49 protein-coding genes (1 of these 49 running past the window's edge) are annotated in these 57,671 nt (G+C 38.9%); 22 read left to right on the forward strand and 27 right to left on the reverse strand.

Annotated elements, in window-relative coordinates; translation table 11 throughout:
* Window positions 1–94: 94 nt before the first annotated feature.
* Window positions 95–763: a hypothetical protein gene (locus tag BVH02_RS14600; RefSeq protein ID WP_086502204.1), complete on the reverse strand. Its 669-nt coding sequence runs from the start codon at window positions 761–763 to the stop codon at window positions 95–97.
* Between the two features lie 67 nt (window positions 764–830).
* Between BVH02_RS14600 and BVH02_RS14605 the strand changes: the two genes are divergently transcribed.
* Window positions 831–1,826, forward strand: a complete 996-nt coding sequence (locus tag BVH02_RS14605; RefSeq protein WP_086502205.1) for an acyl-CoA synthetase family protein — start codon at window positions 831–833, stop codon at window positions 1,824–1,826.
* A 499-nt stretch (window positions 1,827–2,325) separates the two neighbouring features.
* Here BVH02_RS14605 and msrB read toward each other — a convergent pair whose 3' ends face one another.
* The 3 genes from msrB to BVH02_RS14620 form a co-directional block, all read right to left on the reverse strand.
* Window positions 2,326–2,745: a peptide-methionine (R)-S-oxide reductase MsrB gene (gene msrB, locus BVH02_RS14610; protein ID WP_086502206.1), complete on the reverse strand. Its 420-nt coding sequence runs from the start codon at window positions 2,743–2,745 to the stop codon at window positions 2,326–2,328.
* A gap of 69 nt (window positions 2,746–2,814) precedes the next feature.
* Window positions 2,815–4,005, reverse strand: coding sequence for an aspartate aminotransferase family protein (locus BVH02_RS14615; RefSeq protein ID WP_086502207.1), 1,191 nt, complete (start codon window positions 4,003–4,005; stop codon window positions 2,815–2,817).
* 14 nt (window positions 4,006–4,019) lie between these two features.
* The gene (locus tag BVH02_RS14620; RefSeq protein WP_086502208.1) at window positions 4,020–4,916 is read right to left on the reverse strand and encodes a class I SAM-dependent methyltransferase; all 897 of its coding nucleotides are present in this window, start codon (window positions 4,914–4,916) and stop codon (window positions 4,020–4,022) included.
* Between the two features lie 423 nt (window positions 4,917–5,339).
* Here BVH02_RS14620 and BVH02_RS14625 point away from each other — a divergent pair, with 423 nt between their 5' ends.
* From BVH02_RS14625 to ppk1, 5 genes are all read left to right on the forward strand, one after another.
* Window positions 5,340–6,158, forward strand: coding sequence for a 1-acyl-sn-glycerol-3-phosphate acyltransferase (locus tag BVH02_RS14625; RefSeq protein WP_086502209.1), 819 nt, complete (start codon window positions 5,340–5,342; stop codon window positions 6,156–6,158).
* Complete coding sequence (locus BVH02_RS14630) at window positions 6,155–7,123, forward strand: GNAT family N-acetyltransferase (protein WP_086502210.1); 969 nt, start codon at window positions 6,155–6,157, stop codon at window positions 7,121–7,123. The genes BVH02_RS14625 and BVH02_RS14630 overlap by 4 nt, the downstream gene beginning before the upstream one ends.
* Window positions 7,083–7,487 (forward strand): CoA-binding protein, encoded by a 405-nt coding sequence (locus tag BVH02_RS14635; protein WP_317045437.1) that lies wholly within the window; start codon window positions 7,083–7,085, stop codon window positions 7,485–7,487. Before BVH02_RS14630 ends, BVH02_RS14635 begins: the two co-directional genes overlap by 41 nt.
* Before the next feature lie 167 nt (window positions 7,488–7,654).
* Window positions 7,655–9,613: a DNA topoisomerase (ATP-hydrolyzing) subunit B gene (gene gyrB / locus BVH02_RS14640; protein WP_086502212.1), complete on the forward strand. Its 1,959-nt coding sequence runs from the start codon at window positions 7,655–7,657 to the stop codon at window positions 9,611–9,613.
* A gap of 107 nt (window positions 9,614–9,720) precedes the next feature.
* Window positions 9,721–11,844, forward strand: a complete 2,124-nt coding sequence (gene ppk1 / locus BVH02_RS14645; RefSeq protein WP_086502213.1) for a polyphosphate kinase 1 — start codon at window positions 9,721–9,723, stop codon at window positions 11,842–11,844.
* 12 nt (window positions 11,845–11,856) lie between these two features.
* Here ppk1 and BVH02_RS14650 read toward each other — a convergent pair whose 3' ends face one another.
* The 4 genes from BVH02_RS14650 to BVH02_RS14665 form a co-directional block, all read right to left on the reverse strand.
* Window positions 11,857–12,747: a Ppx/GppA phosphatase family protein gene (locus BVH02_RS14650; RefSeq protein WP_086502214.1), complete on the reverse strand. Its 891-nt coding sequence runs from the start codon at window positions 12,745–12,747 to the stop codon at window positions 11,857–11,859.
* Window positions 12,748–12,790: 43 nt separating this feature from the next.
* Window positions 12,791–13,003: a hypothetical protein gene (locus BVH02_RS14655; RefSeq protein ID WP_086502215.1), complete on the reverse strand. Its 213-nt coding sequence runs from the start codon at window positions 13,001–13,003 to the stop codon at window positions 12,791–12,793.
* 75 nt (window positions 13,004–13,078) lie between these two features.
* Window positions 13,079–14,860, reverse strand: coding sequence for an SLC13 family permease (locus tag BVH02_RS14660; RefSeq protein WP_086502216.1), 1,782 nt, complete (start codon window positions 14,858–14,860; stop codon window positions 13,079–13,081).
* A 3-nt stretch (window positions 14,861–14,863) separates the two neighbouring features.
* Window positions 14,864–15,139, reverse strand: a complete 276-nt coding sequence (locus tag BVH02_RS14665; RefSeq protein ID WP_086502217.1) for a YidH family protein — start codon at window positions 15,137–15,139, stop codon at window positions 14,864–14,866.
* A gap of 48 nt (window positions 15,140–15,187) precedes the next feature.
* On the opposite strand from BVH02_RS14665, the gene BVH02_RS14670 reads away from it, so the two are divergent.
* A complete protein-coding gene (locus BVH02_RS14670; protein ID WP_086502218.1) occupies window positions 15,188–16,087 on the forward strand; it encodes a DUF3078 domain-containing protein in 900 nt (299 codons plus the stop codon).
* Window positions 16,088–16,472: 385 nt separating this feature from the next.
* Here the strand turns inward: BVH02_RS14670 and BVH02_RS14675 are convergent, their stop codons facing one another.
* From BVH02_RS14675 to BVH02_RS14690, 4 genes are all read right to left on the reverse strand, one after another.
* Window positions 16,473–18,758: a S9 family peptidase gene (locus BVH02_RS14675; RefSeq protein WP_086502219.1), complete on the reverse strand. Its 2,286-nt coding sequence runs from the start codon at window positions 18,756–18,758 to the stop codon at window positions 16,473–16,475.
* Between the two features lie 100 nt (window positions 18,759–18,858).
* Window positions 18,859–19,413, reverse strand: a complete 555-nt coding sequence (locus tag BVH02_RS14680) for a DUF4287 domain-containing protein (RefSeq protein ID WP_086502220.1) — start codon at window positions 19,411–19,413, stop codon at window positions 18,859–18,861.
* A 6-nt stretch (window positions 19,414–19,419) separates the two neighbouring features.
* The gene (locus BVH02_RS14685; protein WP_086502221.1) at window positions 19,420–20,421 is read right to left on the reverse strand and encodes an endonuclease/exonuclease/phosphatase family protein; all 1,002 of its coding nucleotides are present in this window, start codon (window positions 20,419–20,421) and stop codon (window positions 19,420–19,422) included.
* Window positions 20,422–20,498: 77 nt separating this feature from the next.
* Complete coding sequence (locus tag BVH02_RS14690) at window positions 20,499–21,644, reverse strand: acyltransferase family protein (RefSeq protein WP_086502222.1); 1,146 nt, start codon at window positions 21,642–21,644, stop codon at window positions 20,499–20,501.
* A gap of 116 nt (window positions 21,645–21,760) precedes the next feature.
* On the opposite strand from BVH02_RS14690, the gene BVH02_RS14695 reads away from it, so the two are divergent.
* Together BVH02_RS14695 and BVH02_RS14700 are read left to right on the forward strand one after the other, a co-directional pair.
* Entirely contained in the window at window positions 21,761–22,642 is an 882-nt protein-coding gene (locus BVH02_RS14695; RefSeq protein ID WP_086502223.1) for a PPK2 family polyphosphate kinase, read from the forward strand.
* Window positions 22,643–22,762: 120 nt separating this feature from the next.
* Window positions 22,763–24,178, forward strand: a complete 1,416-nt coding sequence (locus BVH02_RS14700; protein ID WP_086502224.1) for a S8 family peptidase — start codon at window positions 22,763–22,765, stop codon at window positions 24,176–24,178.
* Window positions 24,179–24,200: 22 nt separating this feature from the next.
* On the opposite strand, the gene BVH02_RS14705 is transcribed toward BVH02_RS14700, so the two are convergent.
* The 4 genes from BVH02_RS14705 to BVH02_RS14720 all read right to left on the reverse strand — a co-directional run bounded on the left by BVH02_RS14705 (window position 24,201) and on the right by BVH02_RS14720 (window position 32,479).
* Window positions 24,201–26,399: a tetratricopeptide repeat protein gene (locus BVH02_RS14705; protein WP_086502225.1), complete on the reverse strand. Its 2,199-nt coding sequence runs from the start codon at window positions 26,397–26,399 to the stop codon at window positions 24,201–24,203.
* 174 nt (window positions 26,400–26,573) lie between these two features.
* Window positions 26,574–28,703 carry a c-type cytochrome domain-containing protein gene (locus BVH02_RS14710; protein ID WP_086502226.1) on the reverse strand — a complete coding sequence of 710 codons (2,130 nt, stop codon included), beginning with the start codon at window positions 28,701–28,703 and terminating at the stop codon, window positions 26,574–26,576.
* Window positions 28,704–28,710: 7 nt separating this feature from the next.
* Window positions 28,711–30,165, reverse strand: a complete 1,455-nt coding sequence (locus BVH02_RS14715) for a DUF1501 domain-containing protein (protein WP_086502227.1) — start codon at window positions 30,163–30,165, stop codon at window positions 28,711–28,713.
* Window position 30,166: 1 nt separating this feature from the next.
* Window positions 30,167–32,479 carry a PSD1 and planctomycete cytochrome C domain-containing protein gene (locus BVH02_RS14720; RefSeq protein WP_086502228.1) on the reverse strand — a complete coding sequence of 771 codons (2,313 nt, stop codon included), beginning with the start codon at window positions 32,477–32,479 and terminating at the stop codon, window positions 30,167–30,169.
* A gap of 269 nt (window positions 32,480–32,748) precedes the next feature.
* Here BVH02_RS14720 and BVH02_RS14725 point away from each other — a divergent pair, with 269 nt between their 5' ends.
* A complete protein-coding gene (locus BVH02_RS14725; RefSeq protein ID WP_086502229.1) occupies window positions 32,749–33,195 on the forward strand; it encodes a hypothetical protein in 447 nt (148 codons plus the stop codon).
* A gap of 49 nt (window positions 33,196–33,244) precedes the next feature.
* On the opposite strand, the gene accC is transcribed toward BVH02_RS14725, so the two are convergent.
* The 7 genes from accC to pdxA all read right to left on the reverse strand — a co-directional run bounded on the left by accC (window position 33,245) and on the right by pdxA (window position 38,927).
* On the reverse strand, window positions 33,245–34,594 hold the full coding sequence (gene accC, locus BVH02_RS14730; protein ID WP_086502230.1) for an acetyl-CoA carboxylase biotin carboxylase subunit: 1,350 nt from the start codon (window positions 34,592–34,594) through the stop codon (window positions 33,245–33,247).
* A gap of 27 nt (window positions 34,595–34,621) precedes the next feature.
* Window positions 34,622–35,092 (reverse strand): acetyl-CoA carboxylase biotin carboxyl carrier protein, encoded by a 471-nt coding sequence (accB, locus tag BVH02_RS14735; RefSeq protein ID WP_086502231.1) that lies wholly within the window; start codon window positions 35,090–35,092, stop codon window positions 34,622–34,624.
* A gap of 96 nt (window positions 35,093–35,188) precedes the next feature.
* Entirely contained in the window at window positions 35,189–35,752 is a 564-nt protein-coding gene (gene efp / locus BVH02_RS14740) for an elongation factor P (protein ID WP_086502232.1), read from the reverse strand.
* Window positions 35,753–35,783: 31 nt separating this feature from the next.
* Window positions 35,784–36,782, reverse strand: coding sequence for a beta-ketoacyl-ACP synthase III (locus tag BVH02_RS14745; protein WP_086502233.1), 999 nt, complete (start codon window positions 36,780–36,782; stop codon window positions 35,784–35,786).
* Between the two features lie 233 nt (window positions 36,783–37,015).
* Complete coding sequence (gene rpmF, locus BVH02_RS14750) at window positions 37,016–37,207, reverse strand: 50S ribosomal protein L32 (protein WP_086502234.1); 192 nt, start codon at window positions 37,205–37,207, stop codon at window positions 37,016–37,018.
* 18 nt (window positions 37,208–37,225) lie between these two features.
* The gene (locus BVH02_RS14755; RefSeq protein ID WP_086502235.1) at window positions 37,226–37,795 is read right to left on the reverse strand and encodes a YceD family protein; all 570 of its coding nucleotides are present in this window, start codon (window positions 37,793–37,795) and stop codon (window positions 37,226–37,228) included.
* A gap of 109 nt (window positions 37,796–37,904) precedes the next feature.
* On the reverse strand, window positions 37,905–38,927 hold the full coding sequence (gene pdxA / locus BVH02_RS14760) for a 4-hydroxythreonine-4-phosphate dehydrogenase PdxA (RefSeq protein WP_086502236.1): 1,023 nt from the start codon (window positions 38,925–38,927) through the stop codon (window positions 37,905–37,907).
* Window positions 38,928–39,047: 120 nt separating this feature from the next.
* Here pdxA and rsmA point away from each other — a divergent pair, with 120 nt between their 5' ends.
* The 7 genes from rsmA (at window position 39,048) to BVH02_RS14795 (ending at window position 45,012) form a co-directional block, all read left to right on the forward strand.
* The gene (gene rsmA / locus BVH02_RS14765) at window positions 39,048–39,833 is read left to right on the forward strand and encodes a 16S rRNA (adenine(1518)-N(6)/adenine(1519)-N(6))-dimethyltransferase RsmA (protein ID WP_086502237.1); all 786 of its coding nucleotides are present in this window, start codon (window positions 39,048–39,050) and stop codon (window positions 39,831–39,833) included.
* On the forward strand, window positions 39,820–41,187 hold the full coding sequence (gene mgtE / locus BVH02_RS14770; protein WP_086502238.1) for a magnesium transporter: 1,368 nt from the start codon (window positions 39,820–39,822) through the stop codon (window positions 41,185–41,187). The genes rsmA and mgtE overlap by 14 nt, the downstream gene beginning before the upstream one ends.
* A 12-nt stretch (window positions 41,188–41,199) precedes the next feature.
* Window positions 41,200–42,126, forward strand: a complete 927-nt coding sequence (locus tag BVH02_RS14775; protein ID WP_086502239.1) for an NAD(P)-dependent oxidoreductase — start codon at window positions 41,200–41,202, stop codon at window positions 42,124–42,126.
* Between the two features lie 463 nt (window positions 42,127–42,589).
* Entirely contained in the window at window positions 42,590–42,973 is a 384-nt protein-coding gene (locus BVH02_RS14780; protein WP_086502240.1) for a hypothetical protein, read from the forward strand.
* A 195-nt stretch (window positions 42,974–43,168) separates the two neighbouring features.
* Complete coding sequence (locus tag BVH02_RS14785; protein WP_086502241.1) at window positions 43,169–43,882, forward strand: DUF421 domain-containing protein; 714 nt, start codon at window positions 43,169–43,171, stop codon at window positions 43,880–43,882.
* A 222-nt stretch (window positions 43,883–44,104) separates the two neighbouring features.
* Window positions 44,105–44,578 carry a transcription elongation factor GreA gene (greA, locus tag BVH02_RS14790; protein WP_086502242.1) on the forward strand — a complete coding sequence of 158 codons (474 nt, stop codon included), beginning with the start codon at window positions 44,105–44,107 and terminating at the stop codon, window positions 44,576–44,578.
* 41 nt (window positions 44,579–44,619) lie between these two features.
* Window positions 44,620–45,012, forward strand: coding sequence for an HIT family protein (locus tag BVH02_RS14795; RefSeq protein WP_086502243.1), 393 nt, complete (start codon window positions 44,620–44,622; stop codon window positions 45,010–45,012).
* A 101-nt stretch (window positions 45,013–45,113) separates the two neighbouring features.
* Here the strand turns inward: BVH02_RS14795 and BVH02_RS14800 are convergent, their stop codons facing one another.
* From BVH02_RS14800 to BVH02_RS14810, 3 genes are all read right to left on the reverse strand, one after another.
* On the reverse strand, window positions 45,114–45,989 hold the full coding sequence (locus tag BVH02_RS14800; protein WP_086502244.1) for a carbohydrate kinase family protein: 876 nt from the start codon (window positions 45,987–45,989) through the stop codon (window positions 45,114–45,116).
* The gene (locus tag BVH02_RS14805; RefSeq protein ID WP_086502245.1) at window positions 45,979–47,325 is read right to left on the reverse strand and encodes a sugar porter family MFS transporter; all 1,347 of its coding nucleotides are present in this window, start codon (window positions 47,323–47,325) and stop codon (window positions 45,979–45,981) included. Before BVH02_RS14805 ends, BVH02_RS14800 begins: the two co-directional genes overlap by 11 nt.
* Window positions 47,326–47,407: 82 nt before the next feature.
* A complete protein-coding gene (locus BVH02_RS14810) occupies window positions 47,408–48,700 on the reverse strand; it encodes an acetyl-CoA hydrolase/transferase family protein (protein WP_086502246.1) in 1,293 nt (430 codons plus the stop codon).
* Between the two features lie 239 nt (window positions 48,701–48,939).
* On the opposite strand from BVH02_RS14810, the gene BVH02_RS14815 reads away from it, so the two are divergent.
* The 5 genes from BVH02_RS14815 to BVH02_RS14835 are packed head-to-tail and all read left to right on the forward strand — an operon-like array spanning window position 48,940 to window position 56,912.
* Window positions 48,940–52,317: a methylmalonyl-CoA mutase family protein gene (locus BVH02_RS14815; RefSeq protein WP_086502247.1), complete on the forward strand. Its 3,378-nt coding sequence runs from the start codon at window positions 48,940–48,942 to the stop codon at window positions 52,315–52,317.
* A gap of 48 nt (window positions 52,318–52,365) precedes the next feature.
* Window positions 52,366–52,782 (forward strand): OsmC family protein, encoded by a 417-nt coding sequence (locus BVH02_RS14820; protein WP_086502248.1) that lies wholly within the window; start codon window positions 52,366–52,368, stop codon window positions 52,780–52,782.
* Window positions 52,779–53,018 carry a hypothetical protein gene (locus BVH02_RS14825; RefSeq protein ID WP_086502249.1) on the forward strand — a complete coding sequence of 80 codons (240 nt, stop codon included), beginning with the start codon at window positions 52,779–52,781 and terminating at the stop codon, window positions 53,016–53,018. The genes BVH02_RS14820 and BVH02_RS14825 overlap by 4 nt, the downstream gene beginning before the upstream one ends.
* Window positions 53,019–53,040: 22 nt before the next feature.
* On the forward strand, window positions 53,041–54,048 hold the full coding sequence (locus BVH02_RS14830) for a PDC sensor domain-containing protein (RefSeq protein WP_086502250.1): 1,008 nt from the start codon (window positions 53,041–53,043) through the stop codon (window positions 54,046–54,048).
* On the forward strand, window positions 54,048–56,912 hold the full coding sequence (locus BVH02_RS14835) for a PAS domain-containing hybrid sensor histidine kinase/response regulator (RefSeq protein ID WP_086502251.1): 2,865 nt from the start codon (window positions 54,048–54,050) through the stop codon (window positions 56,910–56,912). Before BVH02_RS14830 ends, BVH02_RS14835 begins: the two co-directional genes overlap by 1 nt.
* A 40-nt stretch (window positions 56,913–56,952) precedes the next feature.
* Here BVH02_RS14835 and BVH02_RS14840 read toward each other — a convergent pair whose 3' ends face one another.
* Window positions 56,953–57,671, reverse strand: the 3' portion of a protein-coding gene (locus tag BVH02_RS14840) for a dihydrolipoamide acetyltransferase family protein (protein ID WP_086502252.1). 577 nt of this gene lie beyond the right edge of the window; the window shows 719 of its 1,296 coding nt (coding positions 578–1,296); its start codon lies beyond the right edge, outside the window; its stop codon occupies window positions 56,953–56,955.

Genomic DNA, 57,671 nt, shown 5'->3' on the forward strand with positions numbered 1-57,671 from the left:
AAGCACCAGGCATCGGACACCGGACATCGGACATCGGACAACAACGCAAAAACCAATAACCAAGAACCCACAACCAACAACCCACAACCAAAAACTACCTAGTAATCTGCTTCAAAGTAACTTCTGGACTAGACACCTCATTACTTCTATTGAGCGCTCTATCTTGTATTGAAACATCTACTCTGATGGTGTCTGTTCTGAAAATAGCTTCCCATCCTGATGAAAGCATCCCGTAACGAATATCTCCCTCTACAGCCTGACCTTCTTCGCTAGTCAAAATTCTCGGGAATCTACCGTTAAAAGTAGTGTAGAAAGGAGGGTCTTGCCATTTGAATTCCTTGAACTGTCCATTTCTCTTGATAAAGAATCTTAAGAAAATATTGAATTGGTTGGGGTTTTGTTTAACCCATACGGTGTCCTTTACAACTAGATTATTTATAATTGGATTTACTAACCAATCGATTGGGTTGTAGGATGGTGCCTCTGTAGGCCTAGTGCTGTAGGTAATTAACTTTCCTTGGGAGTCTCTTTGGAAATCCACATCTTGAAAAGGCGGATCATCATCGGTAGAAGATAAGCCAAGGTCTCCCTCAGCATCTTGAAAACGTAGGCTTATAATCAATGAGTCTGCACCTGCAGTAGGAGCATATTCCAGTGATTTAAACACGATTTGCGGGACAGAGGGGAAATCATCTGGAGGATTGATGCAAGATGAAAACACAAGCAACAAAAAGAATATTCCTAAATAGCTTTTTAAACGCATAGGGTGAAAGTAAATTTACCACCAAATTAAACCAATACTTTGGTTGGATAGTGCAAAATATAAAACGATGCAGGATTTTAAAAGTTTTTCGAGTAAGCTAAGTAATTTGAAATCGGAAGATTTCGAGGATCTTGCGCTAGAACTTTTTCAATTCCAGTCTCAGGAAAATCCGATTTATCGGAAGTACCTGGAGGCTCGTAACATAACTACGCAATCGGTCAAATCCTTGGATCAAATCCCTTTCCTTCCTATTCGTTTTTTCAAAGACCATCCGGTGATTTCTGGAGATAAAGCAGATTTCCCTGATTTTTTCTCTAGTAGTGGCACCACAGGAATGATCACGAGTAGGCATTACATCTGGTCTGAGTCTTGTTACTTAGATCATGCACAAGAGATATTTGAAAGTAATTTTAGCTCACTAAGCAACTTCCATATACTGGCACTTTTGCCTGCTTACCTAGAGCGAAAGGGGAGTAGTCTCGTGAGTATGGCGGATCATTTTATCCGAGAAAGTAATTCTTCGCACTCAGGGTTTTATCTATACAATGAAGAGGAATTGCTGGAGAAAATGGAAAGCCTGGCTGGAGATAATCGAACTATTCTATTGATAGGAGTCACCTTTGCCTTATTGGATCTTGCAGAATCAGGAAAAAAATTTAATCCTCCATCAAATCTTATCGTCATGGAAACAGGAGGTATGAAGGGTAGGAGAAAGGAAATGATCCGAGAGGAAGTGCATGATATTTTAAAACCATTTTTTGAAGTAGAAGCAATTTACTCTGAATATGGTATGACAGAGCTCATGTCTCAAGCTTATTCAAAAGGTTTGGGGAAATATACACTTCCTAATTCTATGCGCGTTATGCTTAGAGATGTAAATGATCCACTGTCTATTTCACAGCGATCTCAGGGGGGAATCAATGTGATCGATCTGGCAAATTTCCATTCTTGTGCCTTTATAGAAACTCAGGATTTGGGCAGATTTGATGAAAACGGGATGCTTGAAGTTCTGGGAAGATTTGACAACAGCGAGGTCAGAGGATGTAACCTTTTGGTGCAGTAATTGTAATCTAAAAATTAATTGAACATATTTGAACGGGACAAGCCACCAGATGAGATCTAGCATGACCTGATAAAGATAGGGGTGACCTTGAAAGATTCTTCACGATAGTTATCAGGATGGCCAAAAAAAAGAAATAATAGATATATGAAAAAATTAGCCACAGCAGCATTATTAATTGGGATTTTAGCTTTGGGAGCTTGTGCTTCCAGCAAGCCATGTCCAGCTTACGCAAAGGTTCCAACTTCTCAGGACGCCAAAAGTTAAAAAAAAACGCTAAAAAAAGGAGACATTGTTTTTGTCTCCTTTTTTTAGCGCGTTTCACTTTTAGATCTCAACTGTCTAAATGTGCTCTTTTTTTTAAAAAGTTGCATGGTTCAACTTTGTGGACAAACTGATTGATTCCACCTTGAAGTGTTTTATTATCTAGATTTTTTAAGATAAAATCAGCAAGATCATTTATCGCATACATTTCACTGAAAGCTGATCAAAATAGTGTTGACTATTTCTCTTTCTCAAAATCCAAACTCACAGAATTGATGCAATATCTGATACCTCCTTGGTCGGATGGGCCATCTGGAAAACGGTGTCCTAGATGTGAACCACAATTGGCACATAAAATTTCCTCCCGAATCATACCGTGCGTGTGATCCATATGCACATCTATAGCTTCTGGTTTAACGGGCTTGGTAAAACTTGGCCATCCACAACCACTATCAAATTTATTAGTAGAGTGAAAAATCTCATTTCCACAAGCCTTACACTCATAGATGCCAGTTTCCTTATTCAGGTTGTATTCTCCTGTGAAAGCTCTTTCTGTTCCCTTCTCTCTAAGAACTCGATAGGAATCTGAATCCAATTCTTTACGGTATTCCTGTTCAGACTTCTGTACTGGGTATATTTTCTTTTCTTGATTTCGCATAGTATTTCTTTTGTGTTATTAACTCTTTGCTAGAGCAAGAAGTTTCTCAATTTAAAACTGAAAGGAATTCTATGAAGGAAATACCTTCTCAATTGCCTGCAAAATCACCGCACAGGCTTCATGAATCTGCTCGGTAGTAATAGTAAGTGGAGGTGCAACTCGCATAGAATCGTCACAGAACAAGAACCAATCTGTGATCACACCCATCTCAATCGCTGTATCTATAATAGGTTTTAACACATCAAAGGAATCAAATTCTACGGCCATTAGTAATCCTTTATTTCTAATGCTTTTGATTTTTGGATGTACCAAAAGGGATTTGAATAAATTGGCTTTCTCTTCCACCTCCTCAATTAGCTTTTCTTCTAATAGGATTTTTATTGTGGACAAAGAAGCTGCAGAGCTTACTGGATGTCCTCCAAAAGTGGTGATATGTCCTAGAATTGGATTGTTTTTGAATACTCCCATCACCTCTTTATTGGCGATGAACGCACCGATTGGCATACCGCCGCCCATGCCCTTGGCACAAACCACGATATCAGGAATGATCTCAAAATGCTCGAAAGCCCAGAACTTGCCTGTTCTGCCAAAGCCACACTGCACCTCGTCCAAAATCAGCAAAGTGCCAGTTTCATCACAGCGGGTACGCAAAGCTTGAAAATACTCTTTGGTAGCAACTCTAATTCCAGCTTCACCCTGGATCGTTTCGATAATTACAGCGGCAGTATCTGAATTGATAGTTTCTAAATCTGAGAGCTTACCATAATTTATATGGCTTACTCCAGGAAGTAGGGGACGATAAGCTTGTTTGAAAATCTCATTTCCTCCAATGCTCAAGGAACCGTGTGAACTTCCATGATAAGCATCCACACAGGAGATAAAATTTGGCTTCCCCGTGTAGCGCTTTGCAAGTTTCATCGCGCCTTCTATAGCTTCACTTCCGCTGTTGACTAGATAGACATTATCCAATTTCTCAGGTAAGGTATCGCAAAGTGCCTTTGCTAAAAGTGACTGCGGACTTTGAATATACTCACCATACACCATCAGATGAAGGTATTTGTCAAGTTGGCCTTGTATTGCTTCCAGAACTTTTGGGTGCCTATGCCCGACATTACTCACGCCGATTCCAGAGATTAGATCAATGTATTTCTCCCCATTTGACCCAAAAAGATAAATCCCTTCTGCTTTTTCCACTTCGATCATCAAAGGGAAATCAGTCGTTTGTGCTAAATGCTGAAGGAAAAGCTGTCGGTTATTCATTGTGCTGGTTTAGTTCAAAAACTCGAAAATCTAAAGAAGATTCCCAATGGCAATTTTTTGTTTTGATTATCCTGAAGGTAAAGTTCGCCATGTTCGGCGTTCTGTACATTTTTGAAAGTAGTATTAATCAAGTTTGCTGCGATGAGCGAAGAGAAGCTCAACGAATACATATTCAGCAATAGGAAATGATCTTTTGGGTCTAAGATTTCAGCGCAGACTTTCAGCATTTCATTGATTTGCTCTTCGAGAACCCACTTTTCTCCATCAGGACCACGACCATAAGCTGGAGGATCAAGGATGATTCCATTGTACTTATTACCTCGGCGAGCTTCGCGCTTGATAAATTTCATTGCATCGTCCACCATCCAGCGGATGTCGGCTTGACCTGAAGATTCCATATTATGTCTAGACCAAGTCACGACCTGCTTCACCGAATCCAAGTGGGTGACATCTGCACCTGCAGCTTTTGCCGCCACACTCGCTGCACCTGTATAGGCAAAAAGATTTAGCACCTTAGGTTTAGGTACTGGGGAACGCTTGATGGTTTTGTATAAATAATCCCAGTTGACGGCTTGCTCTGGAAAGAGTCCAATATGCTTGAACGAAGTCTGAGCCAGATTCAGTTTTAAGTTTAGTCCTTCAGGATTAGTATATTCAATTGCCCAGTTATGAGGCATTTGCTTCAATTGCTCCCAATTTCCTTTTTCAGGATTGCTTTTTTCTTTAGCAAAATGTGCATGTGCTAGATTTCTCCACTCACTTTCTGGAAGTGTTTTATCCCAAATTGCCTGAGGCTCTGGCCTGCTAAGTATAAATTTTCCAAAGCGTTCCAATTTCTCAAAACCTCCAGTGTCAATAAGTTCATAATCTTGCCAAGGGCCGGGACAAAGTGATAAGATGATTTCGCTCATAAGGTGTCGTTTTTCATGTGTTTATAATTTATTATTTAATTACCACATGGTATCTCACATGAGTGATAATCATATCCGTTAGTTACGATTTCCTCCTGCTCGATTTCAGAGAGCAAAAATAAGGAATTAATTGGAGGCATGTAGGAAGGCATCTTTAGATTCACATTTTGATAGGAGTATCCGCGAAGTATTTTTGGAAGGAAAAAGGAAATGAGCAGTTAAACATCAAGAGAATAGCACTTGATCGCATCGGTTTTTCACCAGAACATAAATTAACTGGATTGGTTTTCAGGGTAGTAATCCCATCACCACTTCGAATCGCAATGTTAAACCTGTTTTTTTGTACTTTTAGCCTTACTTTAAAGCTGAAATTTTACTATTTCATCTCTTGCTGATAGACCTACCCGCGAACCACCCAGATTAATGTCCAAGAAATTTATCGATATAGAGAAACTCATAGCTTCTAAAAACCCTGCACTTTTGAGATGGATGCCGGGATTTATCCTGAACTATATAAAAGGCGTAACTCACGAGGAATGGATGAATGGAGTCTTGGATCGAGTGGATCACTTGCATGGGATAGATTTTGCAAAAGGTATAATCAGTGAATTGAATATAGAAGTAGAACTGGTAGGAGCGGAGAATATCCCGAAGACTGGCGGGATTATCCTCGCAGCTAACCATCCCTTAGGTGGAATAGATGGAATAGCCTTGATGCAAGCCATCAGTAGTGTCAGAACTGATATGCGATTTCTTGTGAATGATCTATTGATGGCTCTTAAAAACTTTGATCCATTATTTGTACCTATCAATAAGCATGGTAAGAATTCAGGCGATACTTTGGCTGCCATTGAATCAGCCTATTCAGAGTCTTATGCAGTGATAATTTTCCCAGCAGGATTAGTTTCTCGGAAGGATGATTCTGGTATTAGGGATTTGGAATGGAAAAAGAGCTTTATAGCCAAATCAAAGAAATACAAAAAAGATATCCTACCTTGTTTTATAGGCGGAAAGAATTCCAGTTTCTTCTACAATTTGGCATTTTGGAGAAAGAAGATTGGGATCAAAGCGAATATTGAAATGTTTTATTTAGCTGATGAATTATACAAGCAGCAAGGAAAAAAAGTGGTAATCACTGTAGGTGAACAGATTTCCTATCAAAGCCTAAACTCATCCAAGTCGGATAGAGATTGGGCGGAACATGTGAAGGATGTAGTTTACGAACTTGGTAAAAAAGGATGAATAGAGAAGCAGCGATAATTCCGCCAATAGATAAGAAGCTACTGAAAGCTGAACTAAGACCGGAAAGATTTTTACGATATACAAATAATGGGGACAACCTGGTTTACTTGGTTAATTATCATAATTCCCCGAACGTCGTTCGAGAGATTGGAAGATTACGAGAACTGACTTTCAGAGCAGCGGGAGGCGGTACAGGTCTAGAGCTTGATTTAGATGAAAATGATATCTGCGATAATTGCTATGATCAGTTAGTCACTTGGAATCCTGAAGATGAAGAAATAGTGGCTGGTTACAGATTGATAAAATGCAAAAACTCAATTAATAGTGATGGGAGCTTAAATCTTTCTACCACTCACTTATTTGATTTTTCTGACCGTTTTGTAAAAGATTTTATTCCTTCTACCATCGAGTTGGGCCGTTCCTTCGTGCAGCCAAAATACCAACCTGCATTAGATAATAGAAAAGGAATTTTCAGTTTAGATAACCTGTGGGACGGGCTAGGAGCTGTAGTTTTAATGAATCCTGATGTCAAATATCTCTTTGGCAAAGTAACGATGTATCCTCACTTCAGCCGCGAAGGAAGAGATTTGCTCCTCATGTTTATGAATTACTATTTCCCAGACAATGATGGATTGGTAAAGCCCAAGGAGAATTTAAGGTTAGGCTACGAAACAGATCTTCCAAACAATGGAAATCCATTTGAAGGCTTAGAATACAAAGAGGGGTATAAGTTACTTAATGGTAAGATTCGTACTTATGGAGAAAATATCCCACCACTGATCAATACTTATATGAACTTGTCACCAACGATGATGACCTTTGGAACCGCTTTGAATGATGAGTTTGGAGAAGTAGAAGAAACTGGAATTTTGATCACTCTAGCTGATATCTACGAAACCAAAAAGCATAGGCATATGGATACCTTTGAGCGAGATAGAACTTTTGGAAGTAGAGGCGATGTCTGATAAGTTAACATTAATAGTAGGGGCAACGATTAACACATCTCGGTATGCCTATTTTGCAGCGAGTAGATTAGCTCGCGCTGGAGTTCCTTTCATTCCCATAGGAATTAAAACGGGTGAGGTTTTTGGTGAGAAAATCATCGATCTCCGATCAAAACCTCAGTTGGAAAATATTCATACCATTACCCTTTATATTGGCACCGCCAATCAGGAGGAATGGATTGATTATTTGATTGGTCTGAGCCCAAAGAGAATCATTTTCAACCCTGGGACTGAAAATCCTATTTTTTTCCAAAAAGCAAATGCTAAAGGTATTGAGGTTCTAGAAGCTTGCACTTTGGTAATGCTCAGTGCAAATCAATATTAATACCCATAAAACCAATAACTTAAGGTGTCCTGCAAAACGCTTATTTTTATGCAACAGAGAAGGTGTTAAAGCTGTGAAAAGTCACTTTTTTTTCCTACCTTGCCGAATCTATAATTGAACATAAAATCACCCTTTTTGACCCGATTTAAGGGTTTTCTCCAAAACATATGAGTGAAGATAAAGCTAAGAATCCAGCCGAATACGGTGCCGGTAACATTCAGGTATTAGAAGGTCTTGAAGCGGTTCGTAAGAGGCCTGCTATGTATATAGGTGATATTGGGATAAGAGGTCTCCATCACCTTATTTGGGAAGTAGTCGATAACTCTATAGATGAGGCACTTGCAGGGCATTGCGATACGATAAAAGTCACTGTAAATGTAGATAATTCCATCACCGTCGAAGATAACGGCCGTGGAATTCCTACAGATATGCACGAAAAGGAGAAGAAGTCAGCTCTTGAAGTAGTGTTAACTGTGCTGCACGCCGGAGGTAAGTTTGATAAAGATACCTACAAGGTTTCAGGAGGATTGCATGGTGTGGGTGTTTCTTGTGTGAATGCACTTTCTGAAGATTTAAAGGCAACAGTTTATCGCAACGGGGTAATCACTGAACAGGAATTCAAAATCGGCGCTCCGCAGTATTCAGCAAGAGAGGTTGGAACTACCGATCGTCGAGGAACTACGATTCACTTTAAGCCTGATACTACAATTTTTGCTATTACAGAATTCAAATATGAGACAATAGCGAATAGACTTCGTGAGATGTCATTTTTGAATGCAGGTATCAGAATATTACTTACTGACCTAAGAGAAACTGAGGATGATGGGACTGTAAAATCTGATGATTTCTATTCTGAAGGAGGACTGGTAGAATTCGTCCAATACTTAGATGTCAGTCGTGTGAAAATCATCGATACACCTATTTCTATAGATACAGAAAAGAATGGCGTACCTGTGCAGGTAGCTATGAATTACAATACTTCGTATTCTGAGAATGTAGTTTCTTATGTGAATACAATTAACACATACGAAGGCGGTAGCCACGTTTCAGGATTTAGAAGAGCACTTACCAGAACGCTAAAATCTTACGCTGACAAATCCGGAATGTTGGATAAGTTAAAGCTAGAAGTTTCTGGTGATGATTTTCGTGAAGGTCTTACTGCAGTAATCTCAGTGAAGGTTCAGGAACCACAATTTGAAGGTCAGACCAAAGCAAAATTAGGTAACTCTGAGGTTGTTGGAGCCGTTGATAGTGCCGTTTCCGAAGCTTTGCAGTCTTGGCTGGAAGAGCATCCTAAGGAAGCAAAAATTATCGTAGGTAAAGTGATCTTGGCGGCACAAGCTAGACACGCAGCTAAAAAAGCGCGTGAAATGGTCCAGCGTAAAAATATACTTGGAGGCGGAGGTCTTCCTGGTAAATTGGCCGATTGTGCAAATTCAGATCCTACAGTTTGTGAATTATACCTAGTGGAAGGGGACTCGGCAGGTGGATCTGCCAAGCAAGGTCGTGATCGTGATTTTCAGGCCATTTTGCCTTTGAAAGGTAAAATTCTGAATGTAGAAAAAGCGCATGAGCACAAAATTTACGATAACGAAGAGATTAAAAACATTCTTACCGCACTTGGGGTTAAAATTGGAACCTTGAATGATGACAAGGAATTAGACTTAACTAATCTTCGCTATCATAAAATCATCATCATGACGGATGCTGATATTGACGGATCTCACATCCGTACTTTGATTCTGACATTGTTCTTTAGGTATATGAGAACATTGATCGAGCATGGCTATTTATATATTGCTTTACCTCCATTATATTTATTGAAAAGAGGTAAAGATGAGAGATATTGCTGGACAGAAGAAGAACGCAAAATGCATACTGCTGATATGGCTAAGGATGGTCGAGAAGATAGTGTGGGTATACAGCGATATAAAGGTCTTGGTGAAATGAATCCAGAGCAACTTTGGACTACCACGATGGATCCAAGTGTGAGGACTATTAAACAGGTTAATATTGAATCAGCAGCAGAAGCAGATCATCTCTTTAGTGTGCTGATGGGAGATGAAGTAGCCCCGAGAAGAGAGTTTATCGAGAAGAATGCGAAATACGCAAAAATCGATTCATAATTACTCAAAAGGGGCTTTTTAGCCCCTTTTTTATTTTAATAAAACTATAATCCCAAATTAGGAAAGCAAGATCTGACTTGCTTTTTTTACTGATAACTTTGAATGCAATGAAATTGGAAGTGGTTGAAAAATACGATTCGATAATACAACAGAGTGATCTGGTAAGTAGGGACTTAAGCTGGCTGAAATTTAATGAGCGTGTCTTGGATCAATCCAAGAAAATGCATCGTAGCGTTTTTGAAAAACTTAAATTCCTGGCAATAACTGCTTCCAATTTGGATGAGTTTTTTATGATCCGAGTAGGCTCACTTTACAATTATCTCGACTATGATAAAGAGCGAGTAGATTATTCAGGATTGAGAGAGGAACCATTCAAGGCTAAGCTGATGAATGAGAGTCATGCCTTTCACTCTGATCAGCACGACCATTTTACTCAAGTAATTATGCCTGAGTTGCAGGAACAAGGAGTTGTATTGAGTAATCTGTCTAAGCTTACTGACAAAGAGCAAGAGAAAGTACACGATTATTTTCTGAAAGCTATTTATCCTATGCTTACGCCAATGGTGTATGACGGGTATCGCACTTTTCCTATTTTGATGAATAAGCTCTTGGTATTTGGTGTGGTAACCACAAGTCCAGGAGATAGACAGGATATGCGTAAAATGAGTTTTGTGCAGATTCCAGCAAATATTCCACGGTTTTTTGAAATAGAGCGAGAAGACTCACTTTTGTTGATACCTATCGAGGAAGTGATCCGTGAAAATATTATTTCACTTTTCAGAAATGTACAGATCGAAGGGATTAGTCTTTTCAGAATCACAAGAAATGGAGACTTTACCTTGGAAGAAAGTGAAGATATGGACGCAAACTTTCTGGAAGAAGTGAAGCGAAAGTTGATGGAGAGAAAAAGTGGGCGTGTAGTTAAGATAGAGATCGAAGAAGGCTATAGTAAGTGGATGATAAATTCACTTTTGGAAAGATGGAACCTGAAAATGGATTCTGTATTTCTGGTTAAAAGAACCAGTATGATTGATTTTACCGGACTTTGGCAGATTGTAGGAAACAAAAAATTCCGTGAGCGCTTGCCACAAATTACCGATCCTGTGAAGCCACTTTCCTACCAAGATGAAGGAGTAGCAGATATTTTCGATGTGTTGAAGGAAAAGGATATTTTGCTGCACCATCCTTACAATAACATAGAACCAATTTTAGATTTGATAGAAAAAGCGTCTGAGGATCCTGATGTGATGGCTATCAAAATGACAATTTATAGGCTTGCAAAAGATAGTAGAATAACAAAAGCTTTGCTTAAAGCCGCGGAGAATGGAAAACACGTTTCTGTGCTGTTTGAGGTGAAAGCTAGATTTGACGAGGAAAATAATATTAGAGAAGCTAAAAAGCTTCAAAAGGCCGGTTGCTTCGTTATTTACGGAATTTCAAATTTGAAAACTCACACCAAGCTTTTACTTATCGTGAAGCGTGATGGAGGTGAGATTACTCGATTTGTTCATTTAGGTTCAGGCAATTACAATGAAGATACCTCTAGGCTATATACAGACATTGGCTTGATGACTACCAATGAGATTTTGGCAAATGATGTATCAGAATTTTTCAACGTAATCACTGGGCACTCAATGCCATCGCAATACCGAAACCTAATCACGGCGCCACGTGATATGAGAAATCAGCTAATCGAATACATAGAGGAAGAAGCAGAAAACGCAAAAAATGGCTTGCCAAGCGGTATTTTCATTAAAGTCAATTCTCTTGAAGATTCTGAGATGATCTATGCATTGTATAGGGCATCACAATCAGGAGTAACGATTAAATTAATTATCCGTGGGATTTGCTGTATAAGACCTGGAAGAGTAGGGTTGAGTGAAAATATTGAAGTGCTATCTATCGTAGGTGATTTCTTGGAGCATTCTAGAATCTATCATTTTCACAATAATGGGGATACCAAAACCTACGCGGGGAGCGCAGATATGATGGTCCGAAGCTTTGACAAGAGATTAGAGGCATTGTTCAAAGTTGAGTCTCCCTTGCTAGAGAAACAATTAATGAATATTCTAGCCTATAATCTAAAGGATAATGTAAACTCTTATGTGATGCAGGAAGATGGCACTTACTTAGCTAAAACGCCAGTAGGAGAAGAGCCTGAATTCAACGTTCATAGGGAGTTTTTTAATCTAGATGCAGAAAGTGTTATGCAAGTTCAGCTAGTAGATTAACAGAAAAAGCCTCTATATAAGAGGCTTTTTTGTTTTGTTTCGCTCATAGAGCACTTGAATAATTCCATCTTTCAAACCCAGATCAGGCACAAGCATCTTCTTAGAATTAGCTGCCTTCATAATCCGCTGATAGATTTTTCCAGCAGGAATAATTACGTCAGCTCGGTCATGATTTAAATTAAGCTTGTTTACTCTCTCCTCAAAAGTGAGTTTTTGTAGCTGATCAAGGACGTATTCGATCTTTTCAACGTCCAAGTAGCGCTTGTTTTTTCGTGGTAAGGAAAGTTCAAAAATCTTATTGATATTCCCGCCAGTTCCAATAGAAATGACCGAATGAGAATTTTCTAAATATTTTTGGACGAAGTCCTCCATAGAATTCCAAACAGAGGTAGCTTCTTTATGATCCAAGGATCGAACTGAACCAATTTGAAATGATTTGGAGCTTAACTTTACACGATTTTTATAAATATTAACCTCTGTGCTTCCTCCGCCTACATCTATGTGTAAATAAGTTTTTTCGTCGAAGAATTTGTTAAGGGATTTATTAATTAATTCGGCTTCCTTATTACCATCAATAATGTTGATTTTCAGCCCAATCTCTTCCTTAACTTCTAACGCAATCTCTTTCCCATTTACACTTTCTCGCATCGCAGAAGTAGCGCAAGCCATGTAGTCATCGACCTCATATAGATCGATAAGGATCTTGAACGCCTTCATCAATTTGATGAATTTTCTCCGATTTCCTTCGGTGATTTTTTGGGTATTAAACACATCCAAACCCAAGCGTAAGGGGAATCGTAAGTATTCAATTCTTTTGAATTTTATGACCCCCTCATACTGAGTTATGCTGGTTATCTGCATTCGTATAGCATTGGAACCAATATCTACTGCTGCTAATTTCAAATGCAAATGGAGTTAATGGAACAAAGTGATAAGTACTCAGAGATTACTTTTTTTTCTGATCTACTACCAACAAAATAACTCCTGCAGCAAGTATAATTCCTCCAGCATAGGTAGGCCAATTGACTTCTCTTTGCTTATCAGCACTAATTTGAATTGGGCCTGCATCCACTATTTTTTCTTTTGTCGTAAAAGAAAAGCTATTGCTGAAAAGCATTAAAATGCCAGCGACGATTAGTACTATACTGAAGATTTTCATAATTGTTTTTGGGTTACGATGTTTAACTTAAATGACAGAGATAAGATATTTATTTTTAGGCAATTTTTAGACAAATTAAAATGGGAAAAAATAAGGGATGCCTATCGTGGCAACTATCCAAAGTAGTAAATTTAAAGGAGTTCCTATTTTAATATAGTCGCTAAATCTATAGTTTCCTGGGGTGTAAATCATGGTATTAGTTTGGTAACCCATAGGAGTCATAAAGCTCAAACTTGCAGCGAATGTCACAGCCATTAGCATTGGACGAGAATCAACATTAAGTGCAGCTGCAATACTAATTGCTATTGGGGCCAGGAGGGCGGCAGTTGCATTATTTGACATCACATTGGTGAGCATAAAGGTTAACGCAAATAATGCGCTCATCACAGCTCTAGGGCCATATTGTCCAACTCCATCTACGATCGAAGAGCCAATAAGCTGAGATCCACCTGTCTTTTCTAATGCCATTCCCATTGACAGAACACCAGCTAACATAAGGATTACTTTCCAATCAATGGCTTTGTACGCCTGTTCAGCACTAAGTGAGCGTAACATGATTAGTGTGATTGCTCCTGCCACCGCAGTTACTACTATTGGGAATACTTCGAAAGAGGCCAATCCAATGATCAAGGCGAGCACAGCAAGCGTTAAAAAGCTCTTCTTCTTGTTGAGAATTTTGCTTTTTGTCTCAGACAAAAGGAGCAAATCGTCACTGCTTTCAATACTTTGGATTGATTCATCGGTTGCCCGAAGCAGTAAAATATCCCCTGCTCGCAAAGCGGTTCTAGCGAGTAGAGATTCCAGCATATCAGATCTGTGCCTTATTCCTATTACAAGAACTTGATTGTAGAGTTTTTTGAAATTCAGATCTTTAATGCTTTTATTTATTAGGAATGAATTAGGCGTTACCATGGCTTCATAAAGCCTTTCATCATCGTTTGTAATATTTTCGACATTCCATTTTAAATCAGCTTTTAGCTCAATTCCTTTAGTGGTTTTGATTTTCTCCAAGTTTTCTTTGTCACTGTTAATTCTGATAATGTCACCTTCTTGAATAGATGTATTTGGATAAACACGAACTTTTCTGCCATCTGATCTAATGATCTGCAATGCCTTTATTGGCAGTTTTTCAAAGATAGCCTGCTTGAAAAGAGGCTCATTTAATTGTTCAAAATCCTTTTGAATAACCAATTCTGATAGATAGTTGCCCAGCTGAATACTTTCTCCAATTTCTGTTTTGGGTTTTCTACTTGGAGTTAGCCATCTACCGATAGTCAGCATGTAAATCAATCCTGTAGCGAAAAATACCAAACCCATTAAACTCATTTCAAATACTCCAAACGAAGGAAGTCCAGATTTTTCGGCGATTCCACTCACCAATATATTCGTGCTAGTACCCAGCAATGTGCAAATCCCACCCATTAGAGCACCAAATGAAAGGGGCATCAGCAACTTGGAAGGAGGGATATTATCTGTTTTATTAAGGCGTATTACTGCTGGCATCAGCAATGCCACTACAGCGGTATCAGAGATGAATGCAGAAAGGAATCCGGCAGAAATCATGAGCGTGAATAGCAGATGAGTTTGACCTTTACCTGCTTGAGAACTTAGCTTCTGGGTGAAACTATCTAATAGACCTGTGTTGAAGATTGCAGCCGATACAACAAACATGGCGGCTACGGTGATCGTTGCAGGATTTGAGAATCCAGAAAGACCTTCATCCACCTCCAAAATTCCCGTTAATAGAAATGCTACCATTACACCGATTGAAACAGTATCTATGGTGAACTTCTCCGTGAAAAATAAAATAACTGCACTAATAATAATAAAAAAAACAAGGCCGATTTCGAACGTCATTTATTACATTTTTAAGTAATTTCCTTTTTTAAGCTTTTTACGGATGCGGAGATAATTCACAATACCGACGATTAAAAACACCAAACTCAATCCAAATGCCAAGTATCCTAATTGTCTCACATGATCTAGTTGTTTAACTTCAAACAGCGCTGTACCAGAAACCATAAAGTACAGAGATGTTCGAATAAATGACAGTAAGGTCCTGTCATTAGACAGAGTTGTTCGCTGTCGGGCTAAATAATCACGAATTATCAATTCATTTTCCAAGTCATTTTCCATATTTGTATTTTATTTAATTGTATTGAAATATTTTAACTTCTATTAATTATGAAAAGAATTTCTACACTTTTTCTTTCACTCATGTTTTTTGGGCAAGCATTTGCCCAAGAAGACATAGCATTGACTCCCAAAGATACAAGCTATTGGCTCAAGGAAACTCAGGGAGGACTAAATCTTAACCAGGCTTCTTTCAGTGGAAATTGGCAAGGTGGTGGAGTAAACTCGGTAGCCTTAGGCGTGTATCTCAACGGTCGTGCAAATTATGCAAAAGACAAATGGTCTTGGGACAACACAATGGATTTTATCTATGGTGTGGTGAAAAACAAAGGTGAGGAAGGTCGTAAATCTAATGACCGTATTTTTCTTGATTCAAAAGTAGGCTACCAGATTAATGATAAATGGAATTATTTCTTTGCTGTTAATTTTCTTTCCCAGTTTGCTCCTGGTTATGAATTCCCCGAAGATGCCGAACCGATACTAATCTCAAAATTTGCCAATCCTGCTTATTTTACTACCTCTCTAGGTGTAGAATATAAACCGAATGATGAGTTTAGCTTACGGATTTCTCCATTCTCTCCTAGATGGACATTCGTCACGGATAAAGATTTGTATTTGAATGTGCCGAAAAACTATGGTGTGCCAATAGGAGAGACCGTACGCACCGAGTGGTTAGCATTCAGCTTAATGGCTGACTACAATAAGAAATTGTCTGAAAATTTGTCATTGATGGTTAGGTATCAAATGTACGCTAACTATGAGACCTTTGCTTTCGATGCAATAGATCACCGCTTAGACTTCGGGCTAACAGCCAAAGTTTCCAATCTTGTAAATGTTAGTTTGACTAGTTTAATGATCTACGATTTGGACCAGGATAATAAAGTTCAATTTAGTCAGGGATTAGCATTGGGAATTGCATTTAAACGTGGTAACTTCCCTGAGAAGAAATAAACAGAACAAATTTTTATTTGGAATTTTGATTCTACTATAAATTTATTATTTTTGAATTCATTGTGGTAGTTAAATAATAGTTGGTTTAGTTTTCAAATAAAGAGCAGGAGATTTTCTCCTGCTTTTTTATTGTCTATTATTAAATAAGTAAATTCCTCCTTGAAATAGTTATGTTTAATTTTTTTGAGGCGGTTATTTTAACAATTATTTTATGGAAATTACCGTAATCAATGCATCGGATCTCATTGCTTCGGAGAAGCATGACTTACATGGCTTTAGATTGTCTTAAAAAGTCTTTATGAGTTAATCTATCCCTGAGGTATATTTTCCTGTGATTTTCGAAAAATCTGAGTTGTGCTATTTCCCAATATAATATCTCAATTTATCACTTCTGAATCTGATAATGCCTAATAGGTTGCTCACCCATCAGATGTTCGATGAAGTAATCCCAACGCTTTTTGGTGAAATAATCGCCGTCAGTTCTTCCAAAGCTGTGATTTCTACTAGGCCAGATAAATAAGTCAAAGTCTTTCCCAGCATTAATCAGCGCCTCTGCAAACTTGAAAGTTGCCGATGGGTTTACATTTTCATCTATTCCTCCATGTGCCAAAAGTAAATAACCCTTGAGATTTGCGGCATTGGTGACATTGGATTGCTCATGATAGAAATCACCCACTGGATATCCCATATACATCTCTGGCCACCAGGCTTTTTCCATCCTGTGATCGTGATCTCCCGCAGAAGCAACGCCTACTTTGTAAAAATCAGGATGTAGCAACATTGCCCTGCCCGCATCATAGCCGCCTGCCGAGTGACCAAATATCCCAACTTTGCTCACGTCCATGAATTTGTTTTTAGCTGCCAGCTCCTTGATCGCTAAAACGTGATCTGTTGTGCCGTCGCCTAGATTTCTATACGATGCATCGTTGAATGCTTTTCCTCGACCATGTGTGCCAAGTCCATCCACCGTTACTACTACAAACCCAAGCTCAGCCATCGGTTGCTGTAATCCAACTAATCCAGCTCGGAATGTTTTAGGGGTAATATCAATGTGGGGTCCAGAATAGGTATAGTCTATGATTGGATATTTTTTCTTGGAGCTGAAATCTGTCGGCATATAGTAAATCCCATAAATAGTAGTTTTTCCATCTTTTGCTGCTGCTGTGAATTGCTTCGGGCTTTGATATCCTTTCTTTAGCAGATTAGAGATATCTGCTTTGGAGATCTCATGTACAATCTTACCAGTCTTCAATTCCCTAACTACGGATACTGTGGGTTGATCCACTGTGGAATAATTATCGATGAAATAATCCTTTCCACTTCCATAACTGATGTCATGAAATGCGTTTTCAGGAGTCAATAATGCAAGCCCAGAACCGTCAAAATTTACTTTATAAACAAAGGAATAGTAAGGGTTCACATCTTTTTCCTTTCCGGCAGCTTCGAAGTAAATGACTCGTTCTTCTTCGTTAATAGAAAGAATGTTTTTGACGACATAATCTCCAGAAGTGATTTGATTCACTAGTTCCCCAGTCTTCCAATCCATCAGATAAAGCTGATTCCAGTTTGATTTCTCGGTTCCTAAGATGAATTGTCCATTCTCCAATCGTCTGAAAATATTGTTGTTGTTAATATGAGTTTCAGAAGATTCAGAATAGACCTTTCGGATTTCCTTGCTCTCTACGTTAATATCAAGAATATCAAAGCTTTTAAAACCTCTCTGCAAATAGGTTCCGTAAAAATTTTCACTATTATCATCCCAATTGAAATACATTTCTATAAAATGTGGAAGTGAAAGTCCAGGGAATCTTGTCTCTTTTTTGCTTTCTATTTCAAACAAAACAGGCGTGTACATCACTACCGAAGTGTCTTCTGGCGATGCTCGATAGTATCCCATCAATTGAGGACGAAATTTATCATCTTGACTATTGTCTAAAAGTAACATCTTCTCGGCTAAGCGTAAATCGACAATCTGAGTTTGGATTTTCTTGGAATCTGGTGACCAATTAATAGTTAAATGCTCCGGCCGCTGCCCGTTTTCTCCAAGAACCATATCTGACCATCCCCAGAATGATGCATATTCAAAATCCCTTTTACCATCGTAACTCAGCTGAATTTCCTCGCTTGTTTCTAGATTTTCTACGAAAAGATTGAAGTCCTTCACATAGGCTTTCCATTTGCCATCTGGGGAAATAGAAACTGTTCTGTCTCTGGATTCATCTGAAATTCCTTTTGACTCAAGACCGCCTTTGGCGTAAGTCCAGGTCTTATTTTTCCAATCAAATTCTGCAGAACCATCATCTTTAAATTGAATTCTTTTGAATGGTAGATTTTCAGAATCAATTATTTCTCCGCTTTTTTCACTTAATAAATTAGCTAATTCGGAATGATCAAAGGCTACTTTGGTCTCTCCATTTTCAATATCTGTAAGAAAAAAACGCATGCCATCTTCGGTGTAAGTCTGATGCCAGAAGCTCTTTTTGTCGTTTAACCAATTTGGAATCACATCCAAGTGATAAACTTCGCGCTGGATATTAGTACTGAGGAAATACTCTGCCTTGTGATAAGTTTTTTCAGTGCTTTGGGCAAAAGCGTTTTGTCCCAAAAGGATAAAAAGTGAAACAATAAAGCTTTTGATGGGGGGACATTTGTAATCTTTGTAAGTAGGCATGAAAAAGGAGATATCAATTTAGAAAATAAGATATCCCCAAATTACAGAATATACATTGCAGCAATTGACTAAATGCGATCCTTTTTTGTGCTGATACAAGTTATCCGGCTGCTTCGTAAGCGGTTTTAATCCAAGTAATTACTTTCGAATTGATTTCAGATTTATCGGATAGGAAAATTTTGTGACTGCACATGCCATTGGTTTTTGTGTCGATTTCCAAGATCCCTTCAGCAGGAAGACCTTTCAAATTTAAACCGATTTCAAATCTAGTTTTGGTAGCTGGAATTAGCATCGCAAACTGCTTTTTCCGCTTTAAACTCACATAAGAAACTTTCGGGGCAAATTCCACATCTATCCCAAATGTTTTAATCTCAGTCCTTAGTTTTTCATAAATCGGCAAAAAATGCTCCTTTCCTTTGTATTGCTTATTGATCAACTCATCTGAATCTGATGCAGATGCAGCATCAGATTTTAGCGCTTTGTGTGCTACAAGATTAGCAAATCCGTGAGTAAACTCATGATCTGACTTTAAGAATTTAAGGATTTCTCCATGCTTCTTAAGACCTTCTTTGTGAACTAATGCAATCCATTGATCGAGACTTTTTCCAGTGTTCTTCTCTAGATTGTCAATCATTGTTTGTGCTGCCTGATCCATAGTTTGTTATGAATTTGATGTTTCTATTTCACAAAGAACGGGAAAATGGTCCGAAGCTTTTTTTAGAGAATCGCTTATTGACTGAATTATAGGGTTGCTTTTTTCTGAATACGGGTTCCATACAGTACCATTCAATACTTTTAATCTTTGGCTAGCTAGTATGTGGTCTATTAGCACATTGATCTTATCTCCAGTAATTCTATCCGTGTATCTACTGGAGTTTGGCGTGTAGCCATAGCTGTTGAGTTTTGGTTTAGGTAGAACTGCTTTCAATACATAATCTGGTTTCCAAAGATCACCCAGTAGAATTTCAACTGCACTTTTCGAGAATTTATTTTCATAGAAGTCCAGTTCAAATCCGTCATTGATATCACCCATGACCATGACTTGTTGGTTTTTTTCCAGATACTCATCACATCGCTCCCGTATTGACATGCATTCTGCGAATAATTTGAGCCGATCTCTAGCAGATATCTGTTCAAATCGAGCATAATCAACCATATCAAAAATCCCTTTGGATTTGGTGTGGGCTATAATAACGCGTGTGATCATCTTATCGTCCAGACCTAAGATACTCAGTTCAAGCGGAGGACGATAGTGTCTGTATTGCTCTTTTATCAGTCGATTGGTGGTGTCTTGTAGGAACGGTTGATCAAATCGCTTTCCTTCCTTAGTCTCAGGAGTAAAAAGAACGTTAACCTTGTCGGGTTTGTAAATCGCACATAGTTCCTGCTGACCAGCAGATGGAAAACCGTGAATTCCCTTATAGTTTGACCCTGAAATAAAAGCTTGAGTCCAGACTTCCATTTGCTCAGAAGCAGTTTTTGAGCCGTCCACCAGCGTGTTTGGGCCTTCTGCTATTCCTAAGAAATCTGGATTCATTGCTGAGATCACCTCGGCTAGCTGTTGACTCCTGCTAAGTTCCTTTCCAGTCATTTTTGGATTTCCTTCGGTGTCAAAAAGATCCCTCATCCACGCTACATTGTAAACTCCAATTTTTAGTATCATAAAAATATAACTTAGGTTAAAAATTTACCTCAAGATACATTTTTATAGATATATATGTGATTACCGAATTATTGTATTTAGACTTTGATGTATATTTTTCTCTTGTCCATCCATAGTCCAATGAGCCAAATGATCATCATATAACTACTGGCAAAGAGGAACGAAGCCATTTTTGGAGAAAGCCAACTCGTGTAGAAATTTTGATAGATGAAACCTTTAATTGTCGTATCTCCAATTGGAATCATGGATAAAAGAGTGACCACTAGACCAGACAAAACATAAAGAATAAGCGGATTTCTCCCGAAAACTTCAAAGAAATAGGTCCAATCTCTCCAGTTTTTGATCTCTATCACAGCAACAAGAAGTGCAAGAAGGAACAGGTCAATCCCAGTGGTTAGCAGTACATAGGAGCTTGTCCAGATTTTTTTATTTATAGGGAAAAATATGTGCCAGGCATAACACACTACAATAAGTACTAATCCAATGGCAATTAATTTCTTTACAGCATCCATGGTGTTTCCTAATTTCTGGATCATTTTCCCAGCGAGATAGCCTGCAATTACATTAACGATTCCTGGCAACGTACTCAAGATTCCTTCTGGGTCAAAAGGGATTCCTTCTCCGCCGTACATTCTTTCGGGACCTATAAGGGCCAAGTCAAGTTTGATAGCAGCATTTCCTGTCAGGCTGTAGGGATCGCCAGCGTCACCGAAGAAATACATGATAGCCCAATAGCCCAGCAGAGCGATGGTACTGAATATCCAGCCAAATTTGATGCCTCCATAATACAGAACGATTGATGCAAAGAAGTAGCAAAGCGCTATTCTCTGTAATACACCAAAAAGACGAACTTCAGTCAAATCAATAAAACTGATAGCACCAGTAGCGGAAATGTCATAAAATGGGAAAGCATTAAGTAACCAACCGATCAGAAATATCAGAACAGTTCTCTTTCCAACCTTTTTGAAAAACTCACTGCTAGGCATTTGTTGAAGCTTTTTCATGGAAAAGCTCATCGCATTACCGACTACAAAAAGAAATGTGGGGAAAACCAAGTCAGTAGGCGTGAATCCATGCCAAGATGCGTGAGCTAGCGGCGCGAACAAATTGCTCCAGTCGCCCGCTGTGTTGACTACGATCATAAATGCAATGGTCAACCCACGTAGTACGTCTAGTGCCAGGTATCTATTACTTACACCTGGTGAGATAAAATTTTGGTTCATTTTAAAGATTGGGAATGGTTGATAAAAGGTGGGGTTTTTCTGTTGGGTTAAGATAAAATATTATCTTGTTCTTTACTTGAAAACCTTCATTATATCAATTCAAAACTCCAAACTACATGAAAAATATTTCGATAGATAACTTAAGAGTAGGCAGGACAATTTCCTTAAAAGAGATACCAACAGCAATTGATTTAGAGTCTTCGGAAAAAAAGAAGGAGAAGGAACTCAATAAATTGAGAGAAAAACTAAGCGAGCATCAGGATATCATGTATGCTCATAATAAGTACGCTGTGCTAATCTGTTTGCAGGGAATGGACACGGCAGGGAAAGATAGTTTGATACGTGAAGTCTTCAAGGAGTTTAATCCTCGTGGGGTTGTAGTCCATAGCTTCAAAACGCCTTCAACACTAGAGCTTCAACATGATTACCTGTGGCGCCATGTTGTAGCCTTGCCTCAGCGAGGGAAATATGGTGTATTCAATCGCACTCATTATGAAAATGTTCTTGTGACACGCGTCCATCCTGAATATATTTTAGGAGAAAATATCCCAGGAATCAATTCAACAGATGATATAACTGATGAGTTTTGGGAGAAACGTTTTGAACAGATCAACAACTTCGAGAAGCAGATTTCTGATAATGGAACGATCATCCTAAAATTCTATTTGCATCTCGGTAAGGAGGAGCAAAGACAGCGACTATTACGACGACTTAATAAAGCCAAACACAATTGGAAGTTTTCTCCAGGAGATCTGAAGGAGCGAGAAAGATGGGATGACTACCAGAAGTGCTATGAGGAGGCAATTAATAAGACCTCCAAGCCTCATGCGCCATGGTTTATAATTCCCTCAGACAACAAAGAAACTGCTCGTGTGTTAGTTGCAAAAGCAATTTTAGAACAGATGGAAAAACTCACGGATATCCAAGAGCCAGAACTTGACGCTAAAGTTTATCAGAATATTGAAATGTATAAGGAGATTCTTTCCAAAGAGAAATAATGCTTTTTGAATAAGGTTTTTTGTAAAAAAAATTTAAGAATATTTTTGAATAGTGTTGAGTTTTCTTAGCTTCATATGCCGTTAATCGGTTGATTTTTAACTAATTAAATTTTTATAGCTATGAAAAAGATATTTTTCCCTCTGTTATTGTGTTTGATTCTGATTTCTTGTAAAAGAAACCAGATTTCTAAAAATACAAATTATCAAAATTCTCAAATTGAAGATCCCCTAAATCCAATGGGGATAAATTCAGCAGACTTGATACCCGGTTCATATCTGTTTTTTCTTGATGAAGAGCAGTTCCAACCGATTATAGGTGAAAATTTTGATTTTGTAAAACAAGATTTTAATAAAGAACAGATAAAGAAGAAAAAACAGGATATACTCAATGCAGTTCAAGATTACTTTCCTTTTAAAGTGACTGAAGATAATGTGTTTGTTATAAGTTTTTCAGCAATATCAATCGAAAATATTACCACACATCAAGCACTTGAATTTTTGAATAATCCTATTGTAGTAAGTGCGCAAAAGAACTTCACCTTCCAAAATATTAGGGCTACAATGCAAGGAAACCCAGTAGATCAAAATATTCGGGCAAAAATGCAAGAATGGCAATATGATTCAACCACTCATTTAAGTACAAATGTCAAATATGTGAATCCTAATGGCGAGGTAGGAAATTTGAACTCGAAAATCTGGATAGTGGACTCAGGCATAGATGGAGGACATCAGGATCTAAAAAACCAAATTAATAAATCTTTATCAGTATCATTTGTTCCGGGTGAATCGAACGCTTTGGAAGATGAAATAGGTCACGGAACTCATTGTGCCGGTATTGCAGCTGGTCTAGCTCATAATAATTCAGATGCCAACATGCTAGGCATGAATGGAGTATCACCTGGTGCTCCACTTGTTTCCATCAAAGTGATAAATAAGCTTGGATTTGGAAATTGGCAAAAGGTCATGAAGGCCATGGAATACATAGTAGAATATGCTCAACCTTTCGATATTATTAATTTAAGTATTGGTGCTTTCTTTACTAATACTAGTAATCCCGGAAACGATTGCAAAATTGCAGGGAATAATTCTCCTAGAAATAAACTTTTAATAAGTATTTATAATTTGGCCCAGGCTGAAAAATACGTAGTTATGGCTGCTGGAAACGAGGCGAAGAATTCAAATAATTTTTATCCTGGATGTTTTGATTTAATCTCTAACCCATATTTAATTACTGTAGGATCGATAAAAACTACGTTTGACTTTACAACATCAACCTACTCAATGCCTGTTTATTCGGATTTCTCTACGTATATAAAGCCTTCTATTGATTTTGTAGCGCCCGGAGAAATAGTATTTTCTACTTATAAAGGAAATTTGTATGCTGTATTAAGTGGAACATCTATGTCCGCAGCAATGGTTTCTGGGATCATCCATGCATCAGGAGGAGCACCCACAACAACTAACGCACAAATTGTTTATGGATTAACTGCGAATAATGACTTTTCATCTAAGTATCCAATTGCTAAAGTCCAATAATTTCGAATTGTCTGGTTTTCAATTAGCGGCTTCGATTCAAAGAAGTCGCTAATTGATTTTCTTTTTCAATTTCTTGCTGAACTAGTGAAATAATTTCTTCAAAAGTGGGGTCATCCTTAAGTATATAAAATATGGGATTTTGTGTAACAAAAAATAAATCTCTCCAGCCATAATCAAAGGCATCCCGAAGATATCTCAAAGCCTCTTGATTTTGTTTTTTTATTGCCATAGCTGCTGCAAGATCCAGTCTAATGTTGTAATCATCATTATTTTCTGAAATAGCTTTCTCCCGGATTTCAATCGCTTTCTTTAATAAGCTATCCGCTATTATTTTATCTCCCTTGTTTAATAATAGGAAAGAGTAATTTATTGGAACCACATAATATAAATCCTCTTCAAAATCGGAGTGTTCTAAGATCGACTTTTTATAGTATTGTTCTGCTTCTGGGTATTTTTTTGAGAAAAAAGAAATGAAACCTGCAGATTCAAAATTTTTATAATTAGGTTCTTGGGTAAGAGTTTTTGGAATTAATTCATTTGCATCCTTTATCTTATCATTCGAAATAAATACTGTCGCAATTAGGCTATAAGTGTCAGGATCTTCAGCTAAGGAAATTGACTTATTAAGCCAGTTTAATGCCTCTTTCGGCTGATTAAATATTCTATAGATCCAACCTGCAATTTGGTATGGTTTATAATTAATAGGGTTTAAACTGGAAGACTTTTTTTGCCCAATTAAAGATTCACTTAGGTTTCCCATTGAGAAGTTAATCGTAGCTAAATTACCTATTGCCGGACTATAATTAGGGTTAGAGGATAAAGCTGTTTCATATGACCTTTTGGCATTATTAATCTGGCCTAAATTATAGTAGATATTCCCTCTGCACTTATATAGTTCAGCATTGTTTGGGTCAATTTGCAAACCAATTTCACTAACTTCTAAACTTGACTCGTACCAAGATTGATCTTCACTTAAACTAGGGAATTGGGCATATGAATTTGCTAAACCTGCATAAGCCAGAGTGAAATTTGGATCTATTTCTATAGCCTTTTTATAATATTCTGCAGCAATTTTCATGTCTGCCAATGTATATTTTGCATAATGATCTTTCGCCTTTAAATACCATTCATAAGCTTCTGGGCTAGATGTAATTACCTTCCCAATTTCTGCCTCTTCTTTGGCTGTCAAAGAAATGCCTAATACCCTGGAGATTTCCTTTGCAATTTCACTTTGGATTGTCAATAAATCTTTCCCATTTCTAGTAAAAGATTCTGTCCATAGATTTTTATTTTTTTCACTATCAATTAGCTGAACATCTACTTTGGTCATTTCTCCAAGGTATTGAATGGATCCGCGAAGAATTGTAGAAACCTTGAGAACTTTGGCTATTGAGTCTATATTGATATTACCTAGGGTAAAATAGCTTACAGTTGAGTAGGAAATGACCTTGATATCGTTGATTTCTGATAATTGGTCTATTATTTCTTCAGTGACATCTTTAGAATATGTGTCTTGCCCTTCTATAACACCTATAGTTTCAAAAGGCAACACCGCCACCGATTTGTCCTTTTCCCAGGTGTACCCATTCCAAACAAGAGAATAGATTAACAAAATTGACAGAAGTATTGCAACACTTAATGCAACCCAAAATTTCCAAGGCTCCTTCTCTTGAAATTTAATTGTGCTGATCATTTCCTTGCGTTTTGGTACCGCAAGGGGGTGATTACTTAGAGCATATATGTCTAATTCTTTAGCTACATTTTTTAGTCGGAATGAGCCTAAACTGACGTATTCGAAGTGGGAATATGGCTTGATTTGTTCTAGTACTTTGGATGAAAAAAGTATACATGATGGTACTCCTATACTTTGAACTCGTGAAGCTATGTTCACTGCGTCACCAAATACATCGCCATGATCCAAGATAATTCCGCCGCAATGAAGACCAATCCTAAGCTTGAGTTCATTTGTTTTAAGCCACTCTTTTTGAATTTCAAAACTAGCATTTAAAGCTTCCTCGGCTGTTTCGAAAGTAGCCAGTATTCCATCCCCGAGTTCTTTGATGACTAATCCATGATAAGCAGTTAACACTTTCTTATGAAGCTCAAGATTCTGCTTCATCAGTTCAAATGCTTGATCCTCATCTCTACCCATCAATAACGTATATCCGACTATGTCAGAGAAAAAGACAATTGATTGCTTACGATTTAGATCGTGATTCATGAAAAATTACAAAAAGTCGTTTTTGAAGTTCTTAACAAATGTCAGACATAGATTTAATCTAAGCATTTTTTAGGAACATACGAAATATGTAAAAGTAGTGTTGTGCTCTGATTTACAACGGATTAATTAGGGGTTAGATGAAATTTATAATTGTTAAAACTTGATTAGAGATACCTATTTATTAAAAATCACCTCATCCACAAATACCCATCCTTTGTCTCCTGGATTTTGATGCCACTTGGGTAAGTGAGGAACTGGAGTTACTGTGATTTTTAACTTTTCATAAGTTGTATTTGCTAAGGATAAGCTTATCAATTCTGATCTTGCAGAAGATGCCTGTAAGGGAATAGCAGGAGAAGCGCTGGCCAGATTACTCCACTTGCCATTTTCTAACCCTTGAACAGATACTTTGGAAGGAGGGAAGATGTGTGCCGCTTCATTGTAAAGAAGGCTGACCGATAATTCCTTAGGATTGTTGGAATTTGCAAAACTCACTTCCAACACCATAGGCTCATCCTGAAAACCCAGCCATTTTTGACCATGATTAGCTGCTTCTGCTTTCACCAAATCAAAAAGCGTGGCGACTCCAGAAGCCTTGTACTTTGAATTTGGATCGTGGAGTAATGAGAATTCAGTTGGTGCAAGACCAGAGCGCATGAAAACTGATTCTGCTACTTTCGATCCTTTCCAGTCTGCAGCAAATGCCTTAGCAAGTATCTTTCCAGTATTCTTTACAAAAATTGAATTGCTATATAGGGGGCTTGAAATACTGTCTGGAACTGTTCCATCCAATGTATAGCGAATCTCAACCGTCTTGATCGGATGAGAAATACTGAGCTCTAAGCTATCCTGATAGATCATCTTTTCCTGCGCGATGATCGGATTATTGAGATCATAGATGATCCCTTTGCCGTCAAAGCCAAAGTCTATTTGAGTTTCAGGAAGTGATTTTTGAATGCTTATCTGATCTTGATTGCTCAATCCTGTTTGCCACAAATAAAGCTTTTTCAAAGACTTCATTTTAGCAATATTTTGGAGTGAAGCTTGGTCAATTGCATTGCCAGAAATGGCCAAAACTTCCAAGGTATTTAATTCGGAGACTACTTTTATCTGCTCTGAATCTAAATCTGTAAAGTTCAATTGTAACTCTTCCAAATGTTTGAAGTCTTTCAGAAATTTAAAATCAACTCCAGTCAACGGCATTTTATTTAAGCTAAATCTAACAATTTGATTCTTGACGTTTTTAAGGTCTGAGAGTGATTTGGGAGGAAAAGCAGAAATACCGAAATAGGAAACATCTAAAGCTGGCGACTCTGGAAATAGGGGAAGAATAGATCGAAATGAAGTGTTGAGTTCATTTATATCATCTGGATCAGCAGCTTTAAAGCTATAGATTTTATTTCCCTCAAACTTTACTGAAGCCAGTTGATATAACTCATTCTTTGCGGGTAGCGTAATAAGTTTCTGGTCAAAACTAGCCCCAGTTGCAACCCACTCACTTAAGATCAAAAGCTCTTCATCTGTAAGTTGAGCCTTGTTTTTGGGAGGCATGTGCTTTTTATCATCTTCTGGGAGATTTATTCGCTGGATCAGAAGTGATTTTTCAAAGTCTCCTGCAAGTACGAAGGCCCCGGATTTTCCACCTTTTTTCAAGCCTTCGATATGGTCCATTCTCAGCTCGCCTTTTATTTTGCCTTCCTTATGACAGCTCAGGCATTTTGCCTGCAAAATAGGCTGAATCACATCACCGAAGATCTCGGCTTCTGCTAAAGGAATTAATTCAATGTCATTTGATTGGATAGGAGCCAAGAGGAAATCCTCTCCATGAGTCAAACCTGCTCCCCAATGTCCGGTAGCGATGATTGCTCCCGCTAACACGATGCTGGATAGGCGAATTACTTTTGCTTGCGCAGCTCTGAAAAAATAGAGAATCACACAGCCAGAGAAAACTATCAATCCTGCCCATTTATGCCAAGTCAGGATCTCTCCAGTGTATTCTTCCTGTGCCAAAATAAGACCTGCTAGCACAGTAATTCCTGCAAAATTACATCCTGCTAAAAAACTGATTTCACCTATTTCTCTAATCTCCGGTTTCTTGTCAATTCCTGGAATCCAGAAAAACAGTAAACCCATTAGGAGTAGAACTATAGGAAAGTGAAGTAAGATAGGATGGCTTCTACCTAGGACCTGAATCCAAGCAGGGAGCACCAGAGAATCTCCCGCAAGGGTAATGATGAGTGTGAGACCTATCCACACAAAAAGAGTGCTTTCTAGAATAGATCTTATCGAAGATATTTTAAGCATAAAACTTTTAGGCAATGAGATCTTTTACAACTTTTCCAGAGACATCAGTCAAGCGATATCTTCTACCTAAGTGCTTGTATGTCATGCGTTCGTGGTCTATTCCCATGAGATGCAGCACAGTTGCTTGGAAGTCATGTACGTGAACAGGGTTTTCGGTAATGTTGTAGCCAAATTCATCCGTCTCGCCATAAACCATTCCAGATTTCACTCCGCCACCTGCCATCCAGATCGAGAATGCACGAGGATGGTGATCACGTCCGTAATTGTCCACCAGGATCTTGCCTTGACAGTAATTGGTCCTCCCAAATTCTCCACCCCAGATGACGAGCGTCTCATCCAGCAAGCCTCTTTGCTTTAGGTCTGTAATCAATGCTGCGGATGCTTGATCTACATCTTCGGCTTGAAGTCTCATTTCATTAGGCAAATTGCCATGTTGATCCCAGCCTTGATGGTAGAGCTGCACGAAGCGAACGCCACTTTCTGATAGCTTTCTAGCCAAAAGACAATTAGCAGCATAGGTACCTGGAACTAGGCAATCGGGGCCATAAAGTTTAATTATACTTTCTGGTTCTTTGGAAATGTCCGTCATTTCTGGAACAGCCGTCTGCATGCGATAAGCCATTTCATATTGTTTTACTTTCGCAGAAATTTCCGGATCATTGAATTGCTGCATATTTAAGTTATTCATCTCAGCAATTTTATCGATCATCTTACGCCTTTCTGATCGGCTCATAGATTCTGGATCTTTGAGATAGAGAACTGGATCTTCGGAGTTAGAGAATTGAACACCTTGGTGCGTCGCATCCAAAAAGCCATTGCTCCAAAGCTTGGAGTAAACACCCTGACCATTTCCTCTGCCTCGACTGAGGAGAACCGAAAAAGCAGGAAGATTGCTGTTCTCACTTCCCAGACCATAGCTCAACCAAGAACCCATACTTGGGCGATTTCCTACCTGAGCTCCAGTCTGGAAAAAGGTAAGCGCAGGATCATGGTTAATCGCATCAGTATGCATGGATTTTATGATGCAGATGTCGTCTACAATTTTTGCAGTATGAGGAAATACCTCAGATATCCAGGCTCTCGACTCACCGTATTGATCAAATTTGTAATGCGAGCCTACCAAGGGGAAAGAAGACTGACCGGCGGTCATTCCAGTAAGTCGCTGGGTGCCACGAATAGATTCTGGAAGTTCTTCTCCCATCCTTTTATTCAAAAGTGGTTTGTAGTCAAAGGATTCCAGCTGACTAGGCGCGCCATTCTGAAAAAGGTAAATAACTCTTTTTGCTTTGGGTGCAAAGTGAGGAAGTGCATTCATCATGGCTTCTTCAGCTTCTGCTTTTCCAGAAAAAAGATCTGGAACCAAGAGTGACCCTAGTGCTAGACTTCCAACACCTAAGCTAAGTCTAGATAGAAATTTCCTTCGATTGTGATTCAGTCCTTCTTCTAATATTTCCTTTTCCATTTCAGCTTTTGGTAATAGTTTCCTCCAGATTATACAAGCTCACGATCACTTGCATGAGTGCGGCAGTTTCTGGGTTTATGTTTTTTTCTTCCAGGGGAAATTCGCCTACACTTAATGTAGATAGAACCTGATCTGGATTTTCCTTAAAACGTACTAATTGATCCTTGTAATAGGAGAGTAGAATAGACTTCTCCTCGCTGCTCATATTTCTACAAACTATCCGCTTGAATGAGGATGAAATAGCATCCTTTTCATCTGTGTTTTCATCCCACATTTTGCCAGCAAGGACACGCGATGCTTCCAAAATCATCGGGTCATTCATCATCACAAGGGCTTGAAGTGGGGTATTTGTTCTGCTTCTTCCTATTTCACATCGATCTCGATTACTGGAGTCAAAGATGATAGCCTTTGGAGGTGGGACAGTCAGTTTGATGAAGTTGTACAATCCCCTTCGATAAAGTTTATCACCTTGATCTTGTATATATGTAGCTAAAACTCCTCTTCCGGAAGTTGCTGCTTCCCAGATTCCTTCTGGCATATAAGGTTTGACACTTGGGCCACCTAGCTTTCTGACCAATAATCCACTGCTTGCCAGCACCAAATCTTGGATATTTTCCGCAGGAAGCCGTAGGCGCGGAGCTCTTGATAAGTATAAATTATCAGGATCGGTATTTAAGTGTTTTTTTGTAATGACTGCGGATTGCTTATAGGTAGCCGAACTTAGAATTTGTTTCATCAGTCTTTTAATATCCCAGCCATTTTCTATAAAGTCGACGGCTAGCCAATCCAATAATTCAGGGTGTGTTGGAAGATCACCTTGCATTCCAAAATCTCCAGCTGACTTGACTATACCGTAGCCAAAAACCTCCTGCCACATGAGATTGACAAATACTCTTGCTGTCAATGGATTTTCTCTAGCCGTAATCCATTTAGCAAGTCCCAATCTATTCTTTTCTAAATCTGCTGGAAATTCCAAAATCGAGGAAGGAGTGGAAGGCTCAACTTCTGTGGTCGGGGCATCATAAACTCCCCGATCAAGAATATAGGTTGGGCGCTGTTCATCTAATTCTCCCATCACAGAGATGCTCAGTTGGGACGTGTCAGCATAATTTATAAAACTCATGATGCCGGATATATCTTCTTGATCTACAAATAGGATAGGAGTTTTGGCAGGCTTGGATTGCGAGACATCGCCTTGATACCCTTTTTCTGGTGTGTTATTAAAAAAGGCAAACATCTGGAAATACTCTTTCTGGGAGAAAGGGTCATACTTATGATCATGGCACTGAGCACATTCCATGGTAATTCCCAAGAGACCTTTACTCACCGTATTGGTTTTGTCGAGTACGTATTCGATTCTATACTCTTCATCTATTACTCCGCCTTCTTCAGTGTATTTATGATTTCTATTGAAAGCGGTGGCCAAAATCTGTTCTTTATTAGCTTCAGGCAGAAGATCTCCAGCTAGTTGCCAAGTCACGAATTGATCGTAGGGCATATTTTCATTGAATGCATGTATGACCCAATCTCGATATGGCCATTGCGTCCTTATATTATCATCCTGATAACCGTAACTATCGGAGTATCTAGAAATATCCATCCAGAGGATTGCCATTTTCTCCCCAAATCCTGGGTCTTCTAATAAGCCATCAAGTAAATCATCATAAGAAAGCTTACCAGAGAAATCACCAAATCTATCCAACAACTCTGGACTTGGAGGTAATCCGGTTAGGTCTAAGCTTGCTCGTTTGATCAGCTCATGAGGCTCGGCTACAGGATTTGGCTGAAGGCCTACCTGCTTCATTTTCTTTAAAGCAAAGCGATCTATTTCATTGATTGTCCAGTCAGTTTCTTCGGGAAGAGTTGCCTTTTCTGCTTTTACAAAAGCCCAATGCGGTTCGTACTTAGCTCCTTGCTCAATCCATTGCTTGATCAAAGCTATTTCATGGTCATTGAGTGCAAGATTAGACTCCGGAGGAGGCATTAGTTCTCCTGGATCTTCGGAAATTATTCTATGGTAAACGGTCGACTCTTCTAAGTTTCCCGGTTTGATTACAAACTGATTTGGATTGTCTTTAAGCGAAGCATAAGCTCCAGCTTCGGTGTCCAAGCGCAAATCGGATTCTCGTTTATTGGCATCTGGCCCATGACACACAAAACATTTGTCGGAAAGAATAGGGCGAATATGGAAGTTATAGCTGATTTGCTCTGTATCAGAAAGCTTGATATCATCGCTCTGTTTAGGATTACAACTATATAGTGCAAATCCAAAGCAAGAGAATACAAAGAGTCGTAAAATTGGAGAAAATGTCATTATTGGGCAGAATCGAAATTAAAATCGCTTTCAAACTAGTGATAATTTGGAGAATAGCTGTCCTGACAATATAATTATTCTTAACTTTTTTTAATCAAAGAAAAAAAACTTATGTTAAAATATTGGTTAATTGATAAATGATTTGTGATTTTTAGAAAAAACTGGATCTTAGTTTTAGATGAAATTTATTTGATAAAAATTTAATTTTTGAGTAGCTTTTTGAAATATTTAAAATGGTTTTTTTAATAACATTCTATCATAAATGCATAATGAAAAAGCTTGTTTCATTTTTAGCCATGATTATATTCTTTTCCTTGGTTTCTTGCAAAGCCTATAGAAACCCGGTGAATCTCAAACCTAAGTATATCATAGAATCACCCGAGCTTTCAGATAAAATGCCAGGACTTCAAAATTTACTTGTGGGAGATGAAATTAAAGTGGTGGGTAAGGATCAGCGTATTCTTTACTTGAATTATTCTGGAATTGATTCTGATCTTGTCTTGGGTGAGATGTGGAAAGAAAATGGGAAAAAAATGAGGGATGAAAAAACTGTCAAAATTCCATTGAGTGAAATTGATTTTATTAATGTTAAGCGAAATAGTCCTGGAGCAACAATTGCATTAGTTGCAGGATTGGGTACTGTTGCTACAGTTAGTTTTATTGCATTAGCTATTTCAATACTTGTCGAACATACAGGTCCAGATAATTGGAAATGATAAAAGCTGCCCAATTGGACAGCTTTTTCAGTATTGGTTAATTTCAGCTTTATGATTTTATCACTGAGAAATCAAATGTATCGAGAAAAGCGGTAGTGAAATTACCTGCTTTAAATTGCGCGTTTTCTAATAAAGCGATATGGAATGGAATAGTGGTTTTCACCCCATCAATCACAAATTCCTCTAATGCTCTTTTCATCCGCACAATTACTTCTTCTCTAGATTGACCACTGACGATCAGCTTCGCTATCATAGAATCATAGTTGGGAGGGATCACATAGCCAGCATAAACGTGAGAATCAATTCTTACTCCTCGTCCACCTGGAACATGTAGATTTTGAATTTTTCCCGGGCTTGGTCTGAATCCATGAGCAGGATCTTCGGCGTTGATTCTACATTCCATAGCGAAAAGCTTAGGATAATAGTTTCTGCCAGAAATTGTATCGCCTGCAGCGACCTTTATCTGCTCCTTGATTAAATCAAAATCTGTTACCTCTTCAGTGATCGGATGCTCAACCTGTATACGGGTGTTCATTTCCATAAAGAAGAAGTTGCGATGCTTGTCAACTAAGAATTCAACAGTTCCGGCTCCTTCGTAGCCAATTGCTTCGGCTCCTTTTATTGCAGCTTTTCCCATTTCTTCCCTGAGTTCATCCGTGATAAATGGGGAAGGAGTTTCTTCGATCAGTTTCTGATGCCTTCTCTGGATTGAGCAATCCCGCTCAGATAGATGACAGGCTTTTCCCGTTTTGTCTCCGATGATTTGGATCTCAATGTGTCTAGGCTCTTCTACATATTTTTCCAGATATAAGCCGTCATTTCCGAAAGCTGCTCCAGATTCCATTCTTGCATCATCCCAAGCTTTTTTGAAACCTGCTACTTCCTTTACGATCCGCATACCTCGTCCACCGCCACCGGCAGTTGCTTTAAGTATCACAGGATATCCCATTTCATTCGCTAGGGTAATCCCTTGTTCCATATTTTCCAGTATGCCTTCAGAACCGGGAATAGTAGGTACACCCGCAGCTTTCATGGTTGCTTTGGCGGTAGCCTTGTCACCCATTTGATTGATCATCTCAGCACTGGCACCGATGAATTTGATTCCGTATTCTTCGCAGATTTTTGAGAATTCTGCATTCTCAGAAAGGAATCCGTAGCCAGGATGAATAGCATCCGCATTGGTGATTTCTGCAGCAGCAATGATCCTTGGGATATTCAGGTAAGAGTCACGGCTAGGAGCAGGGCCAATGCAGACAGCTTCGTCGGCAAATCTGACATGTAAACTATCTTTGTCTGCAGTGGAATAAACTGCCACAGTTTCTATCCCCATCTCTTTACAAGTACGGATAATCCTGAGAGCAATCTCACCTCTGTTGGCGATAAGTATTTTTTTAAACACAGTTATATACTTTTAGTAAAAAAAAAATTATCCTGCTGGATCTACAAGGAATAATGGTTGATCATATTCTACTGGAGTAGAATTAGTTACCAATATTTTTACAATTTTACCTGAAATTTCAGATTCGATCTCGTTGAAAAGCTTCATTGCCTCAATGATACAAACAGTCTCTCCAGTTTTGACAGAATCTCCAACAGATACGAATGGATCAGCATCCGGGCTAGAGGTAAGGTAGAATGTGCCGATCATCGGGGACTTGATCTCCACGAGGTTTGATGGAGCTGCTTCTGCCGCTGGAGCTGCTGTTGTAGCGGCAACAGGTAAAGGTGCTGAAATTGATGCTGGAGCGTGTGCTGGAGCCATTTCTACCATTCTTTGTCCAGAAGATTCTGCATATTTTTTAATAGAAAGTTCAAACTCGTCAGTTTTGATTTTAACTTCCGCCAAACCAGAATTAGAGATGTAATCGATCAACTCCTGAATCTCTTTTGCTTTCATAGGGCTATTATTTAGGGGGCCAAAAAGGCAGTTTATTAAATGAGTTTTAAAAGAATAAAGCTGTGTAATTTAATAAAATCACACAGCTTAGCTAAGTTATTTTACTCTTTCTGAGTAGGAACCGTCTCTGGTGTCTACCTTGATCATGATGTCCTGTTCTACGAAAAGTGGTACCATCACAGTAGCTCCAGTTTCTACAGTAGCAGCTTTTAATGCATTGGTAGCTGTATCACCTTTGATGCCAGGTTCGGTGTAAGTAATCATTAATTCTACGAATGCAGGAAGTTCCACTGCAAGTGGTGTTTCCGTTTCATCATGAATCAAAATGTCACATAGCTGACCGTCTTTTAGCAGGTTAGCTCTCTCTATTAGTTTTTCTTGAATAGAGATCTGTTCAAAAGTGGTTGTGTCCATGAAATTATAACCCATGTCATCTGCATACAAAAATTGATGCGGTCTTTTTTCCACTCTTGCGGTCTCTACTTTCTCTCCAGCGTTGAAGGTTTTGTCTAGGGTTTTTCCAGAAGTGATACCTTTCATTTTGGTTCTCACAAATGCTGGACCTTTACCTGGTTTGACATGCTGAAACTCAACGATTGAGTAGATGTCATTATTCATTACCAAACAAAGTCCGTTTTTAAAATCTGCAGTACTTGCCATAATATTAGTGTCGTATTATTTTCATATAAACTTATTTAGGTTCGTAGGCCCACTTGACGAAAATAGAACCCCAAGTAAACCCTCCTCCAAATGCGGCAAGGATAAGATTATCGCCTTTTTTCAATTGCTTTTCGTAATCCCAAAGACAAAGTGGGATAGTTGCAGCAGTTGTATTTCCATATTTCTCGATATTCATCATCACTTTATCAGATCCAATTCCCATGCGATTGGCGGTTGCATTGATAATACGAAGATTTGCTTGGTGAGGTACAAGCCAAGCGACATCATCACCGGTCAAGTTATTTTTTTGCATAATCTCTGCACTTACATCTGCCATATTGGTCACAGCAAATCTAAACACGGTGGAGCCTTCTTGGAAAGCAAAATGCTCCTTTGCTGCTAATGTTTCCGGAGTCGCAGGTCTACGACTTCCACCAGCTTTCATATGTAAATATGGAGTGCCTGATCCATCGGACTTTAATATTGCATCCATGATACCTAGGTCTTCTGTGGTCGGCTCCAGCATTACAGCTCCAGCTCCATCCCCGAAGAGTATGCAAGTAGCTCGATCTGTATAATCTACGATAGAGGACATTTTATCTGCACCTACCACGATTACCTTCTTATGTGTTCCAGTTTGGATGAATTGGCTACCCATCTGAAGTGCGAACAAAAATCCAGAACAAGCTGCTCCAATATCGAAACTATAGCTATTCTTAGCACCGACTAGATCTGCAATAATATTTGCGGTGGCAGGGAAAGGCATGTCAGGAGTGACAGTAGCACAGATTATTAAATCCACATCTAGGGGATCTATACCTGTTTTCTCCAAAAGGCCTTTAACAGCTTCGGCACCAAGTACTGAAGTGCCTTGATCTTCACCCTTTAGTATTCTTCTTTCTTTTATACCTGTTCTTGAGACGATCCATTCATCGTTTGTTTCTACGAGCTTCTCAAGTTCTTTATTAGTTAACCTGTATTCGGGTACGTAACCGTGTACTCCGGTGATCATGGCTCTTAGTTTGTCCATTATGCGTGGTTTAAGCTGAGATGATCAAAAGAAAATCTTCTCAAACTGTTATGTTGTGGATGTGTACTATCCTGTAAGGAAGGTAAAAATATTACAATTGTCTTTCTCTACCAAAAGAAATACAACATCGTAAGTTAATCCTCTTGATAGACAAGCTGTTTCGATTGGGGTCAAAAACAAAAAAAATCCATTCGCAAGTGGCGAATGGATTTTTAGAAGATTTTGATGACTGATTAAGCCAAGATTTCTTTCTCGATGATAACTTGACCTTTAAAGTACAATTTACCGTCCAACCAGAAAGCTCTGTGTGGTAAGTGCATTTCGCCTGTTGTAGGACATTTTGCCAACCCAGGAGCCTCTAATTTATAATGAGTTCTTCTTTTATCTCTTCTGGTTTTCGAAATTTTTCGTTTAGGATGCGCCATTTTATGTGTGGTTTATGATTATTCCTTGTTTTTTAATTTTTTTAAAAGATCCCATCTAGGATCAACTGGTTTATTATCTTCTGTGGATTCTGAGTCTTCGTCGGAGTCGTTTGAATCTTGCCCATCTATATAAGCGTAGAATCCATCTCCTTCGTACTCTTCATCATCCATTTCATTTCTGTAATCAGGATGAATTTTTTTCGCTGGCAGCGCCAACAAAATAAATTCGTAGATCAACTGAGCCACATTGACCTTCGGTGTATCCCGAGTGATCATCATGACATTCTCGTCAATTTCTTTTTCTTCAGCTCCAAATTTATAAAGCATCTTTTCATGAAAGTCCAACGCTTGCTCAAACGGCTCTAAACTTCTATCGCATGTCAAGATGACTTTACCTGCAATATGAAAATCCATTTCAATTACGTTTGCCCCGACTTTCATATTGATCCGTATGACCAAATTCCCTTTTTCGACTAATTCATTGTCATCGAAATTCTGGAAAAATGAATCTCCAATTTCGAAGTCAATTTCATAGATGCCTTCGAGGAACTTAATGACCTCAATATCAAATGTTCTCCAAAATTTCACAATCCCTCCTCTCGATTTAAGGTCGCAAAAATAGTGAATTATTATAAGAGGATGAAAGAGAATTTGAAATAATCTTTGGTTTCATTTAAAATTCCTCTCTTTCCATTGATTAATCCTCTGATTCTTGCGGATTGTGTCGTTCAATTATATCTGATGCTAAAAATATGGCTGCTCTCATCGAGCCTTCGTCTGCCAGATTTTTCCCCGCAATATTATAGGCTGTTCCATGATCGGGCGAAGTTCTAACTATTGGCAATCCAGCAGTGAAATTTACTCCTGAGCTGAAAGCCATAGATTTGAACGGCACCAAACCTTGATCATGATACATTGCTAAGACGCCGTCGAATTTAGTCTGATGAGCCATTCCAAAGAAACCATCTGCAGGGTAGGGGCCAAACACCATTTTATTTTGATCCTTAAGTGCATGAATAGCTGGTTTGATGATTTTTTCTTCCTCCTCACCTAGAAGTCCATCCTCACCCGCATGTGGGTTCAATCCAAGAATTGCAATTTTTGGCTTATTGATACCAAAGTCTTTCTCAAGACTTTTAAGAAGAATATTAGCTTTCAGAATAATTTTCTCCTGTGTAATATTTTCAGATACTTTTGCTAGCGGTACATGACCTGTCACTAATCCTACTCGAAATTGTTCCGCTACCATAAGCATCAGACTTTCCTTGACGCCAACTTCATTGGTTATGAATTCGGTATGACCTACAAAGTGAAGTTCAGCTGAATTTACGTTGTTCTTATTTAAAGGCGCTGTCACCAAAGCTTGAATTTTTCCCTCTTTGAGATCGTTTACAGCCATTTTTAGTGTTTCCAGTGCAAATCTCCCTGCTTCCTGTGTTTCTGCCCCGGGGATCACCTCTGGGCATTCTTCACTTACATTGATTACATTGATCCGCTTGTGTTGGATTTCCTCTATACTTTTGATTTGCGCAAAATTGAAATCCTCCATACTTAAATGCTTTCTGTAGAAAGTCAATGCTTTACCATGCGCATAGATCAGCGGCGTAAATGACTTATAAGTTCTGTTGTCAAGCAACGCTTTCATAGTTACTTCAGCGCCTATTCCGTTTATATCGCCAATGCTTATTCCGATAATGGGTTTGATCTTGCGTGGATTCATAGAGTATGTAAGTTGGATTTGCAGTTTGGATTGGTATTGCTACCGCATCTAAGCTAGTCCTTTAAAATTATTGTCTTAATTTTGGTTTCGCAATTTATAAAAAATAATCAGAGCTAGCAGATGGAAAAGGTCAAAGCCAAGAAACACCTGGGACAACATTTTTTGACTGATTTAGGTATTGCGGAGCAAATAGCGCAGGCGGTCAAGGGTCATCACGAAGTCACCAAAGTATTGGAGATTGGACCTGGTATGGGGGTGCTTACAGATTACCTTTTGAAAGGAAATCTTGATTTATATCTTATTGACATTGATAAAGAATCTATCGCTTACCTAAATAAAAAATACCCTGAATTAGGAGATAAAATCATCGAAGGTGATTTTCTGAAAATGAACTTAGCAGATGTATTTCAAGAGAAGTTTGCAATTATTGGCAACTTTCCTTACAATATTTCTTCACAAATTTTCTTTAAAGTTCTGGAAGTTAAAGATCAGGTGACAGAGGTAGTCTGCATGCTACAGAAGGAAGTGGCAGAGCGTATAGCTTCGCCTAAAGGAAATAAAGACTACGGAATTTTATCCGTGCTTTTGCAAGCTTTCTACGATATAGAATATCTGTTTACCGTTCCTCCGCATGTGTTTGACCCTCCTCCTAGAGTCAATTCTGGTGTGATTAGATTGACTCGAAATGCGACACAAAGACTGGATTGTAATGAGAAACTCTTCAAGCAGGTTGTAAAGGCTGGTTTTGGTAATCGCCGAAAAACACTAAGAAACTGTATGAAGCCTTTTAATCTTCCTGCTGACTTTAATTCAAACCCTATCTTGGATTTGCGCGCTGAGCAATTGGACGTTGCTGAATTTATATTCTTAACCCAAACTATCGAAGCCTCTCGTGGAAATCATTAAGCAGTTTGAACTTTCAAAAGAGTACTTAGAAAGCCTTCAACAGGCGATCGAAGCCCAAGATTTGAATTTCATCAAAGAGTCCTTAGATGGAGTGAATGTTGCTGATATAGCGGCACTCTTGGATGAGCTATCGATGGAGGAATCGATTTTTGTGCTTCGTGTACTTGAAGCTCAGCTTGCAGCTGATATTATCATAGAGCTGGAAGCTACAAATCAGCATAGAGTTCTGAAGGAACTGGATGTACAAGAAATGGCGAATCTGATCGAGTTGATGGACTCAGATGATGGTGCGGATATTCTGAATCTTTTCTTAGAAAGAGAGCGAGAAGATATCATCAGCCACTTTCAGGATAAATTAAAGTCTGATCAGGTCCTCGAACTCCTGCGCTATGACGAAGATACGGCTGGTGGTATCATGGCAAAGGAATATATACGTGCCAACAAGAACTGGAATGTGGTGCAGACAATCAATGAGATTCGTCGTCAGGCAGAGAACGTGAGTAAGATCTATTCCATTTTCGTGGTGGATAATCGGCAACAATTGATGGGAATCGTATCCCTCAAGCGGATTGTGCTAGCATCAGAAGACACTAAGATTGAAGATATTTTTGAAGAGGAAGTGATCTCCGTTCCAACGTACATGGATCAAGAGGAGGTTGCTGAGATCATGCGTAAGTACGATTTGGAATCTGTGCCAGTGATCAATGGCAAGAACAAATTGGTGGGAAGAATCACCGTCGATGATATTTTGGACGTGATCCGAGAGGAAGCAGAGGAAGATATGCAGGCGATGACCGGTATTTCTGATGCGGTGGATGAATACGATAGCGTACTGAAACTCACCAAAGCTAGGCTTCCTTGGTTGTTAATTGGTATTTGTGGTGGTCTGTTGGGAGCTGGATTTATTGGCTTCTTCGAGGAGGGACTAAGTAAAGTGACTGCACTCGCATTCTTTATTCCACTAATCACTGCAACAGGTGGGAATGTGGGAATTCAGTCATCCTCTCTGGTCGTTCAGTCTCTAGCTAATAAATCAATATTTGATGATTCCTTGGCAAAACGATTTCTCAAAGTATTGCTTGTTGCAATGCTGAATGGGTTGATTTTGGCCACTTTCGTCTTTGGCGTGGTTGTGTTGATCTATCACAATGAGGTTGCATTTGCCTTGGTTGTATCCATAGCCTTATTCTCTGTCGTGCTACTAGCGTCATTTATGGGAACAATTACACCTATTGTGTTAGATAAATTTGGAGTGAATCCTGCCTTAGCTTCAGGGCCATTTATCACTACTGCAAATGATTTAATTGGGCTTGCCGTTTATTTTTTAGTAGCGATGTCCTTACTGAATATTTAATTCTTACAGAAAATGAAGATTCTTATCATTGACGAGATGCACGAGAGTATCATGCCTTTACTGCAGAATGAAGGACATGAGATGGTCTATTCGCCAAAGATCACCCGAGCTGAAATCATGGCCACGGTAGCTGAATTCGATGGGCTAATTATCAGGTCAAAAACCCCCATGGACCGTGAGCTTTTAGAGCGAGCGACGAAGCTAAAGTTTATTGGTAGAGCAGGAGCAGGCTTGGATAAGATTGACTTGGAGTACATGGCTGAGAGAGATATTAAGCTATTTCATGCCGCAAAAGGAAACCGGGATGCTGTGGCAGAACAGGCTGTTGGGATGCTTCTGGCGCTGTTTAATAACCTGGGAAAATCTGACCAAGAAGTCCGTAAAGGTATTTGGGATCGAGAGGGCAACCGAGGCCATGAGTTGATGGGCAAAACAGTAGGCATCATGGGTTTTGGCAATATGGGTAAATCTTTCGCCCGAAGACTTAGAGGCTTTAATGTGAATATCCTAGCATATGATAAGTATAAAAAAGATTTTGAAGAGGACTTCTTTCATGAAGTGACATGGGAAAAGCTGAAAGCAGAAGCTGATATTTTGAGTATTCACGTGCCACTTACCCCTGAGACTCGGGATTTTTTCACATTGAAAGAGCTTCAGAGTTTTGCAAAACCCTTTTGGCTAATTAACACAGCTAGAGGAGAAGTGATCAGTTTTAAGACTTTGAACGAAGCTCTGGATCAAGGGATCTTGCGAGGAGCTTTGCTTGATGTCTTGGAAAATGAGAAGTTTCAAAAGTTTTCTGAAGAGCAAAAAGCAGAATTTGAAAAATTAGCAGCGAGAAAGAATGTGCTATTTAGTCCACATGTAGCTGGCTGGACGTATGAATCTTATGAAAAGATCAACAAGGTATTAGTGAATAAGATCAAATCAGCTTTTTAATATTTTTAACGAAAGCAAATCTCAGCGTTTTTTGTGGTGTCCTAATGGTTTTGTTACAAATTCAGTGGGGTGATAAATTCATTGAGAATTGAAGTTTTATTGTAGGTCTCAAATAAGAAATATTGAATGACTGGGCATCCACCTTTTGGGCAATGGATGGTTCAATAAGAGATCTTTATTACTAATCAACTTTTTGAATTACTCTTTCATCTTACCTATTTTATTGCCCTTCAGTTTACCAAAGCATATCTATATTTTGAAAATAGGTTAAAGCTTTAAATATTAAAATGCTTTGTATGGAGTTTGAAGAGCACATTTAAGGTAAATTCTCTTCTTAGACTAGTTGGAAAAGAGGTATAGAAACTTTCACATAAGCGTGAATTGAAAATTTGGGTGAGAATTTGATTTAGAATTACACTAGCAAGTTTTTCCAACTAAGAATATTTAAAAAAGCACATCAATTATGAAATCTAATTTATTTCTCAGCCTAGCTACAATTGCAGTCCTAACTGTTTCTTGTGGCGAAAAATCAGACAGCGCTTACGAAGACAGCGTTGAAGCTCAAAATAAAATGAGTGGTGAAATGCACAAATCAGATACTAATATCGTCAAGCATGATGGCACATTACTTCCGGAAGCTATGGATCAGACACAATCAATTGAACTGCCTTCTAAAGTGCTTGAAGTAATTGATAATGACAATGCACTATCAGTTGATAAAATTACTAGCAAAAGGAAGTTTGAAGAGAATTCAATCACCTATTACGAAGTGACATTCATGGTTAAAGGCGAACAATCTATCACTATGGTATATGATGAGGATGGGAAAAGAAAATCTTCAAATTAATAAAATCTAGATATTAGAATTTAGAAAAGTGATGATGCCTCCTTTGACCGGCTGCCGGTTGCCGCAAGTTTGCTACGTGTAATGTTCCCATAGTGGTCTTAAACGTAAACCCAAAATAGATACTGCATCTAAAAAATGTAGCATCAGCATGCGCCACAGTCGATAGGAGGCGCCATCATTTTATGTAAACTAGCTATGGAGTCAAAAGAATCAATTGAGCTGTTCGACCTAAGGCGACTTCTAATTGGAGAAGAAATACCTTATTCATTTCTAGCAGAGGTATTTGTTCGGACTACGATAATGTTTTTCATAGTGCTTTTTGTCCTGAGATTATCAGGGAAGAGGGGCATTAAACAACTTTCAATTTTTGAATTAGCTATAATAATATCCTTAGGATCAGCCGCTGGTGATCCAATGTTTTACAATGATGTAGCACTACTGCCCGCAATATTAGTATTTATTATAGTTATCAGTCTTTATAAGTTGATAACTTATTTGACAGGAAGATTCAAAAAAGTTGAAGCATTTGTTGAAGGAGTACCGGTAAAGCTGATCGAGAATGGTAAGATTATATACAAGTCATTCCGAAAAGAGTCTTTAGCTTACGATGAGCTCTTCACTCAACTGCGTCAGAAAAGTGTTACGCATTTGGGGCAGGTGGAATCAGCCTATTTAGAGACCTCAGGTGATTTAAGCATCTTCTTTTTCTCTGATGAAAAGGTGATTCTAGGTTTACCAATTTTACCTGACGTTTATGATTTTCCTTGTGATGAGTTTTTCTCAGAAAATAGCTATAGTTGTAAACATTGTGGAGAATTAAAGCCCGCTAAAGTCAATGATACAGAATCCTGTATTATCTGTGAAAAAAACGAATGGGTGGAGGCGTGGAATACAGCCAGAATAACATAGATGCCTATTATGTACGGTGGAATTATGGATGTTCTTATGAAGATCATCTCAATTTTTGATTTAATAAATTGAAATTATTGAACTAAGTGAAGAATGGATTACTGGCTTTGGTTTCTTTCAAAGCTTTGTTATCTTTGTAGTCAAATAAATGCTTGATAACAAGGTAACGGTCCCGTTTTGAGACCGTTACTTTGTTTTTGTAGCAATTAACAAGAGCCGAAAATGGGAGAAATACAATATTACACTGAAGAAGGTTTGAAGCGTTTGAAAGACGAGCTTCAAATGCTAAAAACCAAAGGAAGAACTGATATATCACTTCAGATTGCTGAGGCAAGAGATAAGGGTGATTTGAGCGAAAATGCTGAATACGATGCAGCAAAGGATGCTCAAGGTCACTTAGAACTTAAAATTGCTAAACTGGAAAATGTAGTCGGCAATGCTAGAGTTCTTGATAGCTCTCAGTTGGACACTTCCAAAGTAGGCATCTTGACAACAGTAACGATCAAAAACGTTAAAAACGGTATGACTGTTAGCTATACGTTGGTGTCTGAACAAGAGGCTGATTTGAAAGCAGGAAAGATCTCTTTAGGCTCACCCTTTGGTAAAGGCCTTGTAGGTAAAAAAATAGGTGATATTGCTGAAGTTGTTGCTCCAGCAGGAACACTTCAATTCGAAATATTAGATATTACATTCTAAATCAATCCCGGCATTTGTCGGGATTTTTACTTTAATACCTTATGGCTTCTATTTTCACTAAAATCATCAAAAGAGAAATCCCAGCTCACATTGTTGCTGAGGATGAAAATTACCTTGCTTTTTTAGACATTATGCCTCTGGTAAAAGGACATGTGTTGGTTGTTCCAAAGAAAGAAGTGGATTACATTTTTGATTTGGAACCAGAAGTACTCTCAGGACTTCACATTTTTGCGCAGCAAGTTGCTAAAGCCATGGACAAAACCATCAAATGCACTAGAATCGGTGTAGCGGTGATTGGTCTCGAAGTTCCCCACGTACATATTCATCTCGTACCGCTTCGAACTATGGATGATATAAATTTTACTCGCCCAAAACTTAAGTTGAGCAATGAGGAATTGGCTGAGATCGCTGAACGGATTAGAGGAGGTTTTTGATTGTAAAAAGTAACAGGTAAGTAGTGAAAAGTGTGTGGAATGTGGAGGGGTAACCTACTTACTTCTTACAAAATTCACCTTTTACATAAGTTGAGTAAAAGTTAACTAACAGAAGTGACGTCTTTAAGCTCATACCTGGGAGTTCCACCTTTTTTACTGGCTACGAAAGCACCTAATTTGCAAGCAAAGTCTAAAATTTGCTCAAGTGGCAGATTCTCTAGATAGGTTTTGATAAATCCGCTTAGGAATGCATCTCCAGCTCCTATACTATCATCAACTTGTACTTTGTAGCCTTCATGAGCTGTTATCTTGCCGTCTTTGTAGATTAAAGCACCTTTCGAACCTTGCGTCACACAGATTAAATCCATCGGGAAATGTTGGTCTAGGTGGCTACAGACATCTTTAACACTTGGCTCAATATCAAAATAGTCTGCAAAAATCTCCAACTCATCCTCGTTGATTTTCAGAATATCTGTAAAGCCTAACAACGTCTCAATTATCTCAAAATCATAGAATGGAGGGCGGAAGTTTACATCGAAGATCCGTACAGTCTTATGATGAAGTAATTTGAGTAGAGTGGAAAGACTTTCGGTATTTCTTACACCAAGGGTTCCAAAAACAAAAGCATCTGAAGCAGCTACTGTTTCATCCATTTCAGCATTCCATTGGATAAAATCCCAAGCAACAGGTGAGACAATGGTGTATTTGATGTTTTCTGGGTCGTTATCATTTACCAAAACTTTTGAAGTCTCATGCTCCTGATTAATCTGTATCAGTTCGACAGGAAGATTAAAAGTCTGTAAGAAGTCGATGAGGTTCTTGCCGTCGGAATCATTTCCTATGGCAGAAATCAATCTAGAATTTAACCCTAATTGATGCAGATTGAGCGTGACATTCATGGGGGCACCTCCAGGCACAGCTCCGGAAGGAAGGCAATCCCAAAGCATCTCTCCGAATATGACAACTTTATGTGGCATGGGTGTTATGTAAATCTTGTTGAATCTCTTCCAATGAACGGCCTTTAGTTTCTGGCATTTTGTATTTGACCCAAAACAATTGCCAAACCATCATCAATGCAAAGAATGCAAAGATGTATCCCGGGCCAAATTGATTGGCGAAATAGGGGAATACATTTGCTATCAAAGCAGCTAAAATCCAGTGTGTAAAGCTTCCGATGGACTGACCATACGCGCGAAGTTCGTTAGGGAATATTTCGGATATAAATACCCAGATGACAGAGCCTTGGCCGACTGCATGTGAAGTGATGAATGCAAAGACAAAGATTGGTAGCCAGAAGTTGTCTATGCCACCAACGAGGAAATTATAAGCCATCAGTGAGAGAGATATAATGTATCCAATCGAGCCGATGTACATCAGTTTTTTTCGACCTATTCTATCGATCAAATACAAACCGACAAAAGTTGCCAGTAGATTCACTACGCCTATTCCGATGGTTGAAAAGAGTGCTGATTCTGTAGAAATTCCTGCCATTTCAAATACTCGCGGAGCAAAGTAGATGATTGCGTTGATACCGGAAACTTGGTTGAAGAAAGCGATAAAAATTGCGAGCATGGTGGTCGACAAAAATGCTTTGCTGAATAAGGCTGCGAAACTTCCTTTTTGCTTGATGCTTTGCTCTTCAATTACTGCCAGTCTGATAGCTTCATCAACTCCTTCTGGATCAGTTCTGCTTAAAATTTCTCTGGCTGCTACTACGTCGTTGAACTTTGCAATAAGCCAACGTGGACTTTCTGGGATTCTGAAAATCATCACAGAGTAGATCAACGCTGGAACAGCCTCCATTCCGAGCATCCATCTCCAGTCGTTGGCTATTCCTGCGGTACCAATCAGGTAATTTGATAAATATGCTATTAAGATACCAAAGACAATGTTGAATTGGTAAAGTGCAACGAGTAAGCCTCTGTTTTTGGCAGGAGCGATTTCAGAAATATACATGGGAGCGACCACCGAAGAAGCTCCTACGCCTAATCCTCCTATAAATCTAAAAAACATAAAGGAATACTCATCTGGAGCCATTCCTGACCCTATAGCTGAGACCAGATATAATGCTCCGATCCAGAGTAAGGACTTTTTTCTCCCAAACTTATCTGCAGGAATCCCCCCAAATAGTGCTCCGATCACAGTTCCATACAGAGCCATTGCGATAGCAAGACCATGGGTCAGGTCATTTAATTTCCAAACATCCTGGATGGCTCGCTCAGCACCAGAAATTACGGCGGTGTCAAAACCAAATAAAAAGCCACCCAAAGCGGCTGTGATAGAAAGGAAAAATGCGTATCGTTTTGAGGACATTAGGTCTTGGGCTATTTATTATTTTGCTAATCTATAGAGAAGCAGAATAAATCAAAACTCCAAGAACTAATTAACTCACTTTTTATCTAAATGGATAAACAAAGCTTCCAAACCTCTCGACAATAGCACGCTCGAGCATCTCTCTATGATCAGGATGAGCAATTCGCATTAATTCATATGCCCGCTGACGAAGGTTTTTCCCGTAGAGATTGACCATTCCATGCTCTGTTACTACGTACTGCATGTGTGCTCTGGTGGTGACTACTCCAGCTCCTTCTTTGAGGAATGGGACTATTTTGGATGTTCCTTTTCGAGTGGTTGATGTTAAAGCCATGATTGGCTTACCCCCTTCGGAAAGAGAAGCGCCACGCATAAAATCCATCTGCCCTCCCACACCGGAATATTGAAAACTACCTATAGAGTCCGCACAGACTTGACCTGTGAGATCCATTTCCACGCAGCTGTTGATAGAGATTACTTTTGGGTTCTTTCTGATCACAGCCGTATCATTGACATAAGCTGCCTCATGGAAGGAGAACTCAGGGTTATCATCTATTGCATCGTACAGTTCCTTAGTGCCTGTTACAAATGCAGATACGATTTTTCCAGGGTGTTTTTTCTTGTATTTATTCGTAATCGCGCCGGATCTAAGAAGACCCAAGATGCCATTTGAAAACATTTCGGTATGAATTCCCAAGTCTTTATGTTGCTTCAATGAGTCGAGAACTGCATCCGGTATAGCTCCAATCCCCATTTGCAAGGTAGATCGATCATCAATTAGTGAGGCACAGTGGTTGCCGATTTGACGCTCTATATCCGTGATTTTCTCTCCATAATCTACTACAGGTAGTGGCTCGTCTATATGAATAGCAGCATGAAACTTAGAAAAGTGAACTTGACCATCCCCATGCGTTCGTGGCATCTGCTTATTTACTTGAGCGATAATTATGCGTGCTGTTTCTACAGCAGGTTTGGCTACATCCACAGAGGTTCCTAGGGAGCAAAACCCATGTGAGTCTGGCTCAGATACGTGTATGATAGCCACATCTAGCTTCAGAATATTTTTTCTGAATAGATGACCAATTTCACTTAGGAAAATTGGAATATATCCTCCATACTCTGAATTGACGGCAGTTCGTACATTCTGAGATACAAAGAGAGAGTTCATATAAAAGCTGTCCTTGCAATCTTCTGACACCAAAGGCATATCTCCTAAAGTAGTTATAGCAACGATTTCTACGTCTCTCAGCTCATTCTTTCTAGCTGCTAGCGCATATAATAGCGTGGTAGGTGTAGCTGCGCTACCATGGATGAAAACACGTTGATGACTTTGGATAGAAGCAACAGCGACTTCAGGTGAGACGTAGTTAATCATAGCGACTGAAATAGATATAAATTTGAATTAATTCAAGCCTCGAAGTTCGGGATAATTCTTATATAAGGTGGTCTAAACCAGGAAATCCGTATATCATCCAGCCAAATTATATTTCGTTTTTCATGTAATAACGAAAGCGAAGCGCCTTTTTAATTGCTATATTTGTGATATGAGCAAATAGCTGACATAAATCATATTTGCTTTAGAAGACTGTAAACCAATCTAACAAATCCAACTCCATGACTATCATTCCTGAGAGCTACAAACCCAAAAATCACATTAGAATAGTTACCGCCGCTTCGCTTTTTGACGGACACGATGCCGCAATTAATATCATGCGTCGGATTATTCAGTCCACAGGTTGCGAAGTGATTCACTTAGGACATAACCGATCTGTGCAGGAGATCGTAGATTGTGCAATTCAGGAAGATGTTCAAGCTATCGCTATTACCTCTTATCAAGGCGGACACGTAGAGTTTTTCAAATACATGTATGATTTGCTTCGTGAAAAAGGTGCAGCGCATGTAAAGATTTTTGGTGGTGGTGGAGGAACTATTCTGCCTGAAGAAATTCGTGAACTGCAGGAATATGGCATCACGAGAATCTATGCACCAGATGATGGACGATCCTTGGGATTGCAGGGAATGATAAATGACCTAGTAAGTCAGTGTGATTTTGCGATAGGAGATGAGTTTGCAGAGGGATTTGATCTCGATGTGGAAAATAAGGAGCATGTAGCGCGAGCTATTTCTGCTTTCGAAAACTTCCCTGAGAAATCAGCTGCACGTCTTGAAAATGTAAGAAAGCAAAGTAAAGAATCTAATACTCCTGTGTTGGGAATCACTGGGACGGGTGGAGCAGGCAAATCTTCCTTGGTGGATGAATTGGTGCGTAGATTTCTTATGGACTTTGATGATAAGACATTGGCAATCATATCAGTTGACCCGTCTAAGCGAAAAACTGGTGGAGCATTGCTTGGAGACAGAATTCGCATGAATGCGATTCATCATCCCCGTGTCTATATGCGTTCATTAGCTACGCGACAATCCAATCTTGCACTTTCACGCTACGTACAGGATGCCGTGGATACGGTGAAGGCTGCTGGTTTTGATATGGTGATATTGGAAACATCGGGAATTGGTCAGTCAGATACAGAGATTATTGAACATTCGGATATCTCTCTCTATGTGATGACACCAGAATATGGAGCAGCTTCTCAATTAGAGAAAATTGATATGCTGGATTTCGCAGATGTGATTGCTTTAAACAAGTTTGATAAAAGAGGCGCTTTAGATGCGATTAGAGACGTAAAAAAACAGTTTAAGCGAAATCATCTTTTGTGGGAAACAAAGGATGAGGACCTTCCTGTTTTTGGAACAATAGCCTCTCAGTTCAATGACCCTGGTATGAATCAGCTTTATGGCGCTGTGATATCTAAGATCGCTGAAAAATATCCATCAATGGATAGCAAGGTTGAATTAACAGCTGGTAGCTCAGAGAAAATATACATTATTCCTCCGGCTAGAACGCGCTATCTATCTGAGATTGCTGAAATTAACAGAAACTACGATGTTTGGGTAGAGGAGCAACGCGAGATTGCCCAACAGCTCTATAGCATTAAAAAGTCTATTGAAGCAATACAAAACACGAAAGTGGCTGACAAAGATCGTTTGATCAAAGAACTTCAAGAAGTCTATGCTCAGGTGGAATTGGAATTTGATCCTAAGAATAAAAAGTGGCTGGAAGAATGGTCTTCAGAATCTGCTAAATATTCAGAGGACTTTTATGTTTTTAAGGTTAGAGATAAAGAAATCAAGATTAAAACCTTCTCAACTTCACTTTCAGATACCAGAATCCCTAAAATTGCCCTGCCTAAGTATGAAGCTTGGGGAGATTTATTGAAATGGGGTTTGAGGGAAAATGTTCCGGGCAAATTCCCATACACAGCTGGAGTTTTTCCATTTAAGAGAGAAGGTGAAGATCCAACGCGAATGTTTGCTGGAGAAGGCGGACCGGAGCGTACGAACAAGCGCTTCCATTATGTGTCCAAGGATATGGACGCAAAGCGACTTTCCACTGCTTTCGATTCTGTTACATTGTACGGAGAGGATCCTGATCATAGACCGGACATCTATGGGAAAATAGGTAATTCAGGTGTGAGTATTTGCTGTTTGGATGATGCGAAGAAATTGTATTCTGGCTTTAACCTAGTAGATCCAATGACCTCTGTGTCAATGACTATAAATGGGCCCGCTGCTACGATGACAGCGTTCTTTATGAATGCTGCCATAGATCAGCAATGCGAAGTCTATATCAAAGAGAATGGAATGGAAAAAGAGGTTGATCAAAAAATCGATCAACTCTATAAAGATAAAAACCTTCCAAGACCTACCTATAATGCGAAAGTTCCAGAAGGAAATAATGGCTTAGGTTTGATGCTATTGGGAGTGACTGGAGATCAGGTTTTGCCAGCTGATATTTATCAAAAAATTAAAGTAGAGACCATCGCTAAAGTTAGAGGGACTGTCCAGGCAGATATCCTGAAGGAAGACCAAGCACAGAATACGTGCATTTTCTCTACCGAATTTTCCTTGCGACTGATGGGAGATGTGCAGCAATATTTCATCGATCAGAGCATACGAAATTTCTATTCTGTATCCATTTCAGGTTATCATATCGCGGAGGCAGGTGCGAATCCGATTACACAATTGGCTTTGACACTTTCCAACGGTTTTACCTATGTGGAGTATTATGTCAGCCGTGGGATGGACATCAACCAATTTGCCCCAAATCTATCCTTCTTTTTCTCCAACGGAATCGATCCAGAATATGCAGTCATTGGTAGAGTAGCCCGTAGAATTTGGGCAAAAGCTATGAGGTTGAAGTACGGAGCAAATGAGCGTTCTCAAATGTTGAAGTATCATATTCAAACTTCTGGCCGCTCACTCCATGCCCAAGAAATTGATTTCAATGACATAAGAACTACACTTCAGGCTTTGTACGCAATCTATGATAATTGCAATTCCTTGCATACCAATGCCTATGATGAAGCGATTACTACGCCTACTGAAGCATCAGTTAGGAGGGCGATGGCTATACAGCTGATTATCAATAAGGAACTTGGTCTGGCTAAGAATGAAAATCCTATCCAAGGATCCTTTATTACCGAGGAATTAACTGACTTGGTGGAGGAAGCTGTTTATGTAGAGTTTGATAGAATCACCGAGCGCGGTGGAGTCTTAGGTGCTATGGAGACTATGTATCAGCGTGGCAAAATCCAAGAGGAAAGCATGCACTACGAAATGCTGAAACATACCGGTGAGTATCCAATCATCGGAGTAAATACATTCCTGTCCTCAGATGGTTCTCCTACGGTAACTCCAGGCGAAGTGATCCGAGCGGAAAAAGAAGAAAAAGAAGCACAGATAAAAACCTTACAAACTTTACACGCTTCAAATCCTGATTTAGTGACAAACCATTTGCAGGCACTCAGAAAAGTATCTGTGAATAATGAGAACATATTTGAGGAACTAATGGAGGCTGCAAAGTATTGCTCATTAGGTGAGATCACCCATGCACTTTACGAAGTAGGCGGGCAATATCGTCGGAATATGTAATCTGAATTGGAAAATTTAAACTTGTAAGATTGAAAAATTGATAAGAAAATGGCAAAAAGAAATGTAATAGTTCGCATGAAGGCGGATCACGAATATGAGTCAGTAAACCCACAGGGCAATGTAGTACAGATCGACATGTACGATCCACAGGACAAGAAAGCACAATCTCCAATGGATATGTTGCTTTCTGCACTTGGTTCATGTGCCTCTGTAGATGCGGTTTTGATGATGAAGAAAAAACGTAAAACTGTTACTGACTTTATCGTAGAAGTTGAAGGACAGAGAAATGAAGGCGTTCCTGCTTTCTATACAGATATTCACATGAAGTTCATCTTGATATCCCCAGATGCCAAGGAGGAAGAATTTGAAAAGGTAGTAGCGCTTTCTGTGGAAAAATACTGCTCCGTTGCCTCTTCATTGAAGGCAAACATTACCTTTTCTTCAGAAGTAAGAACGGCTCAATGAGAGTTGTGCAAGAGTTTACCCAGGAGGACATTCGTATCAGCGTGTTCTCCTGGAATAATAAATACATCATCAAGTTTGAGTTGGGACCTATGGAGCAGACCTTCAAAATCTCAGAGATGGATGTCCTGGAAGAAGCTGACTTGAAAACTTTTTGGTCTGGAGATTTTTTTGAGAAAGTGAAAATTAGATTTAAGGAAATGGGTCTTTCATTTCGTGCTGAAGTGGAAAATTTATAATTTCCAGATTACCACCTACTGCATGAAGTTATCAATTCTTTGGATTTACCCGATTTTGCTTTTTTTCAGCTCTTGTGAGCCATCTTCCAAAAGCGGAATTGATAGTAGCTTGGTTATTGATAGGTCCATCATATTGGAGATGGAATCGGAGCTTACACAATTGGATCAGGAAATAGTTTTCCTAAAAGATCAAGTTGAATTTCTTTTAGCTAATAGAGATAGTTTACTGAAACTAGCGGATGTCAACAAGTATATTTTTAAAGGTGGGCTTTCTACCAATACGCCTCAGGATTCTGATAAATTAAGTACGTTAGTGATTTTGAACAGCACCACTGATTTTGAAAAATCAATGGAAACTGCTTTAGTCACGAACAGTATGGATTCTTTTTTCAAACATACCTACGAAAAGTATAGTATCGTTGCTCAGGTGTATATCAATACTGTGGATCAAGTGTCACGTGTTTTCCCAGCATACGATGTCACGAATTTGCTCGACCCTGATCTAGATGTGACGAATTTCAACTTCTTTTATGAAGCAGACTTAAAACATAATCCATCACGTGGCCCTGTATGGATATCTGAGGTATATGTGGACCCAGCAGGCAGGGGATGGATCCTATCTTTGGTGCATCCAGTTTTTGAGCAAGGGGATTTATTGGGTGTTTTAGGCATTGATATTACTGTCGATGACCTTATCAAAAGATATCTAGAGGATTTAGAAGGAGATTTTTTAATAGTCAATAATAAAGGAGATATAGTGGGAGGTAATGCTTCAGCGATTGAAGCGTTGAGTTTTCCGCCCTTGCTGAATCACGTGTATAGAGAGACTATCAATGCTGATAATTTCCGTATTTCGAATTTTAATCTATTCAATAGTAAGAATAATGAGGTGAGAATGATGGCTAAGGCGATTATTTTGGAGAAGAAATCACACTATCTATTTCAGGATGAGTTTAGCCCAGAGGCAGCTTATGCAGTTCCTTTTTCTCTTCTGGATTGGTATCTAATTAAACTTGATATCAGATCTTAATGAATAATGGGATTGGATATCGCAAAGATTTATGGCTAACGATTATTGGCGGGAGTTGCTTAGTGATCTTGGTGATCATTTTAGGATTTAGTTTTTTTATCACTATCACTGATGCAGAGACTAATTCTAAAAAGAGGTTTCTAAGGAAGCAAACTGAACTTGCGGCTACAGAGATTGAGATTGCCACAGATAGATTTGAAGTCAATGCTGAGAACTTGATAGATTATCTAGAGGATGAGGATTTGGATGCGGATGATTATAGAGATGATTTGACCAAAGCGGTTAGGAGAGTCTTCAGTGACTACCCAGGTCTAATCGATACGGTTTGGGTAAATCTTCAGGACTCCACTATTTTTTTAACTAGGACAGAGAGAAATGACTTCATCCGAAAAAAATCCACTGATGGATTTCCTAAAAAAGACAGATTTGATTATAAATATTACTCAAATGGTAAAGGAACAGGTTTCGAACTCGTTTTTTCTTTAAATCCTGTCAGGTTTACCCGTGATTTTGTCACTCATTTTTACCTAAATAAAGGTGGTAATAAGCTTCTGATGCTAGGAGATGAGTTGCGGAATTTGGATCAAAATATGGAAGGTGAATCCCAACTAGAAATAGATGAAGCCTCTTACCAACAAATTCATAATGATGTTTCCATTGGCGTAATGGGTGTATATGAAGTTGATTGGAAGAAAGGAACTGCTATGGGCACTGGTGTCCTAGCACAATATCCTTTTGATTTTGGTGATTTCTATGAAAATGCGTCAATACTCTTCCTTGTAGAGTCCGAACTCACCAGTGGGATTTACAGCACTTATCTGTTTTTATTCTCCGGTTTTGTTTTTTTACTGATTGGAACAGTAGTTTTTTTCACACTTTCATTGCAAAACAGAATGAAGTCTCAGAAGCTGTTGGAAGAAAGTGGGGAGGAGATTTCAGAATTATTTGATCAGCAAAACATCTTGCTGAAAGAGCTTCGGGGCTTTGTTTTCTTTCATAATTACAAAGGTGAGATTACCAGGGTTAGTGATGAGGTGGAGCAAATATTGGGACATCCCAAATCAGCTTATTTGGAGGCATTTAAAAGCGAGGTTAAGCATGAAGATGTAGAGAAAGTAATAAATATGGTGCAGGATGCGCTCAGCCAGAATAAAACTTTCGTCGATATGGAGTTTGACTTTGTAAAACCAGATGGAAAAAAAGTTAGACTTAAAATTTTCGAAAAACTAGTCTTTGATGAGTTAGGAAGGTACAATGGAGGACTTGGAATTTGTACTGATGTCACTAGTCAATTTGAAAGAAAGCAGGAGCTGATTGAAAGCGGGAAGCGACTTCAAAATCTAATCGACAACATACCTGATATTATTTTCACCTATGCTAATGACGGAATAGTTCTGGATTCCCACATTCGGGATCAAAAGTTTCTGAAATCTTTAGGACACTCAATGATTGGGGCTTCGCTTTTTGATTTGGTTCCAATAAATCAACGTGAGCAAACGCAGTTTGCCTTTAACTTGGCTAGAAAAACAGAGCAAATACAGACAGTAGATTTGAGCGTTCTTTCAGGTCATGAAAGTCAATATTTTGAGGTGCGTTTTTTTCCTTTAGACGCCAATCGAATGATGTCTATTGCCAAAGACACCACTAGTCAGCGTATTTGGGAGAAAGGACTTGTAGAAGCTATGAACTCAGCGGATCAAGCGAGTAGGGCAAAATCTGAATTCTTGGCCAATATGAGTCATGAAATAAGAACGCCGATGAATGGTCTACTCGGTATTATTGATCTTCTGGACCAAACAGACCTTAATCCAGGCCAGCTTGAATACCTTGATATTATCAAAAATTCAGGTAATTCATTGTTGGCTATTATCAAGGATATTCTTGATTATTCGAAAATAGAAGCTGGTAAAATTGATCTCAACATGTCCGTATTTTGCCCTGCCGATGAATTGAGCAAGCAGATTCAGATTTTTTATGGTTTAGCTCAAAAGAATGGAATAGTCCTGAAGACTAGCTATGAGCCAAGAACTAAGGAATGGATGGAGGGGGATGTGAAAAAGATTAATCAAGTGATTCTTAATCTTGTGGGAAACGCAGTAAAGTTCACGTCAAATGGAGGAATAGTCTCGGTGAAGCTTGGTTTGGAAAACATTTCTGGTGATATATATTATCTGCGTTGTAGTGTAGAAGATAGTGGTATAGGCATACCAGCAGACGAGATCCTCAAACTTACAGACCCATTTTATCAAGTAGAAAGTTCCAATACTAGAACGTATCAAGGTACTGGATTGGGCTTGGCTATCGCCAAGAAGGTTGTGGAACTGATGGGAGGGGAACTGACTATTTCTTCGGAACTGGGAAAAGGCTCTGTGTTTGAGTTTTCAGTAATCCTAAAGAAAGCTCCTGACTTAGGTATGGTACTGCCTTCAAGTGAGAAGCCGAATCGAACGAATTGGAATGGTATGGCAAAGGAGTATCCTGCTAACATTCTTTTGGCTGAAGATAATGACCTTAATCTGCAGCTAATGACTTTGATGCTTGGGCAGTTGGGATATGCTTTTCAGGTAGCGAGAAATGGCAAAGAAGCACTTGAAATGGCTGGTCAAAACGACTATGACATAATTCTTATGGATGTGCAAATGCCAATTTTGAATGGACTGGAGGCTTCAATTGCTATAAGGGAATTGAAAAATGGTAATGAAGTTTTCATTATCGGCTTATCCGCAAATGTTTTCGATGAAGATCAGAAGAAAGCGATAGCAGCAGGAATGAATGACTACCTCAATAAACCAATTAGATTGCTTGGGCTCGCAGAAATGATTCAGAAATATTCATTGAAACCTAAGTCCGGAAGTAAGGTCTAACTAGTCCAAAAAAAAACCGGTCGATTGACCGGCTTTGTATTTATAATGGCGTGTTAATATCAAATGCTTCCAAATAATCTGAGACCCTCTTGACAAACCTTCCTCCAAGGGAGCCGTCTACTACCCGGTGATCATAAGAGTGGGATAGGAACATTTTATGTCTGATAGCGATCACGTCACCAGTAGGAGTTTCTATTACCGCAGGTTTCTTAATGATAGCTCCTACAGCCATTATTGCTACCTGAGGCTGAGGAATAATAGGTGTACCCATTACATTCCCAAAAGAGCCCACATTAGATACCGTATAGGTCCCTCCTGACAAATGATCTGGACTTAGCTTATTGGTTCTGGCGAGATTGGCCAGTTCGTTTACTTTTTTAGAAATTCCTACGAGATTCAACTGGTCCGCATTTCGTATAACTGGGACGATCAAATTACCACTTGGTAGAGCTACAGCCATACCTACGTTTATTTCATTTTTTCTGATAATTCTTTCCCCATCTACAGAAATATTTATCATTGGGAAGTCACGAATTGCTTTTGCAACTGCTTCAATAAAGAAAGGAGTATACGTGATAGATTCCCCAAACTTAGCTTTATACTCAAGCTTGTTTCGCTCTCTCCACAGCACAATATTTGTCATATCTGTTTCTACGAAGGAAGTGACATGGGCTGAGATTCGCTTAGACTCTATCATTCGATGTGCAATCATCTTGCGCATACGATCCATTTCTATGATCTCATCGGAGCCAGAAATAC

This window comes from Algoriphagus ratkowskyi (genome assembly GCF_002150505.1).
GTDB classification, from domain to species: domain Bacteria; phylum Bacteroidota; class Bacteroidia; order Cytophagales; family Cyclobacteriaceae; genus Algoriphagus; species Algoriphagus ratkowskyi.

What these genes read in the sequence shown, in the direction of transcription:
- BVH02_RS14825 (WP_086502249.1), top strand. Translation starts at nt 52,779, where the DNA reads ATGAGAGTTGTGCAAGAGTTTACCCAGGAGGACATTCGTATCAGCGTG.
- BVH02_RS14630 (WP_086502210.1), top strand. Translation starts at nt 6,155, where the DNA reads ATGAATAGAGAAGCAGCGATAATTCCGCCAATAGATAAGAAGCTACTG.
- gyrB (WP_086502212.1), top strand. Translation starts at nt 7,655, where the DNA reads ATGAGTGAAGATAAAGCTAAGAATCCAGCCGAATACGGTGCCGGTAAC.
- BVH02_RS14675 (WP_086502219.1), bottom strand. Translation starts at nt 18,758, where the DNA reads ATGCCTACTTACAAAGATTACAAATGTCCCCCCATCAAAAGCTTTATT.
- pdxA (WP_086502236.1), bottom strand. Translation starts at nt 38,927, where the DNA reads ATGAATCCACGCAAGATCAAACCCATTATCGGAATAAGCATTGGCGAT.
- BVH02_RS14660 (WP_086502216.1), bottom strand. Translation starts at nt 14,860, where the DNA reads ATGACGTTCGAAATCGGCCTTGTTTTTTTTATTATTATTAGTGCAGTT.
- BVH02_RS14680 (WP_086502220.1), bottom strand. Translation starts at nt 19,413, where the DNA reads ATGGATCAGGCAGCACAAACAATGATTGACAATCTAGAGAAGAACACT.
- BVH02_RS14700 (WP_086502224.1), top strand. Translation starts at nt 22,763, where the DNA reads ATGAAAAAGATATTTTTCCCTCTGTTATTGTGTTTGATTCTGATTTCT.
- BVH02_RS14695 (WP_086502223.1), top strand. Translation starts at nt 21,761, where the DNA reads ATGAAAAATATTTCGATAGATAACTTAAGAGTAGGCAGGACAATTTCC.
- BVH02_RS14665 (WP_086502217.1), bottom strand. Translation starts at nt 15,139, where the DNA reads ATGGAAAATGACTTGGAAAATGAATTGATAATTCGTGATTATTTAGCC.
- BVH02_RS14605 (WP_086502205.1), top strand. Translation starts at nt 831, where the DNA reads ATGCAGGATTTTAAAAGTTTTTCGAGTAAGCTAAGTAATTTGAAATCG.
- BVH02_RS14775 (WP_086502239.1), top strand. Translation starts at nt 41,200, where the DNA reads ATGAAGATTCTTATCATTGACGAGATGCACGAGAGTATCATGCCTTTA.
- BVH02_RS14685 (WP_086502221.1), bottom strand. Translation starts at nt 20,421, where the DNA reads ATGATACTAAAAATTGGAGTTTACAATGTAGCGTGGATGAGGGATCTT.
- msrB (WP_086502206.1), bottom strand. Translation starts at nt 2,745, where the DNA reads ATGCGAAATCAAGAAAAGAAAATATACCCAGTACAGAAGTCTGAACAG.
- BVH02_RS14815 (WP_086502247.1), top strand. Translation starts at nt 48,940, where the DNA reads ATGACTATCATTCCTGAGAGCTACAAACCCAAAAATCACATTAGAATA.
- BVH02_RS14715 (WP_086502227.1), bottom strand. Translation starts at nt 30,165, where the DNA reads ATGGAAAAGGAAATATTAGAAGAAGGACTGAATCACAATCGAAGGAAA.
- BVH02_RS14620 (WP_086502208.1), bottom strand. Translation starts at nt 4,916, where the DNA reads ATGAGCGAAATCATCTTATCACTTTGTCCCGGCCCTTGGCAAGATTAT.
- BVH02_RS14810 (WP_086502246.1), bottom strand. Translation starts at nt 48,700, where the DNA reads ATGATTAACTACGTCTCACCTGAAGTCGCTGTTGCTTCTATCCAAAGT.
- BVH02_RS14600 (WP_086502204.1), bottom strand. Translation starts at nt 763, where the DNA reads ATGCGTTTAAAAAGCTATTTAGGAATATTCTTTTTGTTGCTTGTGTTT.
- ppk1 (WP_086502213.1), top strand. Translation starts at nt 9,721, where the DNA reads ATGAAATTGGAAGTGGTTGAAAAATACGATTCGATAATACAACAGAGT.
- greA (WP_086502242.1), top strand. Translation starts at nt 44,105, where the DNA reads ATGGGAGAAATACAATATTACACTGAAGAAGGTTTGAAGCGTTTGAAA.
- BVH02_RS14745 (WP_086502233.1), bottom strand. Translation starts at nt 36,782, where the DNA reads ATGGACAAACTAAGAGCCATGATCACCGGAGTACACGGTTACGTACCC.
- BVH02_RS14725 (WP_086502229.1), top strand. Translation starts at nt 32,749, where the DNA reads ATGAAAAAGCTTGTTTCATTTTTAGCCATGATTATATTCTTTTCCTTG.
- BVH02_RS14780 (WP_086502240.1), top strand. Translation starts at nt 42,590, where the DNA reads ATGAAATCTAATTTATTTCTCAGCCTAGCTACAATTGCAGTCCTAACT.
- efp (WP_086502232.1), bottom strand. Translation starts at nt 35,752, where the DNA reads ATGGCAAGTACTGCAGATTTTAAAAACGGACTTTGTTTGGTAATGAAT.
- BVH02_RS14800 (WP_086502244.1), bottom strand. Translation starts at nt 45,989, where the DNA reads ATGCCACATAAAGTTGTCATATTCGGAGAGATGCTTTGGGATTGCCTT.
- BVH02_RS14615 (WP_086502207.1), bottom strand. Translation starts at nt 4,005, where the DNA reads ATGAATAACCGACAGCTTTTCCTTCAGCATTTAGCACAAACGACTGAT.
- BVH02_RS14820 (WP_086502248.1), top strand. Translation starts at nt 52,366, where the DNA reads ATGGCAAAAAGAAATGTAATAGTTCGCATGAAGGCGGATCACGAATAT.
- rsmA (WP_086502237.1), top strand. Translation starts at nt 39,048, where the DNA reads ATGGAAAAGGTCAAAGCCAAGAAACACCTGGGACAACATTTTTTGACT.
- BVH02_RS14720 (WP_086502228.1), bottom strand. Translation starts at nt 32,479, where the DNA reads ATGACATTTTCTCCAATTTTACGACTCTTTGTATTCTCTTGCTTTGGA.
- BVH02_RS14670 (WP_086502218.1), top strand. Translation starts at nt 15,188, where the DNA reads ATGAAAAGAATTTCTACACTTTTTCTTTCACTCATGTTTTTTGGGCAA.
- BVH02_RS14795 (WP_086502243.1), top strand. Translation starts at nt 44,620, where the DNA reads ATGGCTTCTATTTTCACTAAAATCATCAAAAGAGAAATCCCAGCTCAC.
- BVH02_RS14625 (WP_086502209.1), top strand. Translation starts at nt 5,340, where the DNA reads ATGTCCAAGAAATTTATCGATATAGAGAAACTCATAGCTTCTAAAAAC.
- BVH02_RS14830 (WP_086502250.1), top strand. Translation starts at nt 53,041, where the DNA reads ATGAAGTTATCAATTCTTTGGATTTACCCGATTTTGCTTTTTTTCAGC.
- rpmF (WP_086502234.1), bottom strand. Translation starts at nt 37,207, where the DNA reads ATGGCGCATCCTAAACGAAAAATTTCGAAAACCAGAAGAGATAAAAGA.
- accB (WP_086502231.1), bottom strand. Translation starts at nt 35,092, where the DNA reads ATGAAAGCAAAAGAGATTCAGGAGTTGATCGATTACATCTCTAATTCT.
- BVH02_RS14785 (WP_086502241.1), top strand. Translation starts at nt 43,169, where the DNA reads ATGGAGTCAAAAGAATCAATTGAGCTGTTCGACCTAAGGCGACTTCTA.
- BVH02_RS14835 (WP_086502251.1), top strand. Translation starts at nt 54,048, where the DNA reads ATGAATAATGGGATTGGATATCGCAAAGATTTATGGCTAACGATTATT.
- BVH02_RS14655 (WP_086502215.1), bottom strand. Translation starts at nt 13,003, where the DNA reads ATGAAAATCTTCAGTATAGTACTAATCGTCGCTGGCATTTTAATGCTT.
- BVH02_RS14690 (WP_086502222.1), bottom strand. Translation starts at nt 21,644, where the DNA reads ATGAACCAAAATTTTATCTCACCAGGTGTAAGTAATAGATACCTGGCA.
- BVH02_RS14805 (WP_086502245.1), bottom strand. Translation starts at nt 47,325, where the DNA reads ATGTCCTCAAAACGATACGCATTTTTCCTTTCTATCACAGCCGCTTTG.
- BVH02_RS14710 (WP_086502226.1), bottom strand. Translation starts at nt 28,703, where the DNA reads ATGCTTAAAATATCTTCGATAAGATCTATTCTAGAAAGCACTCTTTTT.
- BVH02_RS14705 (WP_086502225.1), bottom strand. Translation starts at nt 26,399, where the DNA reads ATGAATCACGATCTAAATCGTAAGCAATCAATTGTCTTTTTCTCTGAC.